The organism is Chitinophaga sp. 05T412 (genome assembly GCF_056396465.1).
In genome coordinates this window covers 115344-165356 of record NZ_JBFTLN010000018.1, presented here as the reverse complement: position 1 = coordinate 165356, position 50013 = coordinate 115344, and the positions used below count along the sequence as shown (strand labels likewise).

The 50013-nt window shown below is 45.2% G+C and carries 40 protein-coding genes; 11 read left to right on the top strand and 29 right to left on the bottom strand.

Translation table 11 applies throughout. The features are described 5' to 3' along the window. Positions 1-186: 186 nt before the first annotated feature. A complete protein-coding gene (locus AC1DFM_RS30450) occupies positions 187-1866 on the bottom strand; it encodes a hybrid sensor histidine kinase/response regulator (RefSeq protein WP_477080561.1) in 1680 nt (559 codons plus the stop codon). A 119-nt stretch (positions 1867-1985) separates the two neighbouring features. After that, positions 1986-2930 carry a terpene synthase family protein gene (locus tag AC1DFM_RS30445; protein ID WP_477080560.1) on the bottom strand — a complete coding sequence of 315 codons (945 nt, stop codon included), beginning with the start codon at positions 2928-2930 and terminating at the stop codon, positions 1986-1988. 413 nt (positions 2931-3343) lie between these two features. Here AC1DFM_RS30445 and AC1DFM_RS30440 point away from each other — a divergent pair, with 413 nt between their 5' ends. Then, positions 3344-3796 (top strand): peptidase associated/transthyretin-like domain-containing protein, encoded by a 453-nt coding sequence (locus tag AC1DFM_RS30440; protein WP_477080559.1) that lies wholly within the window; start codon positions 3344-3346, stop codon positions 3794-3796. 202 nt (positions 3797-3998) lie between these two features. Here AC1DFM_RS30440 and AC1DFM_RS30435 read toward each other — a convergent pair whose 3' ends face one another. After that, on the bottom strand, positions 3999-4307 hold the full coding sequence (locus tag AC1DFM_RS30435) for a hypothetical protein (RefSeq protein WP_477080558.1): 309 nt from the start codon (positions 4305-4307) through the stop codon (positions 3999-4001). Positions 4308-4515: 208 nt separating this feature from the next. Here AC1DFM_RS30435 and AC1DFM_RS30430 point away from each other — a divergent pair, with 208 nt between their 5' ends. After that, the gene (locus tag AC1DFM_RS30430) at positions 4516-5004 is read left to right on the top strand and encodes a DUF2867 domain-containing protein (protein ID WP_477080557.1); all 489 of its coding nucleotides are present in this window, start codon (positions 4516-4518) and stop codon (positions 5002-5004) included. Between the two features lie 92 nt (positions 5005-5096). On the opposite strand, the gene AC1DFM_RS30425 is transcribed toward AC1DFM_RS30430, so the two are convergent. Beyond that, positions 5097-5882 (bottom strand): protein phosphatase 2C domain-containing protein, encoded by a 786-nt coding sequence (locus tag AC1DFM_RS30425; RefSeq protein WP_477080556.1) that lies wholly within the window; start codon positions 5880-5882, stop codon positions 5097-5099. Positions 5883-5969: 87 nt separating this feature from the next. Here AC1DFM_RS30425 and AC1DFM_RS30420 point away from each other — a divergent pair, with 87 nt between their 5' ends. Next, positions 5970-6932, top strand: coding sequence for a D-2-hydroxyacid dehydrogenase family protein (locus tag AC1DFM_RS30420; RefSeq protein ID WP_477080555.1), 963 nt, complete (start codon positions 5970-5972; stop codon positions 6930-6932). A 49-nt stretch (positions 6933-6981) separates the two neighbouring features. Here AC1DFM_RS30420 and AC1DFM_RS30415 read toward each other — a convergent pair whose 3' ends face one another. The 6 genes from AC1DFM_RS30415 to AC1DFM_RS30390 all read right to left on the bottom strand — a co-directional run bounded on the left by AC1DFM_RS30415 (position 6982) and on the right by AC1DFM_RS30390 (position 17619). After that, positions 6982-8283 carry a RagB/SusD family nutrient uptake outer membrane protein gene (locus AC1DFM_RS30415; RefSeq protein ID WP_477080554.1) on the bottom strand — a complete coding sequence of 434 codons (1302 nt, stop codon included), beginning with the start codon at positions 8281-8283 and terminating at the stop codon, positions 6982-6984. Between the two features lie 21 nt (positions 8284-8304). Further along, positions 8305-11394, bottom strand: a complete 3090-nt coding sequence (locus tag AC1DFM_RS30410) for a SusC/RagA family TonB-linked outer membrane protein (RefSeq protein WP_477080553.1) — start codon at positions 11392-11394, stop codon at positions 8305-8307. A gap of 248 nt (positions 11395-11642) precedes the next feature. Continuing rightward, the gene (locus tag AC1DFM_RS30405; RefSeq protein WP_477080552.1) at positions 11643-14129 is read right to left on the bottom strand and encodes a glycoside hydrolase family 9 protein; all 2487 of its coding nucleotides are present in this window, start codon (positions 14127-14129) and stop codon (positions 11643-11645) included. 105 nt (positions 14130-14234) lie between these two features. Beyond that, a complete protein-coding gene (locus tag AC1DFM_RS30400) occupies positions 14235-16619 on the bottom strand; it encodes an ABC transporter permease (RefSeq protein WP_477080551.1) in 2385 nt (794 codons plus the stop codon). A gap of 139 nt (positions 16620-16758) precedes the next feature. Then, entirely contained in the window at positions 16759-17223 is a 465-nt protein-coding gene (locus tag AC1DFM_RS30395; protein ID WP_477080550.1) for a hypothetical protein, read from the bottom strand. 27 nt (positions 17224-17250) lie between these two features. After that, positions 17251-17619: a VOC family protein gene (locus tag AC1DFM_RS30390; RefSeq protein ID WP_477080549.1), complete on the bottom strand. Its 369-nt coding sequence runs from the start codon at positions 17617-17619 to the stop codon at positions 17251-17253. 45 nt (positions 17620-17664) lie between these two features. On the opposite strand from AC1DFM_RS30390, the gene AC1DFM_RS30385 reads away from it, so the two are divergent. After that, the gene (locus AC1DFM_RS30385) at positions 17665-18060 is read left to right on the top strand and encodes an SRPBCC domain-containing protein (protein WP_477080548.1); all 396 of its coding nucleotides are present in this window, start codon (positions 17665-17667) and stop codon (positions 18058-18060) included. A gap of 101 nt (positions 18061-18161) precedes the next feature. Here the strand turns inward: AC1DFM_RS30385 and AC1DFM_RS30380 are convergent, their stop codons facing one another. Both AC1DFM_RS30380 and AC1DFM_RS30375 read right to left on the bottom strand, forming a co-directional pair. Further along, positions 18162-18800: an SMI1/KNR4 family protein gene (locus AC1DFM_RS30380; protein ID WP_477080547.1), complete on the bottom strand. Its 639-nt coding sequence runs from the start codon at positions 18798-18800 to the stop codon at positions 18162-18164. Between the two features lie 39 nt (positions 18801-18839). Continuing rightward, on the bottom strand, positions 18840-19667 hold the full coding sequence (locus AC1DFM_RS30375) for a metallophosphoesterase family protein (RefSeq protein WP_477080546.1): 828 nt from the start codon (positions 19665-19667) through the stop codon (positions 18840-18842). A gap of 204 nt (positions 19668-19871) precedes the next feature. Here AC1DFM_RS30375 and AC1DFM_RS30370 point away from each other — a divergent pair, with 204 nt between their 5' ends. Both AC1DFM_RS30370 and AC1DFM_RS30365 read left to right on the top strand, forming a co-directional pair. Further along, entirely contained in the window at positions 19872-21386 is a 1515-nt protein-coding gene (locus AC1DFM_RS30370; RefSeq protein ID WP_477080545.1) for a malate:quinone oxidoreductase, read from the top strand. Positions 21387-21607: 221 nt separating this feature from the next. Then, positions 21608-22972 carry an alpha-L-fucosidase gene (locus AC1DFM_RS30365; RefSeq protein ID WP_477080544.1) on the top strand — a complete coding sequence of 455 codons (1365 nt, stop codon included), beginning with the start codon at positions 21608-21610 and terminating at the stop codon, positions 22970-22972. Between the two features lie 200 nt (positions 22973-23172). Here AC1DFM_RS30365 and AC1DFM_RS30360 read toward each other — a convergent pair whose 3' ends face one another. Both AC1DFM_RS30360 and AC1DFM_RS30355 read right to left on the bottom strand, forming a co-directional pair. Continuing rightward, positions 23173-23568, bottom strand: coding sequence for a DUF1634 domain-containing protein (locus AC1DFM_RS30360; RefSeq protein ID WP_477080543.1), 396 nt, complete (start codon positions 23566-23568; stop codon positions 23173-23175). A gap of 3 nt (positions 23569-23571) precedes the next feature. Beyond that, positions 23572-24408 carry a sulfite exporter TauE/SafE family protein gene (locus AC1DFM_RS30355; protein WP_477080542.1) on the bottom strand — a complete coding sequence of 279 codons (837 nt, stop codon included), beginning with the start codon at positions 24406-24408 and terminating at the stop codon, positions 23572-23574. Between the two features lie 144 nt (positions 24409-24552). On the opposite strand from AC1DFM_RS30355, the gene AC1DFM_RS30350 reads away from it, so the two are divergent. Further along, complete coding sequence (locus AC1DFM_RS30350; protein ID WP_477080541.1) at positions 24553-25386, top strand: CvfB family protein; 834 nt, start codon at positions 24553-24555, stop codon at positions 25384-25386. A gap of 61 nt (positions 25387-25447) precedes the next feature. Here the strand turns inward: AC1DFM_RS30350 and AC1DFM_RS30345 are convergent, their stop codons facing one another. The 7 genes from AC1DFM_RS30345 to aspT form a co-directional block, all read right to left on the bottom strand. After that, positions 25448-26896, bottom strand: a complete 1449-nt coding sequence (locus AC1DFM_RS30345; RefSeq protein WP_477080540.1) for an ATP-binding response regulator — start codon at positions 26894-26896, stop codon at positions 25448-25450. A gap of 47 nt (positions 26897-26943) precedes the next feature. After that, positions 26944-28365, bottom strand: coding sequence for a DHA2 family efflux MFS transporter permease subunit (locus tag AC1DFM_RS30340; protein WP_477080539.1), 1422 nt, complete (start codon positions 28363-28365; stop codon positions 26944-26946). Continuing rightward, a complete protein-coding gene (locus tag AC1DFM_RS30335; RefSeq protein ID WP_477080538.1) occupies positions 28362-28709 on the bottom strand; it encodes a hypothetical protein in 348 nt (115 codons plus the stop codon). The genes AC1DFM_RS30340 and AC1DFM_RS30335 overlap by 4 nt, the downstream gene beginning before the upstream one ends. Then, positions 28702-29649, bottom strand: a complete 948-nt coding sequence (locus tag AC1DFM_RS30330) for a DnaJ C-terminal domain-containing protein (protein WP_477080537.1) — start codon at positions 29647-29649, stop codon at positions 28702-28704. The genes AC1DFM_RS30335 and AC1DFM_RS30330 overlap by 8 nt, the downstream gene beginning before the upstream one ends. A 125-nt stretch (positions 29650-29774) precedes the next feature. Continuing rightward, positions 29775-30779 (bottom strand): glutaminase A, encoded by a 1005-nt coding sequence (gene glsA, locus AC1DFM_RS30325; protein ID WP_477080536.1) that lies wholly within the window; start codon positions 30777-30779, stop codon positions 29775-29777. A 25-nt stretch (positions 30780-30804) separates the two neighbouring features. Then, positions 30805-32028, bottom strand: coding sequence for a DcaP family trimeric outer membrane transporter (locus AC1DFM_RS30320; RefSeq protein WP_477080535.1), 1224 nt, complete (start codon positions 32026-32028; stop codon positions 30805-30807). 32 nt (positions 32029-32060) lie between these two features. Beyond that, positions 32061-33767: an aspartate-alanine antiporter gene (gene aspT, locus AC1DFM_RS30315; RefSeq protein WP_477080534.1), complete on the bottom strand. Its 1707-nt coding sequence runs from the start codon at positions 33765-33767 to the stop codon at positions 32061-32063. A gap of 192 nt (positions 33768-33959) precedes the next feature. Between aspT and gad the strand changes: the two genes are divergently transcribed. Further along, on the top strand, positions 33960-35348 hold the full coding sequence (gene gad / locus AC1DFM_RS30310) for a glutamate decarboxylase (protein ID WP_477080533.1): 1389 nt from the start codon (positions 33960-33962) through the stop codon (positions 35346-35348). Here the strand turns inward: gad and AC1DFM_RS30305 are convergent. The 5 genes from AC1DFM_RS30305 to AC1DFM_RS30285 form a co-directional block, all read right to left on the bottom strand. Next, complete coding sequence (locus AC1DFM_RS30305; RefSeq protein ID WP_477080532.1) at positions 35345-35671, bottom strand: DUF6686 family protein; 327 nt, start codon at positions 35669-35671, stop codon at positions 35345-35347. The genes gad and AC1DFM_RS30305 overlap by 4 nt on opposite strands. Before the next feature lie 243 nt (positions 35672-35914). Further along, complete coding sequence (locus AC1DFM_RS30300) at positions 35915-36775, bottom strand: DUF4249 domain-containing protein (protein ID WP_477080531.1); 861 nt, start codon at positions 36773-36775, stop codon at positions 35915-35917. Between the two features lie 4 nt (positions 36776-36779). Next, a complete protein-coding gene (locus tag AC1DFM_RS30295) occupies positions 36780-39419 on the bottom strand; it encodes a TonB-dependent receptor (protein WP_477080530.1) in 2640 nt (879 codons plus the stop codon). Between the two features lie 132 nt (positions 39420-39551). Next, positions 39552-40529, bottom strand: coding sequence for a FecR family protein (locus tag AC1DFM_RS30290; protein WP_477080529.1), 978 nt, complete (start codon positions 40527-40529; stop codon positions 39552-39554). 97 nt (positions 40530-40626) lie between these two features. Beyond that, positions 40627-41157 carry an RNA polymerase sigma-70 factor gene (locus tag AC1DFM_RS30285; protein ID WP_477080528.1) on the bottom strand — a complete coding sequence of 177 codons (531 nt, stop codon included), beginning with the start codon at positions 41155-41157 and terminating at the stop codon, positions 40627-40629. A 178-nt stretch (positions 41158-41335) separates the two neighbouring features. On the opposite strand from AC1DFM_RS30285, the gene AC1DFM_RS30280 reads away from it, so the two are divergent. Both AC1DFM_RS30280 and AC1DFM_RS30275 read left to right on the top strand, forming a co-directional pair. Continuing rightward, on the top strand, positions 41336-42361 hold the full coding sequence (locus tag AC1DFM_RS30280; RefSeq protein ID WP_477080527.1) for a quinone-dependent dihydroorotate dehydrogenase: 1026 nt from the start codon (positions 41336-41338) through the stop codon (positions 42359-42361). 30 nt (positions 42362-42391) lie between these two features. Beyond that, positions 42392-43129: a TerC family protein gene (locus AC1DFM_RS30275; protein ID WP_477080526.1), complete on the top strand. Its 738-nt coding sequence runs from the start codon at positions 42392-42394 to the stop codon at positions 43127-43129. A gap of 114 nt (positions 43130-43243) precedes the next feature. Here the strand turns inward: AC1DFM_RS30275 and AC1DFM_RS30270 are convergent, their stop codons facing one another. The 3 genes from AC1DFM_RS30270 to dnaB form a co-directional block, all read right to left on the bottom strand. Further along, on the bottom strand, positions 43244-43948 hold the full coding sequence (locus AC1DFM_RS30270) for an RsmE family RNA methyltransferase (protein ID WP_477080525.1): 705 nt from the start codon (positions 43946-43948) through the stop codon (positions 43244-43246). A 10-nt stretch (positions 43949-43958) separates the two neighbouring features. After that, positions 43959-45305, bottom strand: coding sequence for an MATE family efflux transporter (locus AC1DFM_RS30265; RefSeq protein WP_477080524.1), 1347 nt, complete (start codon positions 45303-45305; stop codon positions 43959-43961). Between the two features lie 159 nt (positions 45306-45464). Then, on the bottom strand, positions 45465-47036 hold the full coding sequence (gene dnaB, locus AC1DFM_RS30260; protein ID WP_477080523.1) for a replicative DNA helicase: 1572 nt from the start codon (positions 47034-47036) through the stop codon (positions 45465-45467). Between the two features lie 539 nt (positions 47037-47575). Between dnaB and pheT the strand changes: the two genes are divergently transcribed. Further along, positions 47576-50005 carry a phenylalanine--tRNA ligase subunit beta gene (gene pheT / locus AC1DFM_RS30255; protein ID WP_477080522.1) on the top strand — a complete coding sequence of 810 codons (2430 nt, stop codon included), beginning with the start codon at positions 47576-47578 and terminating at the stop codon, positions 50003-50005. Positions 50006-50013: the final 8 nt, after the last annotated feature.

The window sequence follows — 50013 nt, the reverse complement described above, 5'->3', positions numbered from 1 at the left end:
TAGTTGATCGGCCGTTTTAAACTGCTTCAGAAAGTCGTCTGATAAAAAATCTTCTGTCTTCATAAAACTATATATGCTTTAAAATTAAAAAATCGAGGTGAAACACCCCGATTTTTAGAATTTACACAGTTTATGAGATAGTGTCTTTTTTTCAACTCCAACAATAGATATATTGCGCTCTTTCACTCATTTATTCACTAATAAAATCCTGATAGGTGGAAGATATTTCTGTAGTATTGAATAAAACGCTCCAAACTGAAAAGGTTTTGTAAGGTATTCATCAGCGCCAGCTTTCATCATTTCTTGCTTCTCCGTTTCAAAGGCATCTCCCGAGATCACTATCACCGGAATATGTTTAAACTCCATACTCGTTTTCAACCTGGATAAAAATTGTTTGCCATTCATTAATGGCATATTTGCATCACAAATAATGAGTGCAGGCTTTTCTTTATTCAGAAAATCAAAAGCGGCTTCTCCTCCATCTACAATTATCGACTCTGCTCCTGTCATTTTAATCGTTACTTTTAGAATGTGTTGTTGTATTGGATCATCATCAATGCATAAAATCCGGTATCCTTTTAATGAACCTTCTTTGAATGGCCGGTCACTTGCAGACAAATCATCTTCACGCCCTGCTATAAGAGGAATAAACAACTTGAAAATTGTACTATCATCAATACATTTCACTGTGATATCACCACCAAGTAGCTGAATAATGTGCTTGGTGATAGGCAAGCCCAGTCCCGTACTCATTAAGGTATCATTACTTGAGGCAAAAGGTTCAAATATTGTTTCTAATCCCTTAGGGCTGATAACACCTAAATTTTTTGTCTGAAAGATAATAGTTTGTTTTTGACGGAGTACTTTTATCTCAACATCGCTTTGCTCTGGCGCATACTTCACAAGATTTGACGACAGATTATTAATAACCTTATACAGTGCTATTTTATCCGTAATGATATAAGGCGGCAATTGCTCATCATAATCCAAATGTATCTTTATGCCTCTGGTACTTGCCACATATCGCTGCATTACCATACAGGTTTCTATTGCTTTCTTAAGATCTATTGTTTCTTCTTTTATATCATCAAACTTTCCTGCCTCAATCTTCGACATGTCTAAAATATTATCTACTATTTTAGTTGCGACAAACGCCGATTCGAATAAATACTCGATCTCTTTCTTTAGCTCTGGATCAGTGATAGTATTTCTTTTCGAGTGCAATAGTTGGGCTATACCAAATATGGAAGAAAGTGGTGTACGCAGTTCGTGTGACGTTTCGCGTAAATAAACTGATTTAGATTCATTTGCTTTGCGCAAATCTGTAATTAATCTTCTAAATTTCTCCGCCACCCATTGCTTTGCGAAATACCAAAAAGTAGCAATAGATAGTAGGCTTCCGGTAAAAACAACAACCCACCTAACGATCATCGCTTTGGGATACTCAATATTAAGCGGAGCAAACCAAAAATAATAGTAGTTAAGCTCAAGGAAGATTAACATCGATAGTACCAACGCTACTGGAAAATACATCAGCTTCTTTCCCCACAATAAACACACAGAAGCACCCACTAAAAAAACTACCAATAGATGTATTTCTGACAATGGGCCCAATATGACGCCATAATAGACCAAAGCTGAGTTCAGGACAATGAAGAAAAGTGAAATGTTTAAATCGAGCCCTATTATTCTTGTTAATGACGGCATTATAAGGAAGAATACTCCTATTGCCAATTCAATATATAGCATAGGCGTGTAGTCCAACACCTTATACACATAGAGGCCAAGTGTTAGCGATAATGCAGCAATCAGATAACAGATCTTCTTAAGTACAGTTTCAATTTGAGAAATACCGAAGGCGTTCATGATCCTTTTTGGGTTATATGAGGACAATAAATATTCACAATGCCATGTGTAGGTTTCATGGCACTGTGAATATAAGCATATAATACTAAAATAAATCCAAAAATGGAGTTATTCAGATGTTATTCATATCTCTTTGACATGAGCCGGTACCAATTGAGCTGCCCTTCCAGCAAAATCATGGTATTCTGCCAATAATTCCTTACAATACTACTATACCGTCCGAATTCCCTGAAATGATGCTCAAAAGCTAATAGTTCTCTATACTCTTTTTCTCTCATTTTGATAGCAAGGGCCAATGCCTCACCAATGCTTATGTTATTTTCTGCCTGCAAAACAAGTACAATATTCATCGCTTCTCCTTCTTTAATTTCCTTTTTATACGAAAAAATATCATTATCATAAATCATTAGACGGGAAGCTAACAGGCGCAATTTCTGAATTCTAGGATTTTCAAACAGCCCCTTTGGAAAAATAGTACCGACCAGTTCCAGCAAATCCATCACCATAAAACCTCCTATCAACCGATCTCTGATTTTGAAATACTCTGCACTTGATGGATACTGCAAGTCTTTCTTATAACTATAAGTATCCATCAATAGTCCCTGGAAATAGTAAATATGCGAATTTACAAATCGTCTCATCCATTCGCTATTAGCAACTCCTTGCAACTCCTCCCGTATGATAGCCAACTCGCTAAAGAGTGTATTTTCATACTGCCCTTCGTCTTCAATACCTTTCAGTATTCTTAATGCCGTTTTGCAAATTGCTTTTAAGTCTTGTTTCTCATATGGACCATAATAATCATCCCAGCAAAATGCCCATAACATCCATCGGGTAATAGGTATCAGCACTTCTATTTCGGCACGAGGAATCACTGCCGCAGTTAGTACTCCATAGTTGGCTCCTTTGGCTTTTTGTTTGAATGTAGGTGGCAGACAATCGTAGCTATCTACCCAATTTCTTGTTATCTCTTCCATGACATCGGAATGCTTACTGACTAAATTGTGGATAGGATAATAAATGCCAGCAAAAGCCTCATTAGAGGGCGAAGCAACATGTTTCATACATAATTGATTTAGGTTACTTAATATATGTTATATGTAAATGAGCTTTCGATTAACTGACAGGTAGGCGTAGTAGGTTCAGGATGATCTACTTAATGGTTACTGGAATAGGCAAATAGAATCGCAAATGAATTAAGAATAATGGAACAAAAACATGCACTTATCGTTGTTTCGTAATGATTTACAGACACATCTATAGTTCAAATGGCATCTCTACATAAATTTAAATTATCATGCTGCAACTTATTGGCAAAATAGCTAAAAGGGACAATTTTTTAAACGGAAAATTTAGTATATCCAGAGGGAAAATAAGGTGTATTTCAAATACAAATTCTGTCTTTGCGGAAGAGGTTAGATCGCCCAGTAACGTATAGATGCCATAAAAATCACTTACCTTAAATCAAAAATCAACAATGCCCTACCTATCAAAGTCACTGCCCGTAGCCTTTGTCATACTCTGCACTTCTTTAACTACCTTCTGTCAAAAGAAAAGAGAACTTTCGCAATTTTCTTATAACGACAAGTACTTTAACCAATTGATTGTCGACCGCATCCCGGATTACGGATTTACTGGCAGAGATGGATGTATAGTTGAACAACAAATAAAACTGGCACTAAAAGATATAGACCAACAAAAAATTGAAGGTTTGGTTAAAGATGCAAAAAGTAATGACGCACTTGTAGGCGCCACTGTAATACTGATAAGAAGGAATGGCCATAAAGAAACATTGGCGACAGACTCACTTGGCAGGTTCCAACTTGATAGATCTTCTCCGGTTAAAGAAATTCAAATTCTGTACATAGGATACCGGAGATTGAAAATAATTGGTAAGAAGTGGGGCAAGGGAATTCCACAGGGGTACTGAAGGTATAAGTAATAAAGTCTCCTGGAAAATACCAGAAGGCTTTATTACTTATACCTTCAAAAATCACATATTATTTTTTGCTTAGGGGAAATCCAAACAAAATCATTGGTAGCAAAAAGAATACGACACTCATAACGACCCAAAACTTCCGCTTCCATTTAGGCAGTTCTTCGAAGTCATGCAACAGCACAAGGATATCCCACTACTTCCCACCCACATACTTCACCGCGGCCTTCGCAAACTTCGCCCATTGATMGCTATAATCACCGGGCACCTGCACCCATTCCTTCATGGCTCTTTTTTTGCCGGATGGGTCAAACAGCGTAGCGCCATCTAAACTCAGCGCTTCTCCGTGTACATCACCAGTCAATTTAAAAACCATTTCATTCTGAAAAAAGCAGATAAATGCTTTTCCATTAACTTTAAAACAAGGCTTCCCGAACATCTGGCTTTGTTCGGCATCTTTAATTTTTTGCCCAATGGAGAGGTACAGTGTTTCTTCGGTAGTCATAACGTTTGTTGTTTTTGAAGCGTGGCTTCTTTGTTAGTGTTTGGGGGTACTTTTTATTAAACTGGTTCCGTATTCGGCCTGTTACATTCTTCAGGGAGTAGCAGACAATCTTAGGTATCGCCAAATATATTAAATCTCCCGACTTCTGCAAATATCTTCTCCCATAAAAAATCATTCCATACATTCGCAGCCATTTTACAGGAAAGAGATGGAGATAACAACTAAAGATATGTCTGCGCATACCACTGTACCAACTACGGATTGTTACCGTGATGTCCGTACCATACCTGTGGCTGATCCTGAACAAACCCTGCACAAAATATTTTCCATAGGAGGTACCACAGGCTGGTACTATGCCAATTGGCTCTGGCAACTACGAGGCTTTATAGATAAGCTTTTCGGCGGACCGGGACTTCGCCGCGGACGCAGGCATCCTCACGATATTCACACCGGCGAAGCGCTGGATGTTTGGCGGGTAGCCTATGCCAGCCGGGAAGAAAAAAGATTATTGTTATATGCAGAAATGAAATTACCCGGCGAGGCGTGGCTGGAATTTTACATTGACGAAAATAATATACTACACCAAACAGCTACCTACGTGGCACATGGACTGGCAGGACATCTATACTGGTACGCCGTGCTACCATTTCATGGCTTTATCTTCAAAGAAATGATAAAAGCACTCGCGGAGAAGTAATAAATCCTATTCTTGCGGATCTACATGTAACGCCAGCAATAGAAAAGCAAACAACAACCATATCTTTGATACCATAAAAAAAATTGATCAGGTTATCTTACCAGCCGTATCACCGCCAGATCATCTGTATGATTAAGTCCATACTGATGCTCCAGCGTTTTCAATTTCATATTCAGCATTTCCTCATTACCTACACCAGTACCATCCTGCAATAAAAAAGCAATGGGATCAATGGATTCATCATTTTCGGGTGCTGCCAGCTTAGTGAATGATTCAATGCCATCAGTAGCAATACTGACATCCCGCAGCGTATCTATAACAATCCGCTGCCGTTGGGCATGATACCAATCCTCAAAATCGGACGATAAATGAAACCCAAGGTAGTCGGGCTTATTATCCTGATCGAAGGAAGTCGTTACGCCGTTAACCGCCACTACGCCATCTCCAATGGCTAATACGATGCCTTTGTCCGCCTCCGTATCGGCCAGCAGAATAATTAAAGTAGTTAACAATTCCTCCCGTTCCAGTTGCAATTGGTTTTTAATTATCTTGATTTCACTAAACAGTTCCTGTAATATTTTCTTAAGATAATTATCAAGTGTATACGCCACCAACTCTTTGGTATAGAATTCCTTGTAGCTAATCGCTTTACAAATCTTTCGCAATAACTTACCGACTATTGTTGCTACCAGGTAACTGTCTGTTCCCATGGTACAGCCATCCATTACGGCACAAACAATTTTATTACTGCCAATAGTATCTGTAAAAAGATAATCCTCACAATGGTTGATGTGATAAGCGCCAATGCGCAGGGTAGTGTATAGGTGCATATTCAAACTGAGAGCAAGGTAATCACTTTCATTGAATGTTAAAAACATCGCCGATTGAAATAGTATCGTTTAAAAAACCGCGTAGGTCATCTCCCCATAAAAAATTAATTTGCATACCTCATTAAAACCAGGCACATGAAAATAGCTATTCTGGATGACTACCAACATATTATCCGGCGTCTCGATTGTTTTGAACTACTGGCATCACAGGAAGTAACCGTTCTGCATCATACCGAAAAGGATACTGCATTACTGGCAGCACAACTAAAAGATGCGCAGGTGCTGGTATTAACCAGAGAAAGAACAAAAATAAACGACGCATTATTAGCTTTACTTCCCAACCTGAAACTCATCAGTCAAACAGGAAAAATAGCCGCACACCTTGATTTGGCAGCCTGTACCCAACATAAAGTTGCCGTAGCAGAAGGGATCGGTTCTCCTATAGCTCCTGCAGAACTCACGTGGATACTGATCATGAATACCCTCCGACAAATTCCTGCCGCCATAGCAGGCATGAAAAACGGGCAATGGCAAGTGAATATCGGGACTACCGTTCATGGCAAAACGATCGGCATTTGGGGATATGGAAAAATCGGTAAAATGATAGCCGGATATGCAAAAGCTTTTGGCGCTAAAGTACTGGTATGGGGAAGTGATAGTTCCAGAGAGCAGGCGGTACAGGACGGCTTTGAAAAAGCAGCAACGAAGGAACACTTCTTCCAAAACTCAGATGTGATATCTCTCCATCTCCGGCTAAACAGCAGCACCAACGGCATTGTAAAAGCGACCGACCTCAGTTTGATGAAACCTACCGCAGTACTCATTAATACGTCCCGTGCGGAACTCGTCGAAAAAGGAGCGCTGATGGCTTGTCTTAAAAACGGCAGGCCCGGATTTGCCGGCATAGATGTATACGAGGAAGAACCTATATATGATACCCAATCCGAATGGTTACAAATGCCCAATGTAGTATGTACCCCACACCTGGGCTATGTGGAAAAAGACAGTTACGAATTGTACTTCGGAAAAGCATTTGAAAATGTAATGAGCTTTGTAAATGGCCATCCCATTAATATTGCCAACCCGGAAGTTTTATAAAACGAAATAAAAAAGGTTGCCACTTGTGGTGGCAACCTTGGCAAAAATCTTAAAGCGCGGGGTCCGGCGGTGTATTCGGATTATCGTTTCTCTCTACAAAAGGATAAGGGAAATAATTTCTTTTCCGTTCTGCCTGCGGTCTTCCAAACCGGCGACAATCTTCCAGTTCCTGTCCTCCCATAAACAACTCTATCCGGCGATGCTTATAAATTAAATTCAGCAAATCAGTTTCCGTAGCTGCGGCAACCGGAGGTAACTGCGCACCCACTCCAAAAGCATCTGCTGAAGCCGATTTGGTCACTACTTTATTCAACTCGACCAGACCGGCAGGCACGTTATGCTGACGGGCATAGCATTCTGCTTTTATCAATGTCATTTCTCCGGGCAGATAAATGGGAACGGCCGTGATGTTAGTCTTGAAAAACCCATTGATAAGGTAACGTGGAGCCTGATTTACAATATAAAATGGCACCCGCTGATCGGCTGCGTCTGGCTGAAGCCCTGCTGGTAATCCCATCGTTAGATCCACTACGGTGTAAATATTATTCGTAGCAGTTACCAGGGTAAAGATGGGGTTAGTGATCTGTTGATTAAAAGCTAAGGTAGATCTCACACTCAGGTCAACATTATTGGCAGCATCTAATGCAGCAGTATAATCGCCTGCGCATAGTGCGTACCTCGCTTTCAAAGCATATAGGGTGTTAATGATGTTTACAGTGCTGGGGACATTTACACCAAAGCGGCTGCTGATAGGCGTTGCTTTAATGGTATTGATAGCATTGTCCAGTGTACTTACTGCCAGCGCATATCCTTGTTTGCCGGGGATAAAGCTTACATCCGCAGTAGCTGTATCCGGCTTACCGGTATTGGCCGGCACCTGCTCCCAAAAATTTCCCTGTATGCCAATCGCCAGCGCTTTGAAAATAGAAGCGTAGCCAATAATACCACTGGCAAAAGCTTTGTCAGTCACAACTGTATTGGTTCTGCGTAGTATACTGTCAGCCTCATACCGGATCTTATTCGTTACTGCCCACATTTGGGTGACTACTGCATTGGTATTTAAAATACTGCTGCCTCCTGCATCTATCTGCGCCTCATCCGTGTTACCCGGATTGGTCACAAACGTTTCTTTAGTCAGCAAGCTACCAGAAGCCACCGTGGTATATAACAATCCCACGCGGTCTTTCGCATACCATGCCTGCAAGCCTACTGCTGCATTCGCGAGTGTAACAGGAGAACTATATGCCTGATCTGAAGAAGGACCTGAAGGATCGGCGTAGTCCTTTTTACAGGCCGTTACCACAGAAAATATCAGGACGATTAATAAGCTATATGGAATATATCGTTTCATAATGGATCGTATTTGATGGGTTTAGAATTTTGCGCGCACAGCGAAATTGAAGCTTCTTGGAATAGGTACTGCGCCAAAGTCGATGCCACGCAGCACGGTACTTTGTCCTGCGGCATTTATTTCCGGATCATAGCCTTTGTAGTGGTCCCATGAAATCAGGTTGCGTCCACCCAGGCTCAGTGACAAATCACTTAAACCCTTTATTTTACCGAAGTCATAAGTGAAAGATACCTCACGCAATTTTACAAAAGAGCCATTATCTATGCGCCATTCCTGTATGTTGTAGTTGCCAGCAATGAAACCACGGGGTAATAAACCTTTGTCTTCCTGCTCTGCTATTTTACCATTGTCTACCCCTTGTCTTGTTCTGAAATCCGCGTTAAACACATCCACGCCCTGTACTGCATCTAACTGAATATGTAATCCCAGTTTCTTATACTGCAAATCGCTCGTCAGCGTAGCGGTGTACTTTGGATTAGGATCTCCTATTTTCTTATTTAATACCGTCGCTCCAGTGGCTGGTGGCAATCCGGTGGCCGGGTCACGTGCAACCGTATACGTTAGTGGTGTTACCTGAGTACCCTTTTCCGTTACCGGTATACCAGCAGGTGTTTTCAGAATATTGCCGTTGTTGTCGCGGGCAAAGAAAGTACCATAGAAAAAGCCGATAGGCTCTCCGTTAGCAATTCCGATGGGCGCACCACCTACTGTATTGTACAAAATCAGCGACTGCCCGATATCTACCGCTTTGTTTTTATTGCGATTGTAAATAGCTGTCAGGTTCCAGTTGAAATCTTTTGTTTTTACCGGCGTAAGGTTCAATACTACTTCTACACCTGAATTCTGGAGGGTACCGATATTGTCGAGGTAGAAAGAATAACCATTAGTAGGCGCAATAGCACGACTAATCAACAAATCTTCCACCCGTTTTTTATAGTAGTTAACGGATAAGGATATACGATTATTTAAGAATGCCATATCCGTTCCTATTTCCAGTTCCTTTTGCTTCTCTGGCTTCACATTCGGATTGGTGTACGTGGAAGGCGACTGAAACGAAGAAGCGCCAATAAACGCGGTGGCATTATAGGTATTATAGCGGCCATAAGCGGGGATACCGGTCAGATTACCTGACTCTCCGTAAGCAGCGCGGAACTTCAGCAAATCCCACCATTTGGCAAGACCGGAATTCGCCCAGTAGTCAGTACCTGATAACACATAGCTACCGCTTAATTTAGTGTATAGCTGATTTCTTTCATCTACACCAAACACAGAAGATCCATCCATCCGAAGTGCACCGGTAACGAATAACTGGTTACGATATTTAAAATTCTGCTGAATATATTCTCCGGAAACAGATAACTCGGTACGCTGATCCGCGCCAGGGATAATAGTGGTAGCCCTGTCGGATGTTTGTACAAATGGCGGCAATCCTCTGCCTTGCTCCAGCGTGTAATGCATGCGCTGATACTGTACCGAATAACCTACCTGTGTAACAGAAGTCAGCTTATCATTAATATCCCAGTTATAGGTAGCATTCAGGTCATGGTTAATCATAAAGGAGTTGTTATTTCCTGCGCTGGCATAACCATTCTGTGTGGGATCAAGTGAGGCCCCGCCACCGTAAAATCCGGGGCTTACGAAATAGGCAAAGGCAGGCATAAACGTAGTACCTTCCTGGCTGTAGTTATCGATACCCATGCGATAATCTACTGTCAGATTTTTAATAGGCCGGAGCTTAAAACCTGCACCGGCAATCACTCTGCCTACATGTTCTTGTTGCTTAAAATCTTCTATTACAGATACGGGATTTACCCTTCCGCGTTCACCCACCTTCTGGAGTTGTCCCAGGGCATTACGTTGCTGAATGTCATAGTAGTTACCGATGATGGTAACGGCATTCATGGGAGAATAGAACGTATTACCATCGGGCTTTTCATCAGACTTACTATATACATAGTTTACACTGGCATTAAAGCTGATCCAGCTGGCCAACTCCTGGTCCAGGTTCAAACGAAAGCTATAGCGACTGAAATCTGTATTTCTGATAATGCCCTGGTTATACAAGTAACTGGCAGAGGCATAATATTTTGTTTTGTCTTTACCACCGGCTACAGAAATATTATTGTCGGTTCCCACACCCGTGCGGAAAATGTAATCCTGGTAGTCGTACCGTTTTACTGGGGTGGTACTCACCACTGCCGGCGTCAGAATATTTTGGGTGGAGTCATTAGGTGATCCACCGAATTTAGTAGGCGCCTCATTGACGTCTAACTTTTTCCGAAGCTGATTCATAGAAAGTGTGGTAGAGAAATTCACTACCGGCGCACCGGTACTTCCTCGTTTAGTGAAGATCTGTACTACACCGGCGTTGGCACGGGAGCCATAAATGGCCGCAGCGGCGGCGCCATTCAGTACTTCTATTCTTTCGATATCAGCAGGATTGATATCCGACATCCGGTTTTGTCCAACATTACCTACAAAGTTGTCGCCATTGGAGCCGGTGCCATAGTTAGGATCGGAGTTGGTAACGCGGGTGGTGGAGTTATCAATAATCACCCCATCCACAATATACAGGGGTTCTGTAGATCCTGATATAGTACTGATACCACGTAGTTTTACAGAGATGCCACCCGAAGGGTCTCCTGAGTTTTGTGTAATCTGTGCGCCGGCAGTTTTACCTTGCAGGGCTGCCAACACGTTACCAGTACCGCCTTTGCTCAGTTCATCCGCTTTCACTGTGCTGATGTAGTTACCTAACTGACGCCGGGTAGTACCTTCAGAGGTACCGGTTACTACTATTTCATCCAGCTTGGAAACACTGGTGGTTAATTGTATATTTTGTGTGTAGCTGCCACTGGCATCATTCACGACCAATACACTTTCTTTTGGTGCAAAACCAATCCCGGAATAGGCCAGGGTGTAATTGCCCTTTTGAACATTGGCAGTAAAGGAATAGCGGCCATCCGGGTCTGTTTGCGCGCCTTGTTTGGTATTTTTAATGATCACGGTAATACCTGGCAGAGGTGTGTTCTGTTCATCCGTCACCCGACCGGAAATCTTCACCTGCGCCATGGCAGTAAACACAAATAGATTCAGAAGTAACCATAGCAAAACGGGTCGTCCTTTTGCTATTGTAGTTGACAAAAATAAGTGCATAAAAAAGGTTTGATGAGATGTTTGTTTGGTTGATTACAGGTACTGGGTTCATAAATAGGACTATCCATGCTATTGATTTTTAGCCGATCTGGCGTTCATAAGGTGCTGATGGATTGAGTATACAATGGGTAACAAAACAGTTAGACAAAAGTTGTAATAAATAGTTGCGCTGTTTGTTTTTAAGTGAGTAATGGTTGAAAAAATTATTGCAACACGGCTTCCAGTGTTGAAAAATGATATCCCTTCTTTTTTAGCATCGTAATAAGCGAGGGAAGTTTGTTGTAAAATTTATCAGTGCGCCGTGGATCGGTGCCTATATGCATTAGTAATAAAAATCCGTTTAAACCGCCGGGATGGCTCGTTTCATATTGCAGCACCCGGTCGTAAATGGTGGCGGAAGACTGGTATTGTTTCCCCATTTCCGGATAGGTGTAATCCGCATTCGACCCTGTTCCCGGCGTAAAATTCACCAGGCGTACACTGGCTGTGGCAGCCCATTGCGTAATGCTGTCGTTATACCATTCATAAGCAGGTAAAAACCAGGGAGCTGTTTTTCGGGAGATACCCACCGCCGACATGCTGTTGTAATTGGCAGTCAGATCGCCGAGGAATTGTGATTTGGTCACCAAAAGGCTGTCGCGTTGTTGCCAGTCGCAATACAACAAATGCTGATCGCCATGCGGCCCCAGATAATGCCCATCAGCTTTTAACTGTTGTATCAATGCCTGTTTTGCCGGGTCCCGATAAAATTTCCCGGTGAAGAAAAACGAGGCAGGTACTTGCTGTTGCCGCAGTGTAGCCCGTATCATAGCACCTCCGTCTGCAAATTCATCTCCGGTAAAAATAAGTGCCAGCTGCTTACGACTACTATCTCCACGGATAATACCACCATGGTCATATTGCCGTTTCCTGGCGCCCTCCTGTGCTTTGGCCGCCAGCAGGTATACCAGTGAGGCGGTGCCGTCCATGGTGGGTTCATTGGTGCTATAATCGCCATCATCATCGTGGTACACGGCTAAGTTGCTCTGGAATGCGGCGTATTCATCCGGCTTTGATAAACGTATGCCGATAAGATTTTTGTAGATGTTGGTATACACCGGTCCATCTACCAAACCACCGTCTACCCGGTAGTGTCCAATAACCGAGAAGGCGGAATGTGGATCTTCGGGCGTATCTCCGTTTGCGGGCAAACCATATACCATACTGGTGCCCCATGGATTGCACCCAAATAGCCAGTCGAGGTTGGCTTGCTCCAACGCTTCATAAGCGTTGCTGCCCGTAAGTTGCCGGTACCAATAGCACTGGATGGCAAATGCGGCAGTAAGATTATTACTGCACCAGATAAAAGGTACACCTCGATAAAACGCATTCTGTTGCGCCTTATGCCATACTTTTTCGATACCTGTTTTATAGTAACCGATTAGTTGCTGTTTCTCCGCGCCCCTGATTTGTGTTGCCAGTGCATAATGTCCGAGGTTGATGAACGGATACCATTGGTAATGATTGGCGGTATCTGCTCCCAGCCAGGGTGTTACTTTTTCCTGTTGTGCATTTTGCCAGGCGGCTTGCTGGTAGCGTGGTTCACGTGTAACCTGATATAAGGTAGCTGCTGCCAGCTCCATGTCATCTGTCCAGTTGTCTTCCGCGTAAATGTAAGGCGACAGCGTAGAGGCAGTTTGACAAACACCCGGCTGCGCCAATCCCATTTGATACGCAGAAAAAGCGCGTTGTTTTAACAATTGCGCATAGGCGGTATCCGTTAGTTGAAATAAACGATAACCTAGTGCAAAAGCGCTGGAGAACTTACCGGCAGTAGAAGCTACGCCAGTGCTTTTATTTTTATACTTCCCTAATCCCTGTGGTTGTCCGGTGCAAAAGTAAACCGGCCGTTCAAAGCCCTTACCATAAAAATTATCTTCTCCCGGCAGGCGCATGCCATGGTGATCACGATCGTCCGCGATTTGGTTAAACATGATTTTGCTATCCGGGTGCATTTTCAGGAGCCAGTCGAGCCCCCAGCGGGCTTCATCCAATACATCTTTTACGTGGTTGGCGCCAGGCAATCCGTTGGCCGCATATTGATCACCAAATACGCCCGGGAAGTCGCGATAAGCCACCAGTAAATGAAAGGTAGCATTGGCGGACGTAGTAACATATTGCAGGTAGTCGCTGGCATCATGCCAGCCACCGGCAACATCCACATGGGTGCTGTCCGGCATGGGGCCGTACATGGTGTATCCGTCGTGTGTATGACAAGAGTCTTTTAAAAAAGGATTGAAGCCGCTTCTTTGTTGCCGCATATAACGCAGTAAAAAATCCGGCGTACCTGCGTAAACGTTATCGTCTATACGAAAAACAGGGGAAACGGTTGTTCCCGTTTTCAGGTAATACGTTCCCGTCTCTTTAAATGTACTGAAATTCAAACGGCAGGTTTGCTGAAAAGGCCCATAGGCGCCAAATGCAGCGCTGGCGGTGCCAGTGTATACTACCTGCCCGGTGGTAGCTGACATCAGCTGAAAGGTACGTGGCGCCCCACTTTCTTTAGCTCCCCATACTGCTACTTTAACACCTCCGGGAAGGTATCCCAGCTGATTAATGCGTATCCATGCAGCAGGAGACTGTGCCTTGGCCGGAGAAGCCGGCAGCAGAAAATAAAACAGATGTAATACTACTAAGCATGTATTTCTCATCGTGCCGGTGCTGGTTGAAAATCCTTTMACGATAAAAATACTTTTTTTACGGGATAGCGAAAAGAAATACTTTACTTAATCGATTTCGTTCGCCACTGGTGTAAACTACTCTGCCCGCAAGCTTTTAACGGGGTTAGCCATAGCGGCTTTGGCAGCCTGATARCTCACGGTGATCAACGCAATCAACAATGCACCTAAGCCTGTGAAGGCAAAAATTCCCCACACAATAGTAGTGTGATAATAAAACTGCATTAACCACTGATGTAAGAAGTACCAGGCAACAGGAATGGCCAGACAACAGGAAAGCGTTACCAGCACCACAAAATCTTTCGACAACATTTGCCAGAGCTGAAATACCGAAGCCCCCATTACTTTGCGGATACCTATTTCCTTCGTTCTTTGTTCTGCTAAAAAAGACGCCAGACCAAACAAGCCAAGGCAGCTAATCAAAATAGCCAGCACGGCAAAGAATGTAGATAGCTGTCCAATACGCTCTTCTTCACTGAACTTCTTTGCATATTCTTCATCTGCAAATTTGTATTCAAAAGGAGCGGCAGGATTATACTTTTGCATCACCTGCCCAATGGTTGTCAACGCTTTGCTGGTGCTGATTTCGGGATTGATCCGGAGATTAACGAAATTGCCGCCTTCTTTCAGGAAGTAATAAATAGCAGGTTGTACTGGCTGATAAGGCGATGCCATGATCATATTTTTAACCACGCCCAACACATGGTAATCCTCGTGATCTTTCCTGATAATTTCACCGACAGGATCTTTCAATCCCATATATTTCACCGCGGCTTCATTCAGTATCAGTCCCATGGAATCTGTGGCAAACTGCTCCGAGAAATCGCGTCCTGATATAAACTGCCAATCTACTACTTTACCGTAGCCGTATTTGGCGCCAATGATAGTGAAGCCATCCTGTTGGTTCGGCTGGCGTCCTTTCCATTCCCAACCACCAGAGCTGGTCCAGATATCTGTTATCGGCCCCTGGGATTCGGTCATCTCTGTAATGGCGCCACTCGCCTTCAATTCACTCTTGATTACATTGAAGTTGGAATAGCTTTCCGGTGTAGTCATTTGAATAGAAAGTAATCCATTACGGTTATATCCCACCGGAAGATTTTTAGCAAACTGTATCTGCCGGTAAATAACAATAGTTCCGATAATTAAAATAATAGACACGGTGAACTGTACTACTATCAATGTTTTGCGGGGCACCGCAGCATAACGGCCCGCCCGGAACGTGCCTTTTAATACTTTTAATGGCTGAAAAGAAGAAAGATAAATAGCGGGATAACTACCTGCCAGGACGCCTGTAAATAGGCTGAAACCAATACCCACTAACCAGAATACGGGATTGGCCCATGGAATATGAATATGCTTATCGGCTACATGGTTAAACCACGGCAGCACCCCCAATACAAATAATAAAGCCAATACAAAAGAAAACAGGGCGACCAATACAGACTCGCTCAAAAACTGGCCAATAAGCTGCGCCCGCATAGATCCGATAGCTTTGCGGATGCCTACTTCTTTGGCGCGTTTCTCTGAACGGGCAGTGCTCAGGTTCATAAAATTGATGCACGCCAGCAACAATACAAATACGCCAATGATGCCAAATAACCTGACATAACGAATCTGGCCACCCGACTGCACTCCATTTTCAAAACCGGAATAAAGATGCCATTTGCTCATGGGGTGCAGGAAAAGCTCCAGTTGAAAATGCTGCTCCTTTTTGGTGTGTAAGGTCATCACATTTTTTATCTTGGCCGACACTTTCTCCATGTCCGCATTATCGGCCAACTGCACAATGATATGCATCGCATTGAAATCCCATTGATCTTTGGCGCCTTTCACCCAATTCCATTTGGTCACATACAGCTCCCAGGGAAGAATATAATTAACGCCATTTAAGCTGGTATTCTCCGGTAAATCGTCATACACACCGGTTACCTTCACCGTGAGGTCATTGTTATTGTCGAGTTTTATCAGCTGATCCATGGGGTCCTTATCTCCGAACAGCGATTTGGCAAAGGAGGCCGACAACAACACGCTGGCAGGGTCTTTTAGTCCTGCGCGACTGCCTTTCAGCATTTTCAGACTAAATAAGTCCGGCCCTCCGGGCTCCATGAAACTACCTCTGCTGGTAAATTTCTTGTCGCCCACCCCCACGGTATGTGTACCATCACCGGTGAGTATTACCTGCTTAAAATCACTGGAATAACTGTTCCTCAATTCCGCGGCTAACGGCATAGGCACAGCATTAAAGGCCCCCGACTCCGTAGGCGTGATCGCCCGCTGCCACACCATGGCGATACGGTCATAGTGATCATGGTATCTGTCAAAAGATATTTCATTCCATATCCACAGGCCAATCAGCATGGTCACCGCCATGCCGGCCGACAAGCCGAAGATGTTGATAAATGAAATTTGCTTATGCTTTAACAAATTTCTGATCGCAATTTTCAGGTAGCTCTTTACCATAACAACTGGTTTTAGAATCAGGCATGTTAAAGACACAAGAAAATTGCCATAGTTGCAAGTCCTGCCTGTAAAGGGTTTACGGCCTCCACGGTCGGCTACTTTGTTCATTAACGAACAAAATATGACCGAAAATGAACAGCTAAAGCCCCAGTTCAGAGAATGCTTCGTTGATCATATCAAACGTATGCTCCCCTATACTATCACGATTTAGTCGAATAACCTTTTTTTTGCCCTGGTAAATATCCAGGTAGGGAATGAATCGCTTCCCTTCTTTTCCGGTTTCGAAGCGCAGCTCCCAGAAAGGGATTTGTGCTGTTTGGGGTTGGGTGAATAAAGTACTGCTGGTAACAATAACAGCTTCCAGTTCATAATCGAAATGAATAGATACCAGTACTTTTGTGTAGATGGTGTCTATTACAAAATACAGCGCTATCAATCCAAAAATAGCCCAGCTAACAACGCCATCATTGAATTTTCGTGGCACAAGAAACCCGCCTATACCTAACACGAGTATCATGAATGCAAGGGTTCCTGCGAGTCTGGTAATGCGTTCACCGGGACTTCGCAATTTTTCATTGTACAGCTTTTGTGATACTTTCATCATATAGGATACATCAACTTTAAAAACCAGCTATGCCGGTTGTTGGATAATTACGCAAACATCTTCTTTGTCTTTTAAGGCAAACTCGAGTGCGCCCCAGGGTTGCAGGCGAATATCAGGCATGTTGGGATGTAGTAATTCGGGATGGGCGGCTTTCACCTGACCTAAGGCGGATTCAATATCATCTGTTTCCAGCCGGATCTGAGGGCGGTCTTTAATGGCCCATTCATGGCTTTCAATGAGGTGAATCACCAGGGTATCGCGTTTAATGATGCAGAAAGGCTGCTCTCCGCTATCATCTCTGTAAGCAATGGAAAAACCGAGTGTGTCTACAAAAAGCTGCAAACCCACATTCATATCTGAATAAAATATATTTGGGATCAGTTTGGTAAATTGCATACACTCAATTTTTATAGGAAAATAATTAATTCTAGTTTTGAAACCATGAAAGATTATAAAAAACATTTTATACTGGCTGCTCCTCCGGAAGAAGTATATGCGGCACTCACCAATCCCGCTACCATTCAGCTGTGGACCGGCGAAGTAGCCGAAATGTCTACCGAACCGGGCTCTGAGTTTTCCTTATGGGAATCCAGTATTGTAGGGAAAAACCTGGAATTTGAGCAGGACAAGAAAATTGTGCAGCAGTGGTATTTCGGGGATGACGACGAAGAAGATATGGAAAATGCTTCTATTGTGACCATTAAGCTCCATCCGGCACCTAAAGGCACTGATGTGGAATTGAAGCATATCAATATCCCGGACGAAGCATTTGAAGACATTACAGAGGGCTGGAATGACCAGTATTTTGGTGCGCTGATTGATTTCTATAAAGAATAGCATAAAGCAAAAAGCTATCGTAGCGAGTGAACATGGCGAATATTAATACGCTTTGATTACTCGCTACGATAGCTTTTTGCTTTATGCTTTCAGCTTTCTGCTTATCCTTTCACCTGATAAGGAAAACTGCTATCCAGCCATTCAAAATTCATTTCCTTCTCCACAATATCATGCAGGGCCACATTGGTGAGCCGGCCGAAATCGTATACGGCTTCAACGAGTTTAGCCTGACGCGGCGTCAGATAAGGGCTGTGGGTACGCAGAAAATTACTGCAATTCTCTTTCATATTGCCGTGTACAATCAGCGATGGATGTTTAGGGTCCAGGTCTGTTACGGCTTCCAGCATTTGCAGGAAGATGAAATCCTGCAGGTTTTTTGCCAGTATGCAGGCTTCGTTGACATCATGAAATACCTGTACAATAGGTACATCTTCACCGTTCTGTAAATTGAAGTAGAAGGCGAACCAGTCGCCCGCGCCGCTCATGGCAAAGGGAACAAACCGGTGAACGGGATCTGCAAACAACAGTCCTTCGTCCATTTCTTCGTCTACGGTGGTCAATGCCATTACCTCGAGGTCGTTGGCATAGAGCAATAATGGAGGTGCGGTTTTGATGGCAGGATATACCTTATCCAGCCAGTCTTCTCCAAACTCGCCCCAGTCCAGCATTCCGTCTTTATATAATTGTTTATAGAGTGTTGGATAGGTAAATCCGTAATCTTTTTCAAGTTCCTCCAGCATAGTTTTTCTTTTAGCATCCCGAATGTACCGGCAAAATACCTAAACTTTCGGAAATACTTGCTCATTCTGGCGGGTCAGCGGATTCATGATGAAAGACAGGAGGCTGCCATCTGCCTTCAGCTCTACTACCCGGAAGCCGTGGTAGCCAACGCCCCAGCTGCCACCAATATGGCCGTCGAAGAGGAAAGGTATTTTACTGTCGTTCAGCATTTTCACGCTGTCCTGGTCATGGTCATGTCCGTTGAAGACAGCCCTGATATTAGGGCATTTTTTGATGAGGGCCTGGAATTCGGTACAATCCAGCCCGTTATCGGTCCATTTTACGGGAGTAATATGTAAGAAGATAAATATATTACTGGCGGTTTTGTACTGCTCCAGTTTACGGGCAAACCATTCCACATCGGGGCAGAGGTATTTTCCTTTGTCATCAGCGGTGTTGCCGAGTAAAATCACCTGGTTGCCGATCACGACATCATGGTTCAGCGGCATTCCCCAGGCTTGTTCCCAGGCGTCGGCAGATACCATATCGTGGTTACCATGTGTTACCAACAGCTTTGGATGCAGTTGCTTTAATTTGGCGGCAGCAGGCAATAGCAGGGCGGGATCGTTGTGGATGATATCTCCGTTGAGTACAAAAAATTCGCAGGGATACTGCTGCTGATATTGCTGAAAGGCAGTTTGCAGGTCCTGGAAATACTGTTCGGAAGGTGTTTTAGGTTCCCCGAAATGCCAGTCGGACCCAACCGCAAAGCGAAACACGGTTTTGCTGTCGAAATGCCGGCGACTTACCGCCGACACAATTTTGCCACTGGCGGAAATAATGACCGCAGCAGATACTCCTTTTAAAAATGTGCGTCTGTTCATCATATAATAAAAATAATATTTCCGGATAGTTCATTATTTAACAGTGGGATGTTTAACTAAAATATAAAATCCGTTGCATCTATTCACAACTTTCAATCCGTTCAGAAAGAATTGTAATAATATTGTTAAAGTGTGTCAAACGACCAATTTAATCGCCCTGCATAATTGTTTTGATTGTAACTTTGCACCTCGAATAAAAATGGGGTTATGTTTAGAAGCAAGCGTACAGCTGGAACAGGTCCGGATGTGGTTTTAATAGGCGCTGGAATTATGAGTGCCACCTTGGGAATGCTCCTGAAAGAGCTGGAACCGGAATTAACCATTGAAATTTTTGAACGACTGGATGTGGCGGCAGCCGAAAGTTCCGATGCATGGAACAATGCTGGTACCGGTCACTCTGCATTTTGCGAGTTGAACTACACACCGCAGAAACAGGATGGATCAGTAGATATTAAGAAAGCGGTGAACATTGCAGAGCAATTTGAAGTGTCTCGTCAATTCTGGTCTTATCTGGTAGAAAATAACATCATTTCCAATCCACACGAATTTATACAAAGTGTTCCCCACATGAGTTTTGTTTGGGGAGAAGAGAATGTGGATTACCTCAAAAAAAGATACAAAGCACTGCAGCAATGTCATCTTTTCAAAACCATGGAATATTCGGAAGATCCAAAGCAACTGGACAACTGGATGCCATTGGTGATGAAAGGACGCGATGCGGCACAGAAAGTAGCGGCTACCCACATGGAAATGGGCACAGACGTGAACTTCGGCGCTTTGAGCCGCGCACTGTTTAACCACCTGGAAAAACTGGACGGCGTTTCCATCCACTTCAATCATGACGTACGTGATTTCAAGAAAGAAGAAGATGGTAGCTGGACTATCAAGGTGAAAAACCGCGAAACACGCGAAAAACAAATCCTCAACACAAAATTCGTCTTTATTGGTGCTGGTGGCGGCTCCCTGCCATTGCTGGAGAAGTCAGACATTCCGGAAGGAAAAGGTTTTGGCGGTTTCCCGGTAAGTGGTCAATGGCTGCGCTGCAACAATCCGGAAATTATAGCACAACACCGTGCAAAAGTATACGGCAAAGCCTCTGTAGGTGCGCCTCCAATGTCAGTGCCTCACCTGGATACCCGCATGATTGACGGCCAGAAAGCCCTGCTGTTTGGCCCTTACGCCGGATTCTCTACCAAGTTCCTGAAAAATGGTTCTTTCATGGACCTCCCACTGTCTATCAAAGCGAACAACATTCGCCCAATGGTATCTGCTGGCCTGGATAATATTCCGTTAACCAAATACCTGATTGCACAGGTAAGACAGAAGCCGGAAGACAGACTGGAAGCCTTACGCGAGTATTTCCCGGAAGCGAAGATGGAAGACTGGGAACTGGAAATTGCCGGACAACGCGTACAGGTAATTAAGAAAGATCCTGAACACGGTGGTATCCTGGAATTCGGTACAGAAGTAGTAAGTGCTGCTGATGGCTCCATTGCGGCCCTGCTGGGTGCTTCTCCGGGCGCGTCTACCGCTGTTTCTATTATGCTGAATCTGCTGAAACGCTGCTTCCGTAACGAAGTGGAAACCGAAGCATGGCAGCTGAAACTGAAAAAAATGATTCCTTCCTACGGACAATCTCTCCTGAACAATCCTGCCCTGGTAGATGAACTGCGTGTTTGGACTACCCAGGTGCTGGAACTGCGCGAAGTAGAGATGGCCTAAGCATATAATTCTTTTAGGTAGATATTTTGTTTTTGAAGTCACCCACTTTGAAGGCAAAATATCTACCCAAAAAAATATCAGACTCTGGTAAAATCAATCCAGTTTGTTCCACTTTTTTTATAGACATTTAGTTTGTTATTGGAAGATAAGAGCGCTCGGCGCTTATTTTTTACCGATATTATGCAAACGATTGCATAATATATAATATCCACATTATGTTTATGAAAAAAGGACTCCTGTTCCTGGTGGCGCTGTTAATACCGGCATCCATCCTGTTTGCACAAACCACACTTACACATGATCAACGCATGCAATGGTGGCGGGAAGCACGCTTTGGCATGTTTATCCACTGGGGCGATTATGCCCAGCTGGCCGGCAACTATAAAGGTCAACAGGTAGGCCGTGGCGGCGAATGGATCATGAACCGCGCTAAAATACCCGTGCTGGAATACCAGCAATACGCCAAACAATTCAACCCCGTGAAATATGACGCAGACGCCTGGGTAAAAACCGCCAAAGACGCGGGCATGAAATATATTGTGATTACCGCCAAACACCACGACGGATTTGCGATGTTTAAATCCAATGCCAGCAAATGGAACATCGTAGATGCTACCCCATATGGCAAAGATGTGCTTACCCCACTGGCAGCTGCCTGCAAAAAATATGGTATCAAACTGGGCTTCTACTACTCCCAGGCACAGGACTGGAACAATCCCGGCGGCGCCGCTGCCCGCAAAGTAGCCACCGAAGGCTGGCCCAATCCGGATTCTGCCAAAATAGATGCCTACACACTGGCCAACACCGGCCATTGGGACCCGCTGCAAACCAGTGCTACCATGGCTGAATACATTGATAAAGTAGCCGTACCACAGGTAAAGGAACTCCTCACCAACTACGGCGATGTAGCCGTATTATGGTGGGATACCCCTACCAACATGACAGATGAATATGCACAAAAGCTGCAGAACGCACTGGCCCTGCAGCCCAATATCATCACCAACGACCGCCTGAAACGCCCTAACTTTTCCGGCGACTACAAAACACCGGAACAAAAAATCCCTACCCAGTCAGAACTGGATGGGCGCGACTGGGAAACCTGCATGACCATGAACGGCACCTGGGGATACAAAAGTTATGATCACAAATGGAAAACTACGGAAACGCTTATACGTAATCTCGTAGATATCGCTTCCAAAAATGGTAACTATCTCCTCAACGTAGGCCCTGATGCGCTGGGACAATTTCCCGAAGGCAGCCTCACCGCATTGAAAGGTATCGGCCAGTGGATGAAAGTAAACGGAGAGTCGATTTATGGTACACAAGGCAGCCCGCTGCCATCGCTGGATTGGGGCCGTTGCACCCAAAAGAAAAACGGTAATAAAACCACCTTATATCTGCACGTATTCAACTGGCCTGCTGATGGTCAGCTGCATGTACCCGGTGTGAAGGGAAAAGTAAATAACGCCAGACTACTGGCCAATGGCAAAAAACTAACCACTACTGCAAACGGAGACGATCTGGCCATTCAGCTGCCAGCCACCGCTCCGGATACAACGGATACAGTAATCGCTGTAAGCCTGTAGCGGAGGAGATCCGCCTTCGGCGGATTGTCTTTTTCAGGATTCTACTGATTATACTGATTTTCAGGAGTAGATTTAAATAAATGGGGAGATATAAGCAGGTTTGCTTTTATCTCCCCATTATCTTTTTAAAATCCCAAAATCAGTAGAATCAGTAGAATCCTGAAAAAGACAATCGCCGAAGGCGATAGACTATACGGGCTTTACCCCGCCAGCCCACCTGACATACTAAACATAATAACGCCCAGTACCACCAGCGTCAGCACTACATAGAGGTAATCCTTCTCCAGTAAAAAAGCTATAACAGAAAAGGCTATACGAATAATAGGCGTAGCAATCAGTAACACTACCCCCAACTGGATAATATTCATACCCTTGTTTTCCAGCACGCCCTGCCAGATACCCGGCAGGTTGGTCAGCCCTTCGCGGACGCCGGTAAAGTCGCTATAGGAAGGCTGTTCATGCCCGTGACGGATCAGGTAAATCACCCCACCAATCAATACAATAATACTGGAAGTAACTACGCCTACCCGCAGTTGTTTTCCTATCAGCTGCTGAATATCCTTGTCCCGGAGATAATTAGAGAAAAACTTTTTCATAGGTTATAATTTTCCGGCAATGCCATTATAAATCATTTGCAATGCCAGCGCGCCAATTACTACGCTAAAGACTATACGTAGCCATTTTACATTGGCACGGGTCAGCAATTTCGAACCGGCAAAAGCCCCGGCTAATACGCCCAATACCACCGGCATACACAATCCCGGCGCAATGTAGCCACGTTGCAGGTACACCACGGCACTGGCTGCCGCCGTTACCCCAATCATGAAATTACTGGTAGTAGTAGATACTTTGAACGGAATACGCATGATGTTGTCCATCGCCAGCACTTTCAGCGCTCCCGAGCCAATGCCCAGTAACCCGGACATTACCCCCGCAAAAGTCATCATAAAATAGCCGCCCGGCACACGATGCACTTCATAATTAACGACTCCCTCGGCAGTAGGGTAGCTGCTGTTAAGTCGCAACTGCGCCGCCAGCTTGCTTTTCTGATCTCCGGTAGGCGCTTCCATCTTCTTACGGAAAGACATCAACGAAGAAAAAATAAGCACCAGCCCGAAAATGATGGCCACCACATTGGTGGGCATATACACGGCAATCAGCGCCCCTACCACGGCACCCGTAGTAGTGGCAATTTCCAGAAACATCCCCAGCCGGATGTTGGTAATACCTTCCTTTACATAGGCAGAAGCAGATCCGGAAGATGTGGCAATAGACGCCACTAACGCGGTACCAATGGCATAACGGATGTCTACATGAAACACCAGGGTGAGTAAAGGGATGATCACTACGCCGCCGCCCAGCCCGGTCAGCGACCCCAATAGCCCGGCCGTAAAGGCCCCGCATAGGAGGATCAGGGTAAATGATAAAATCGTCATAAGATGGTTTGGTTGGTTTAGATCAGTCCTCCCGGAATTACAGGTAACCAGTGAATCGCTGATGTTTACAAAAGTAAGCAGAATATGATTCTCGCAATCCGGCAATCTATAAGTAACTTGCACCCGGACTATTAATCAAATTTTATGATAAAGGTGGGTGAATACAACCTGTTAAGGGTAAAGAAAGAAGCTGATTTTGGTGTATATCTCGAAGGGATAGACCAGGAAATCCTGCTCCCAACAAGGTTTGTACCCAAGGGTACCGAAATAGGTGATGAGCTGGAAGTATTCCTCTATCATGATTCAGAAAACCGGCTGATCGCTACCACCCAGCGCCCCTTCGGTATTGTAGGCGATATTGTGCTGCTGAAAGCCGTAAGCGTTACCAAACAAGGCGCTTTCCTGGACTGGGGCCTCATGAAAGACTTATTTGTAGCCACTTCCCAGCAATTAACCCGCATGGCACCCGGCCAGGAGTACCTGGTGAAAATATATATCGATGAACAAACCGGTCGCCTCGCTGCCACCGAAAAAATAGATCGGTTCCTCAGCAATGAAAACCTTACCGTACAGGAAAAAGACGAAGTAGACATCGTGATCTACCGCCGCACCGACATCGGCTATGTGGCGATCATCAACAACCAGCACACCGGTATTCTGCACCACAACGAAATTTTCCGCTCGCTCGAAATCGGCGATAAAATGAAAGGCTTCGTACGCCAGATCAAAGAAGGTAAAATAGACCTCATCATCGGAAAACCCGGCTTCGGCAGAGTAGAAGACGAAGCGGAAAAAATCATGCGCCTGCTGGAAGAAAACAATGGCTACCTGCCTTATCATGATAAGTCCACTCCGGAAGAAATCCAGGAGTTCTTTGGTATGAGCAAGAAAACCTTTAAAATGACAATAGGAAATTTATACAAACAGCGGAAAATCACCTTTACACAAACGGGGATTAAAGCGGAAGAAAATATCTAGCTGTTAGCAAAATGCAGCGGAGCACATATCAGATGCTATCTCCGCTGCATTTTGCTAATCGTTAATGGCTAACTGTTACTGGAAAACTAATCAAAAAACTCGTCCCTTCCCCCAGCTTACTATCCACTGCAATAGTGCCCTGGTGCTGCAAAATAATATTCTGCGTGGCGGTAAGCCCCAACCCCGTTCCCTTGGTTTTGTTTGTAAAAAAGGGCTCAAATAATTTAGCCAGGTTCTGCTCGGAAATACCACTACCGTTATCGGTTATACGAACAAATGCCCGTTCTGCATCCTGCCAGGAAGCGATGCTTAACTGACCTTCGCCGGCTTTCATCGCCTCAATACCATTGATAATAATATTTAGCAACGCAATGAGTATTTTATCTTCATCTGCCAAAATCATATAATCATGCTCCGATAGCTGCTGTGCAACGGCAATATTATTCAGCTGCAAACGATCAGCAGCCAGATGTAAGGCCTTTTCCAACAACACATTCAACCCCATGGGCAGCATATTCAATTCCGTCATCCGGGTAGATTGCAGCAGCTCTGTCACCAGGTGATTAATCCGGTGACAATTACGTTCCATGATATCCAGGTATAGTTGAGTATCTTCTGTTTCTGCTACGGGTTCCATTTTAAGCTGGGAAACGGCCAGCAAAATATTGGTGAGTGGATTGCGTACCTCGTGGGCAATTAAGCGGGCGATACGACCGGTAATAGCGAATTTTTCCTGCTGTTGCTTTTCCCGCTCCTTGCGTTTGCGGGCGGTAATATCCTGGATGATGCATAAATACAGTTGTTTCTTCTCGTCTAACAGCGAGGCATTAATCATCACATCCAGCTGCTGCCCTGATTTGCTGCGGAACATATATTCCTTCTGCACCACGCCTTCTTCTGTACAAAGTTGATCCAGGAAATCCTTAATCACCTGTTCTTCTGCAAATAGTCCCTGCAGGTGGCTGTTGTACAGCTCATCTTCCGGATATTTCAACACATTCAGGGCAGCCGGGTTAGCGGCTACAATTTTGTGTTCACAATCTGCCAGGATAATAAGATCATTGGATTTTTCGAAGATGCTGAAATATCGCTTTTCACTTTTCTCTATTGCCTGCAGGTGACTGAATTTATCGAGGGTATAACGGATGGCTCTTTCCAGCAGCGCCGCGGTAATTTCACTTTTCACCAGATAATCGGCCGCGCCGGCCTGCATGGCCTCTTTATCGATGTGATAATCACCCTTTCCGGTAAACAAAATAACGGGGGCTTTATATCCCAGATTGCGGAAATAATGCAACACGTCAATTCCCGTATGTGATCCCAGGCGGTAATCTACCAGATAAAGGTCGTGTGTGCGCGCTTCAATGGCCAGCAGCCCCTGCTTATAGGAAGAAACCCACTGAAGTATATATTGATCGGGGGAAATGTCCTGTAATAAAGAGTTCACGAGGAAAAAGTCGTCTTCATCATCATCGATCATCAAAATGTGCTTCTTGCCAGTTGTTGCCATATATGCCGAAATGTTCACAGTTATTACCCAATAATCATGCAGTAAAATCAGGTGTCAATATGGGCATCTTCATCTTTGAGGGCTACATTCCGCCGGGGAAGGAACCATGCGGGAATCAGGGTAACCAGCAATATAATCAGGGAGATATGAAATCCTTCCCGCAATGCCAGGTGATGCGCCGGCATATTCCCCATGCCTGCCATCACATGCCGGTTATAAGCGGCCTGTGTGATAATGGCCAGCACGGCAATACCTATAGCCCCGCCTACCTGTTGCATTAAGGTACTGATGGAAGAAGCCATGGTGACTTCACTGGGCCTGACCGCACTCAATGTAGCGGCATTCAGCGGCGCCAGCAACAGCCCCATTCCTATACCCCGTACTACCATGGCAATGATCACCGCGTTAATAGAGCTACCGCGGTCCAGCAGGGAAAACAGGTACATAGAGGCTGCCAGCAATATAATAGCTACAATGGAAATTTCCCGGGAACCATGTTTGTCAGACCACTTCCCCGCAAAAGGCATCAGCGCCGCCATAAAAACAGAATTGGGTAATATCAGTAACCCAGAAATCCCCTCCGAAAAACCCATCTGCTCCTGCAACAGGAAAGGCATCAGGAAAAGTCCTCCAAACAAAGCAGCCGCACGGGAAATAGTGACCAGAATACAACTCACAAAAGCATAATTGGTAAACAGGGTGAGGTCCATAATGGGGGCCTTTATTCGCCTGTCTATCCAAATAAATAAAGCCAATGCCACAAAGGCGATCGCCAGTGTAATTAATATTTCGGGAGAAGTAATGCCTACTACTTCCGCACGCGCAATACCGTACTGTAAACATACCAGGAAGATAGTGAGCACCACAAAGCCGGTGAGATCAAAAGGCAGCTTCAGTTTAGCCTGCTTGCGCAATACGCCCAGGTACTGAAAAGCCAATGCCACTGTAAGTACACCAATAGGCAGATTAATATAGAAGATAGAAGGCCAGCCAAATTTTTCGGTGAGAATACCTCCCAGTGTAGGCCCCAGTGCAGGCCCTACCAGATTACCCAATCCCCACCAGCCCAATACAGTTCCCCGGACTCTGGCCGGAAATACGTAGGAAATGATAGCCATGGAAGTGGGCGCCATGGCGCCACCGCCGAGGGCCTGCACCACCCGCCCTACTAACAGGGAATCCAGGCTGGTAGACAACGCGCACATCAGCGAGCCTATCGTAAAAAGAGAAATAGCACCTATATAGAGATTAAAAAAGCCGATCCTGTTCTTCAGCCAGTTGGTCAACGGCATCAGTACAGAAAAGCTAAGCATGTATACGGTAATTACCCATTCTATTTCCGACAGCGTACAGTTAAACTGCCTGCTCATAACGGGAAGGGATATATTAACAATGCTGGAATCTATGCCAGCCATGGTAGTGCCCATGATCACCACTATCAGGATACCGGTCCGGTTGATATCTCTCATACCCGGTCTTTCATCATAAAAATCAACTGTGCTTTCGCCACAAAAGGATTCAACGGATTACAATTAATCATGAACAGGTAGGTAGCCAGCTCCGATAACTGCCAATCGGTAGTTAATTCCCCATCCTTAAAACAATATACTTTCTTGAAATTAAAGTCCACCGGAATATCCAATGCCGCACAGGCGTGCATCGCTCTATCCAGTGGCTCCTGTTCCATACCGGACTGACCGTAGCCGAGTTCCTGCATAATTTCACTGGCGGTATACAACAGCTTCGGATTATTCAGCTGCGAAATACGCTCAGTAGATATTACTTCTTCCAGGTAATCAAAAAGTTTAAGCATGGCCATTCTCATTTAGTTGTGAAAGTTGCTGAAACAGTTCTTTTTCCTTTTCGGAAAGATTTGTTGGTATATGTACAATTGCTTTGATGTATAGATCCCCTGCACTACCGCTGTTATCATAAGCAGGCATTCCTTTTCCTTTTAAACGAAATACTTTTCCGCTGTCTGTACCTGCCGGAATATTCATGTTCAGGCTGGCGCCTGGTGTATTCACGGTTTGCTTACCTCCCAGGATAGCGGTATATAAAGGCAGGGCCAGATCCGTATAAATATCCTGTCCTTTTAACTCAAACAACGGATGTGGAGCCAGCTGAATGGTGATCAGCAAATCTCCGCTGGTACCTCCCTGCCGGCCGGGATTGCCTTTTCCTTTCAGTCGGATCACCTGTCCCTCATATAAACCGGGCTTGAGCTTAATATTCAACCGGCTGCCATTGACCTCTACCTGACGGGTAGCACCGGTATACGCATCTTCCAGCGATACCTCCATGGTAGCCTGTACATCCCGTCCCCGGCCGGGACCTTGTTGCTGCCGGCGACCACCACCCGAAAAACGGCTGCCAAAAAGCTGTTCAAAGAAATCGGAGAAGCCCTCGCCACCACCGCCACCAAACATATCGTCCATATTGCCGCTGCTATAGGAACGCGTGCGGCCCTGTCCGCCTCCATACTGCGACCAGTCATAATCTTCCGGCCTGCCACCATGCTGCTCGTAGTACTTATAGTTTTCCCCAAACTGATCATATTTCTTGCGCTTCTCCGCATCACTCAGCACCTCGTAAGCTTCATTGATTTCTTTAAATTTATCTTCCGCGGCTTTATTATCCGGATTCTTGTCCGGATGATATTTGACCGCCAGTTTGCGATAGGCTTTCTTTATCTGTTCTGCTGTTGCCGCTTTCTCTACTCCCAGCACCTTGTAATAATCCTTTACGTCCATAGCTCTAAAACATGTTAAAGTGATAACTTGTTTTATGAATTTACGAATTAACCACGAAAAAAAATTGGTGAACAGTAGCCGGAATCCCCGGTACCGTTCACCAATTGGCTATACAACTACGATGCTTACTTCCCTAGATATACATTTGCGGAGAGCTTATCTGCAATATATTTAATGGCTGCCTGCGCCCGAACGCTGTTGCCCGCTTTATCCAATGGCGGAGAAAAAACAGCAATCCCGAACCTGCCGGGAAATACGGAAATAATACCGCCGCCAACACCACTTTTGCTGGGTAATCCTACCCGGAACATCCAGTCGCCGGTAGTTTCATACAACCCGGTAGTACCCATAATCGCTAATACTTTGGGTACATATTTCTCCCGGAGCAAGCGCTCCTTCGTAACCGGATTCACACCGCCATTTGCCAGCGTGCCCGCCATGATGCCAATATCCCGGGTATTCACACCATAAGAACACTGTTTGGTATAAAAATCACAGGCGTAAATAGGATCATCATACATATATCCATACGACTTCAACAACATGGCAATGGCTTTATTATGCTCATTGGTAGCGGCCTCCGACTGATACAGTTCATCCAGCACCGTTAGATTACGACCAGCAAACCGGGCAAAATAGTCGTTCACTTTATTCCAGGCGTCTGCATGTCCGAAATGACTGGTCAGCAGGCTGGTAGTAGCCATAGCGCCCGCGTTCACCAATGGGTTGGAGGGCTTTTGTCCGTTTAATTCAATAGCTGGCACAGAGTTAAACGGCAACCCGGTTTGGTCAGCTCCTATTTTCTGGAGAATAACACTATCTCCGAAAATTTCCATCGCCATACAAAGGGTGAATACTTTCTCTATGGATTCAATTCCAAATTCAAACTTCGTTTCTCCCACCTGGTACACCTTTCCGTCGGCAGTTACCAGTACAATACCATACATATCGGAGTTTACTTTATCCAGATAAGGAATGTAATCCGCATTATGTCCGCTCTTCTCATCTTTATATAAATTAAATGCTTCGTTGATGACGGCATTATAATCAACTGGCTTTGCACGTTGCTGGGCATCCGTCCTGGTTACCCCTACCGCCAGCAACAGGAATAATGCAATAATCGTTTTCATGGTGTATCATTTTTTAGGGAGATGATTAGAATTTGAAAAATGCGCTAAACTGTGCGCGTACATCTTCTCCGGAACTTTTATCGCGGTTCTCCCGCTTGCCATATAACACTTCGCCGGCTATTTTAAAGAAACCGGTAAAGTAGTAGGTCATATTGTAAGATGCGTAATGCGTGGCTTTTATAGCACCGTCGGACATTGCCAGGTCGCGCGTATTTAAATGCAGATAGCCGTATCCGATAGTAGAGCCCAGACTTTTTGTCCAGAAGTGATCAAAGTATAACCAGGTGGCCAGCATGTCAATATTTTTAATACGCTTGTCGTTGTCGTAAGCAAAAGCATCGTAGCCCTGTCCGCTGATATCTTCACTATACTTCGCATAGCCGCTGCCGTAAGCAAACTGAAATTTCACGTCGTCGTTTTTACCGATGTTAATATTACCCGAAAGGTTGAATGCGCCGCCAATATCGGTTTTATTTTGCTCTTCCCCATTTTGATAATCCATGGGGTGCATTAAACCAGACAGTCTTACATGGCTGCCATTCTTTTCGCCAAAGTTCTTTTGGAAAGCAATGGTAACATCAGGAAAATTCGTTCTGTTTTGCCAGGTATCCGGTATAGATAAGTCGGCACCCGGTTGTTCTGCGGCTGCAGAAAATTTCATGGAAGTACCTATCTGCTGCGTGAAACGTAACTGGAGTTGCCGCGTCCATACATAGGAGTTAGGTCCCCAATAGTCCATGATGTTAGGCCAGTTGTCATCATCCATAAAGTTACTCCAGTATTGACCGAATGTCCATTTACCATGTTGAATATAGGCATGACGCAACCTGGGCGAGCCATTCAGGCTCCCCCATAAATCAAATTCGAGCACCGCTTTTAAAGTACGTCCTTTGTAATCCGGCGCACCATACGCTGTAAAGGCAAAGCGCGATTGCCGTACAGAAAATGCGGTATTCCCGGCAGTAACGCCCGGCACCGTAATAGTAGATGGCTGCATCGCATGGATGTTGCCTATTTCCATAAAATCGTGAATGAAATCTGCCTGTACATAGCCACTGAACTGCAGGCGGATACCCTTTACATCTGTAAATAAAAAGCCCTGGTACTTACCCCCTTCAATCAGGTTACGGGTTAATCCCTTACCATTTTCAATGGTGGTATCTGACTGAGCCTGCGCAGATGAACAGGCAAAAAATACAGAAATAACGTAAACGAATATACGTAAATGACAGGTAGATTTTCTGACCAATGTATTACTGATTTATGATGAAATACTTTCCCTTACGTCATTAATATCACAATGACGACGCCCCAGATAATCAACAGGGTATTACCTACGGCATATGTGATAGTATAACCCAATGAAGGGAGATTGCTTTGTACTTCGTCCTGTATCGCCGAGAGCGCGGCGGTAGTAGTTCTGGCGCCGGCCGTACAACCCAGTACCAACGCCGGATGAAATTTAAAAATATACTTCGCCATCAACACCCCTACCAGCAGTGGAATAGCAGTAGCCGCAATACCTACTAAAAATAATCCCCAGCCCACTTCTTTGAAACCCGCCACAAAACTGGGTCCGGCCGTAATACCTACTACCGCAATAAAGGTGTTCAATCCCACATTATTCATCACCCACAACGCTGGCTCCGGAATCCGTCCAAATGCCGGATGCCGGGAACGCAACCAACCAAATACCAGTCCCATGATCAGGGTACCGCCGCTGGTACTTAAGCTGAGCGGTACACCGCCTACGCGAATACTCATGGCGCCTATCAGCCCACCAAGTACAATACCCAGGCCCACAAAAATCATATCTGTTTTATCCGTAGGAATATCCGCGTATCCAATATGTGATACCGCTTTATCCATGTCTCTTTTATAACCTACTAACTGTATGTTATCTCCTCTTTCCAATACCGCTTCCGGATACACTGGCATGCTGATACCCGCTCGCCGTATGCTTTGTACAGGAATGCCATGCATGTAATCCATGGTCCGCAATTCCTTCACTGTTTTACCGATCACTTCTTTATTGATCACAAATACCATTACATTTTCCACCGGAAAATTCAACAGGTCTACATCAATAATCTCTCTGCCTATTCCCTGCTCTTCGCCCAGAATGAATTCCCTGCGGCCACTCAGTACTATTTCATCTCCCACCTGTATCATATAATCTGCCGTGGGCGCCAATATTTTTTTATCCTTCGCCTGACGGATACGCTCTACAAACAAACGATGCTCCCGTGCTATTAATTCGGCTTCCAGCTGCTGTACAGACTTTCCCGCGGCAATAGAGGCTGCATCAATCAGATAAGCGCGGAAAGTAACCGAAATAAACGCAGAACGCATACCCGGATCTTGCGTGGGATCACCTGCTCCCATGGTTTTTTCCAGCTCTTTACAGGCTGCTCTGACCTTCTCTATTCCACCCATCATCATTGGTGCAACACTGGATAACAGCCATGCAGAACCGGCAGTACCAAAAATGTAGGTCACAGCATAGCACACCGGCATCGCATTTATCATCAGTTGTTTCTGATCAGGCGTCAGATTAACCTGATTAATAGTATCTGCTGCCACGCCCATCACCGCTGATATGGTTTGAGAACCGGCAATTAATCCGGCGGCCTGGCCTACGTTGTACCCCGCCATCAGCGACAACAACCACGGTGCTACCAGACAAACCACGCACATCAGTGCCGCAAATAATACCTGCGGCAATCCATCTTTTTTAAGGCCTCGAAAAAACTGAGGTCCTACACTATAGCCCACGGCAAATAAAAACATCAGGAAAAAAACTGATTTCACATTGGCAGATACCTGTATATCCATCTGCCCAACTAATACGCCCATTAACAAAACACCAGTTACAGATCCTAACGAAAACTTACCTATCCGCAAACTCCCGATAAAATAGCCCGACGCCAATGTCAGAAACACGGCCAGCTCAGGATATTCCTGAAATGTGTGATGTAACCAATTCATGTGTGTATGGATTATAAACGAACGGAAATGGCCCTAATTTCGACCGTAATAGGTAACATCAGTCTTTCCCCATTTGTTCAATCTTCATCAATTTAACAGCGCTACAACAATTTTTTGCGACAAGATAAACAAGTACTTCATCCGGTTGTTAGACATCAAAAAAGAATTTTCTAACAATTAAGCCATATTGTTATGCCTTTATTCTTCAAGAAAAAAGAGAATGAAAATTCCCGCTTAGGGCTGTATGCCTCTGCAGATAGTAAAGAGAGCATCCCTAAATACAAAATGCCCCACGACGCACAAGATATGCGCACCGTGTATCACCTGGTACATGATGAATTAATGTTGGATGGCAACTCCAGAATGAATCTCGCCACTTTTTGCCAAACGTGGCTGGATGAATATGTACACAAGCTGATGGATGAATGTTTGGATAAAAACATGATCGATAAAGATGAATATCCACAAACTGCCGAAATAGAAAACAGGTGTGTGCATATTCTGGCCGACCTGTTTAATGCGCCCGAAAGCGCTACTACCATGGGTTGCAGCACCACCGGGTCCAGTGAGGCAGCGATGCTGGGCGGACTCGCGTTAAAATGGCAATGGCGTAAAAGAAGAGAGAAAGAAGGTAAGTCCACCGACAAACCCAATCTTATTTGTGGCGCCGTACAGGTATGCTGGCATAAATTTGCCCGGTATTTCGATGTGGAATTGCGTGAGGTAGGCATGGAACATGGCCGCTATAATTTAACGCCTGAAAAAGTACTGGAACTGGCCGATGAAAATACCATTGGAGTAGTGCCCACATTCGGCGTTACCTTCACCCTGATGTATGAACCGGTGGCAGAAATTGCCAAAGCATTGGATAAGCTGCAGCAGGAAAAAGGCTGGGATATCCCCATCCATGTAGACGGCGCCAGTGGCGCATTTATCGCTCCATTTGTGAGCCCAGATCTGGTATGGGACTTTCGTATTCCAAGGGTAAAATCTATCAATGCTTCCGGCCATAAATATGGCCTGAGTCCATTGGGAGTAGGTTGGGTAATATGGCGGGAGAAGGAAGACCTCCCGGAAGACCTCATTTTCCGCGTAGACTATCTCGGTGGCGATATGCCTACTTTTGCCCTCAATTTCTCCAGACCCGGCGGACAAATAGTAGCGCAATACTATAACCTTTTACGCCATGGCAGGGAAGGATACAGGAAGCTACAACAGGCCTGCCTGGACCATGCCGCTTACATCGCAGAAGCCATGGATAAACTGGGTCATTTCGATATTCTCTATAACGGCAAGGGTGGCCTGCCTGGCGCCTGCTGGACTTTAAAGCCCGGCGACCACGGTTTTACACTATATGATATCTCCGACAAAATCCGCTCCCGTGGCTGGCAAATCGCCTCCTATCCACTCACCGGCGATGCGAGGGACATTGTAGTACAACGGGTATTGATACGTCACGGCTTTAGCCGCGATATGGCAGATATGCTGATTGATGACTACACCCGTTGTGTAAAGTACTTCGAAGAAAACCCGGTGAGAAAACCACTGACACAAAAAGAAGGAGGTGGATTCCATCACTAATTGGTGTCAGCAATTTCCAGGATGTTGTACGTATCCAGCAATGCCTGTACTTCCGCCGTCATATTGGCCAATGCCTGTATTTCAGTGGGTGTTAACAACATCATTACATGGTCAGCCGGTAATGGCAAACAAATTAACTTTTCATTTTCTGTTGCAGCATAGTGGTCATCCGCCAGTCGGGTGACCATTTTTTTGAAACACTCAAACTCTGTGATATCGAGGTTAACAACCGTGGTACCAAAAGCAAGCTGAATTCCTTTGCAATGAGGGCAGCGGATCACATATCCTGCCGCTCCGTGATACAATGTATGGTAATTACACATGGGCCTATGGGTTTGTGCCTACAGCGGCCTTTTAGGGCCGCCGTCAGGACTTAATTCATCACTCTTTATTATTTATCTGAATTTTGCGGTACAAACAACAGATGTATTTATGCATAGCTAAATACGCCGGGGTATGATGCAAAAGTAAAACAGGAAAAACAGGAGGAATGCTCGAATCAGGAAAACGAGTTACGCAAAAGGGAAAACTATCGGGCTAGCGAGGGGAAGCAGCCACTACCGGGACTATTCCACCTTAAAAGTGAGTTTTTTTGTGTTGATACCGCCAACAATTCCATAACCATTGGTAACATTCGTATATACACGAACAGGATTGCGAAGCGCCAAATTACCATTTTCCCTTTGGGCCATCATGGTATTGAAATACTCATAAGTAGCACGGGTGAGCGTACTCACCTCTACGGTTACCTCGCTGGCTCCGGGAATAGGATCTACTGTTTGCAATACAAAGTTCACATCTTTGCCATTAAAGCGCTCGTCACTCATCACCAGGCTGTTATAGTTGCTTTTAGTGAAGAAGTCCACCAGGTTATTATTAAATGCAGGATCTAACCCGAAAAGCAGGTAGGCGCCCGGCGCGTCATTTACGCCCGCTAAATAAATGCGGATTCTGTAATAATTGCCTGGGGCAGGATCATCTTTTAATGTAAACTGTACCCGGTTGCTATTACGCTGTGCGCCTGCATTTTTTGCCAGCGGGGCAAAAGGGAGTGTATCCGTTGCCGTTACAGAAGTAAGCCCCGGCGCCTGGACCTGTACGGCATATTGCTGGCCTCTCACCGCTTTCTCAGTAGATACAAAATAAGAGAATCCTTTTATCACCTGTATTTGAGGAGTAGCCAGGGCTACACCATTGGCAGTGATACTAACACTGCTGCCGGGAATATCTTTATACCCGCTATCATCCAGTATATTGGAAGGAATACTACGGGTTACCCGTACATAGATCACACTATCCGGCTGTATCAGCGTATTCACCACTATTTTGTCGCCTTCATAAGGCAGCTGAATGTCCACACTTTTTGTACATGCATTTAGAAGCATGGCTAACAGTACCGTACCTACGAAAAAAAATTTTCTGCACATCTCTTTAAAATTTAATAGCGTATGTAACACTCGGTAATATGGGTAAAATAGTGACCTGGGTAAGATATCGCTTCTTCGCCGCCGCATCTTCATCGATGGTGTAAAAGAAGGGATTTCTCCGGTTGTACACATTAAATATGCTGAGATTCCAGCTTCTGGTCCAATGCTTCTTCTGTTTGGTATGTGTGAAGCCAACATCCAGCCGGTGAACATCTGCCCCCCTGTAATTATTCCAGTTGTTATAACGATCAATGGACGCGTTTCCTGATCCCGGGTCCCAGGGAGACGCCCCGCCAACACCGCTGTAACTCGATACCGGAACAGTAAAAGGTGTACCGGAGTTGTAATGCCAGGAAGCAGAGAATTCCCAGTGCTTTCCTAATCGTTGCACCAACACCAGTTCGATATCATGACGATGATCGTATTTATAAGGATAAATTTCATCGTTATTCACACCAGGGAAACGACGGGTAGACCAGGACAAGGTATAGCCCAACCAGCCTGTAGTAGTTCCTTTTCTTTTCTGTAGCATTACTTCCGCTCCATAGCTCCAGCCTTTACCTACTGTTACGTTTTCATCCCAACGTGGTAATAGTTGATTGATGGTATTGCTTTCTTTACTTTCAATCATGTTGTGCATAGACTTGTAATAGCCTTCCAGCGAACATTCATACATGCCATTGGGAGAAGTTTTAGCCACGCCCAATGCTACCTGTTTGGAAAACATAGGCGCTACGCGTTGGGTGGAAGGTACCCATATATCTGTAGGCAGCGTGGTTCCATTGCTGGACAGCAGGTGAATATACTGATTCATATGTGTATACGCCGCCTTCAATGCCCAGTTGCGTGCCAGCATGTAACGCAGGCCCAACCGGGGTTGTATGGAATGATAAAAGCGGTGTTGCACTACAAAAGCCGAAGCATGTACCCCAATATTAACATACAGGTCCGGGCGTAGTTGCCAGTCGTCTTCCGCATAGGCCGACAGCTCCATACCCGTCACCCGCATGGCTGTTGAGAGCGTATCCAGTGGTTTCACCGGGCTTGCCCTATCGCTGAAAGAGGAAGTGCCCGGCTTGAAATAATGCATGGTAGCAATAGCGCCAAATCGGATAGAATGCCGTGGATCAGGGCGAAAATCAAAATCAATTCTACCGCCACTGTTTTCCATCAGCGACTTATATCGCCCATATACATCAGAAAGCTCTCCGGAAGCAGGAATGATGGCTTTATGTTCGTACTGCGTAAAGAAGGCGTATTGTGAAAAACTCAGCGTCACATTTGAAAACAAACGGGGACCGTAAATATGATTCCATCGTAATGCGGCCATGGTATTTCCCCAGCCTAACTGAAATTTGGTGCTCTCCAGATTAAACTTCGTAGGGTCGTTAGTGTTAGCAGTATCTGTTGGGGTCTGCTTCAGCAAAAGGTGGTCTTCTCCCTTATAAAAACTMAGGAATATCCGGTCTTTCGCAGAAAAAATGTGATTCACTTTTGCATTGATATCATAAAAGTAAGCCTTAAAAGCGCCTCCGTTACCCAGCGCATTTTCCGACTGCAGTGCGGCATTCAATATTAGATCCGGATAAGAGCGGCGGGCCGATACCATGAACGATGTTTTATTTTTCACAATCGGGCCTTCAACATTGAATTTAGCGGCTATTAGTCCCACGGACACATCGCCATGGTAAGTAGTCATGTCTCCTTCTTTCATAGCAATATCTACCACAGAAGATAGGCGGCCGCCGAAACGTGCGGGGAATGCGCCTTTATACAAGTCCGTTGTTTTTACTACGTTGGCATTCACCAAAGAATACACGCCAAAAAAATGGGAGAAATTAAAGATGGGCGTACCATCCATGAGTACCAGGTTTTGATCGGGGCTTCCTCCTCTTACATATAATCCGCCGGCGCCTTCCATGCCACCGCTAACGCCGGGCATAGACTGCAGGGTGCGCATTACATCCACTTCTCCGAGCAAACGGGGCATCGCCTGTAAGTCGGTAGCCGATAATTTCACCCGGCTCATCTGCGTTTGTTCCTGTAGCTTCATTTGTTCTTTGGCGCTGATCACCACTTCTTTCAAACTACCTACAGGTTGTAAAGTAACATTGAGCAGCTGATCTCCTTTTTGCCAGATGGGCTGTATATGGGGCTCATACCCGATATAAGTCATTATCAGGCTACTGGAATCCTTTACGGTAGTTAAACTAAAAAATCCATATTGATTAGTGGTAGTACCCTGTTTCAGGGAAGGGGAGTATACCGTGGCGCCAATCAGGCTTTCTCCGCTGGTGGCGTCTTTTATATATCCACTGATGGTGCGGGTGGTTCGCTGATCGGGCAATAGGACGATCTGCTCACCTACACGGGTGAACCGGATATCATCGGGGGCAAACACTTCTTCCAGTACTTTTTTTAAGCGCTGACTACGGACTGTTAACGTAATTTTCCGGGATAAGTTGACAAGTTCTCTACTATATGAAAAATGAATGCCATATTCTTTTTCCAGTAATCCACACACTTTTTCTATGGGCTGATCCTTTACTATTACGGTTACTCTTGTTTGCCAGTCCCACGCAAAAACCTCTAGTGGGAAACATAATATAAATATTCCCGTCAGCAGTTTTCCGGCTAACGACATAGTGTCCTGAATTGAAAGGGTGACAGGAGTAGCTTTTAGCCATTAGCTCTTAGCTTTTAGAAAATGCTGCAAAGATTATAATATGTTAATCTTCGCAGCATTTTCTAAAAGCTAAGAGCTAATGGCTAAAAGCTACTTCAATTTGTATTGTCGATCGTTTATTTTCTCATATCCGGCGTTCAGCATGAGCGCCAGTGTTTTGATCACATCATCGGTAGACTCTCCTGTGAAGTCGGCCCGTACCGGCAGTTTCAGCAGGTCGGTATTCACCACTTCCACTTTTATGTCGTATACTTCTGTGATGGTATGTAATACTTCTTCCAGCGACGTATCATGAAATGATAATGATCTTTTTGCCATATCAGTAACGTGAGAGGCTATACGGAATACGGGTCTGTCATTATCTTTCTGCAACAACATGCCATCCGTCAGCACAACACTATCTTCCTTATCATGATCTATCACCATTACTTTTCCGCTGCTCACATGCACTTGCAGTGCGGTGGTGCCGGGTTGGTAATTAATCATGAACCGGGTACCGAGTACTTTCACTTCTGTATGTCCTAATGTAATCACAAAAGGATTGGCGGCGCTACCGCTTACATCGAAGGTGGCTGTACCGGTAAGACTCACTTTCCTGTTTCTGTCATTAAAGCCCCTGGCTACTTCCAGCCTGGAAGCAGCCGATAATTGCACACTGCTGCCATCCTGCAGCGTAGCCTTTACAGGGCCTGAATATATTTGCTGTGGTTGTTTTCCTACCAGGAACCACCATCCGGCGCTGAAAGCGACCAGTAATATAGCGGCTACTTTCAGCCAAATGAAGCGGTTTTTGGGCCTCACAGCAATCAATGCCGGCTGAGTATCCATTTTCCCGCTTAGCTGTTGCCAGGCAACAGCCGTATTGGCGGCAACTGTCTTTTCATTGGCAGCAGCTGTATCTAATACCTTGGCCAGTGAGGAAAGCAGGGCGCCGTTTAGCGGGTCTGCTTCTTTCCATTCCTCCACCCAGGCATGCTCAGCAGCATCTGCTTCATTCAGCAGATACTTACATAGCAAGGTATACAGTGCCTCATCAGGCATTGCCTCATTGGGTAAAGATGGTGTCATCAGTTGTTGTAAGTTTTACAGTCAGTGTCCTAAGGACCCTAATATAATAATAAGACGCATGCGGAACACCGATGCCCCCATACGTCCTAAAATATTTTTAAAATAAAAAGCCTGTCAATAGTGGCAGGTATTCCTTCAATTCCTGGTGAAGAATTTTCAGTGCTTTGCCCATCTGGTTCTCTACAGTTTTCACAGAAATATTCATAGCCGCCGCTATTTCTGCATATTTCATGTTTTGCTGACGACTCAGCACAAACACCTCCCGGCAACGCTCCGGTAACCGCTCCAATGCCTGCCGGTACAACCTTTCCAGCTCTTTCACCTCTTCACCCGCGCCTGTAGTCGTGTCCGATACTTTACCATAACCGGTTTCCTTTTCAGAGCGCACCACATCCTTCCGCCACTGGCTAATGGCGGTATTACGAATAGCAGAAAACAAATATGCTTTTACAGGCCCCGTAATGGTAATCGTTTCCCGTTTTTCCCACAAACGCAGGAATACCTGTTGCACAATTTCCTCGGCTACATGGGCATCTCCCGTGTAGTGAGTAGCAAAGGCCAGGCAATGAGCATGGTTTTCCCTGAATAATGCTTCAAATGTTTGCAGCTCCAGCATGATGAGCAGCAAATATAGTTATGATTTATTTGATTCCTAGCTTTCTCCTGACCGCCTGTCATCTTTGCGTACAAATACTGATTCACGGCATTTACAGCCGTTATTTTAAAAATAAGTAGAGGGAAAATCCCCCGGTTTGCGTCAGGAGAATCACTAAAATCACATAAATCCTATTTATCTTTGCCCCGCAATGTACAACCTGATCAAAAACTTTCTTTTCCGCTATCCGCCGGAAAATATTCACCACAGCGTAATGCGTGGTATGAAGACAGTCTATTCCCTGCCGCTGGGTAAAACAATTCTGAACGCCTTTTGCGGCGTAAAAACCAAAGGCCTGGAACGTGAAGTATTCGGACTGAAATTTTCCAACCCGGTAGGACTGGCCGCCGGATTCGATAAAGATGCTAAGTACATTGATGAACTGGCCTGTCTGGGATTTGGTTTTGTGGAGATAGGTACCGTCACCCCACAACCCCAACCGGGTAATGAGCAGCCTCGCTTATTCCGTTTGCCGGCCGACAAAGCCCTCATTAACCGCATGGGCTTTAACAACGAAGGCGCCGCTGCTGCTGCCAAACGTTTACAACGCAAAAAATCCAATATCATCATAGGTGGAAACATCGGGAAAAATAAAATCACCCCGAATGAAGAAGCCGTCAATGACTACGAAAAATGCTTTCATGCACTGTATGAAGTAGTAGATTATTTTGTGGTGAACGTGAGTTCCCCCAATACCCCCAACCTGCGCGCATTACAGGAGAAAGAGCCCTTAAAACAACTCCTGCATCACCTGCAGGTGCTGAATGGCCAAAAGCTGGCTCCCAAACCCATTCTGCTTAAAATAGCCCCTGATCTGACCACCGAACAGCTGGATGATATCATCGAAATTGTGACAGAAACCAAGCTGGCCGGCATTGTAGCCACCAATACCACTATCAGCCGTGCAGGCTTAAAAACCCCTGCGGCCGAAGTAAATGATATTGGCGCCGGCGGATTGAGTGGACTCCCCGTAAAACGTAAAGCCACAGAAGTAATCCGTTATATTCACACCCATAGCAAAGGCAGCATCCCCATTATCGCCGTAGGCGGTATTTTCACGGCAGAAGATGCCCAGGAAAAACTGGATGCCGGCGCTGCATTGGTACAGGTATATACCGGCTTTATTTACGAAGGTCCTACGATCGTGAAAAAGATCTGTGCAGGATTACGCCCGTAACATCGCCAACTATCTATTTATTCAACCTATATGGAACAGTTTCTTACTGCAGAATCGCTCATCAGTTTATTCACACTGGTGCTCATGGAAATCGTATTGGGCATCGACAATGTGATCTTCGTTTCAATTGTACTCAACAGGTTAGCCCCTGAAAAAAGACCCGCAGCCCGCCGTGTATGGATGTTTGCCGGTATGGCCATCCGTATTGTCCTGCTGCTTTGCATCGGCTACATTGTAAAAGCCAAAGATCCCCTGTTCAGCATTGCCGGTCATGGCTTTAGCCTGCGCGACCTGATCATGCTCGGTGGTGGTATTTTCCTGCTGGTTAAAACAACCCTCGAAATCCATCACAAACTGGAAGGCGAAGAAGAACACGCAGACAACAAAAACGGAGGCAAACCTGCCGCCTCTTTTCTCAACATCGTAGGCCAGATTATCGTGATCGACACGGTTTTCTCCTTCGATAGTATCATTACCGCCGTGGGCCTGGCCAAACAAGTACCCGTGATGATTGTGGCTGTTATCATCGCCATGATTGTCATGTTCCTTTTTGCGCCACGTATCAGCGACTTTATCCACAAACACCCCACGCTTAAAATGCTGGCCCTGTCGTTCCTCGTAATGGTAGGCGCTATCCTGATTGTAGAAGGATGGGATGCGGAAAGGGCACACGATATGAACCTGAAGAACTATGTGTACTTCGCAATGGCCTTCTCGTTCGGCGTGGARATGCTGAATATGCGGACCCGGAAGAAGCAAAAAGCATAAAGCGGAAAGCAAAAAGCTATTGAGGCGATTGATCAGAGCGGATAAGTAATTTTAATACTCGCTCTTATCAATCGCCTCAATAGCTTTTTGCTTTCCGCTTTATGCTTTTTGCTTCTACAAAAGATTCATCAACGTTACCGCCACCATACCAGCGGTTTCAGTACGTAACCGGGTATTCCCCAGCGTTACTGGCACAAACCCCTGCTCCAGTGCCAGTTTAATTTCATCTGGCGTAAAATCGCCTTCCGGCCCTATCAGTATCAGGGTATCTTTTCCGGGCTGCATACTATGCTGCAATTCCTGCTTCTGCTCCGGTAAACAGTGTGCAATAAATCGCTGCGGATCTTTATTACCTTTTACCAACTTATCAAAAGCCTGCGGCTCCTGTAGCTCCGGTAAATAAAACTGCTGCGATTGCAACATCGCCGATACCAGTATATTCTGTAGTCGTTCTGCTTTTATTTTTTCCTTTTCTGTACGCTGCGTCACCAATGGAATAATGGTTTGAATCCCTATTTCCGCCGCCTTTTCCAGAAACCATTCAATGCGCGAGGCATTCTTGGTAAAGGAAATGCCTATACGAAGCGCTCTTGCAGGCGGAGGTACGGTTTCACAGGTCAACACCTGCACTACACACTTCTTACGGTTATCATCAATGATAACGGTGGTAAACTTATGTCCACGGCCATCTGCCAACAGCACTTTATCCTCCTTTTCATGACGCAATACCTGGATACAGTACTTGGATGTATCCTCATTCATGGTGTATGTAACGGCGTCCGGCTGTATTTCCGGCGCATAAAAAACTGGCAAATCCATACGCACGAAGTTAAGCAGAAAGTTTTTTTGTTTTGATGTGGAAGCGGATAAACAGTAACACAGAGGCTACCAGTAATCCCAGCAACAACGCCCACCATACTCCTTCTACACCATATCCCAACTTAATACCCAGCAGGTAGCCTAACGGAATACCTAATACCCAGTATGCCAGCAAGGTAATTACAGTAGGAATACGGACATCGCCCAAACCGCGCAAAATACCMAGTCCTACTACCTGCATACCATCGAATAGCTGGAAGAAAGCAGCAATAATCAATAACTGAGAAGCAATTTGTATTACCTGCGGATCTTGTATGTAGAATGAAGGAAGCAGATGATTACCCAGGGTAAACAACAACGCCGCGCCTCCCATCAGCAGGAGCACCATATGGTAACTGGCAATAGCCGATAAACGTAATTCGCCGAAATCCTTCTTCCCAAAATTATTACCGCTTTTAATACCTGCCGCAGCAGAAATACCACTCGCCATCATGTAGGTCATAGCTGCCAAACTGAGGGCTATCTGGTGAGCTGCCAGCTCCGCGGCGCCCATCCAGCCCACCATTACGGCGGCGCCACTGAATGCACTCACTTCAAACAAATACTGCATGGCTACTGGTGTACCAATACCCAATATTTTCTTAACAGCAGCTGCCTGCAGGTTTTTAAACCCAAACGATTGCAGGTAGGGCTTGAAACGTGGCGCCCGCAATACATATAACATCATGGTAACCCCCATGATTAAACGGTCGGTAAATGTGGCAATACCTACACCGATAACACCCAGTCGCGGCATCCCAAACAATCCATACACCAGTGTAATCCCGATAATAATATTGATGATGTTACCAATAATGCTGATGTTCATGGCCTGCCGCGTAAATCCCAATCCTTCTGCAAACTGTTTAAAGGAAAGAAACAACATCAATGGAATAAAGGAAAAGCCCAGGTAACGCAGGAAGGGCCTGGCTTGCTCCGCTACATCGCCTTCCTGATGCAGGAAAGAAAGATGGCCGCTAAGTACATAAATGACGGCTGACAACAACACACCTACCACCATGTTGATGATAAGGCTATGACTCAGTAAAAATCCAATGGCGTTTTTATTACCACGGCCATTTTCCTGTGCAATTAATGGGGTAAGGCCATATGACATGCCGATACCGGCTACCATGAAAACAGAAAACAGGCCGTTGCCCAGCGATACCGCTGCCAACGGCACTTTACCGGTATGACCGATGATGATACTATCCGATAATGCTACCAGGGTATGTCCTAATTGAGAGATGACTACGGGGTAGGCTAAACTGAAATTATCTTTGTAATGACCTTTATATTTTGCGTACAGCTGTTTCATTGATTAATCTTATTAGTCTTTATAGTTAAACGATCTGATGGCTTGCAAATCAACGGACATCGCCGATTTACGGGTGTTTACAGACAGTTACGGGAGGGTTAAAAGCCAAAAAGCCGGCGATCGATTTCGATGCCGGCTTTTAGCAATGTCTTTTATGTGCTAAAATGGAGCATCTTCGAAACCTTCGTCGAAGTTCATATCATTCATTCGGGAGCCTTTCTGGATATACAGTTTCGCTTCATCGTTACCGCCGCCACCTTGTGGAGAACGGCTGATACCTGCAAAAGGACTGCCTCCGCCGCCAGGATTCTCCAGGCTACCATCATCTTCAAAACGCTGGTATTCCAGTACGGCTCTCAGTTTGATGGTATCCAACTGACCATTACGGTGCTTGGCGATACGAACGTGGGTCTCACCTTTATTGGATTCACCCATTTCATTAGTATTGATTTCATAATATTCAGGACGATAGAGGAACATTACCATGTCCGCATCCTGCTCGATGGCTCCGGATTCACGGAGATCACTCAGCTGCGGCATTTTGTTACCATCTTTTCGTTTTTCCACATCACGGCTCAACTGGGAGAGGGCAATGATAGGCACCTGTAACTCCTTTGCCAGTCCTTTGAGGTCACGGGAAATTTTACTGATTTCCTGTTCACGGTTGGAGCCTTTACCATCGCTGCTTCCGCTCATCAGCTGGAGGTAGTCGATGATGATAACACCTACGCCGTGGTTGTGTACCAGCCTGCGGCACTTGGCGCGGAGCTCAAAGATATTCAATGCCGGGGTATCGTCGATGAAGATGGGCGCTTTCGCCAGGCGTTCAATACCGTGGGTCATCAGCTTTTTCATCTCATATTCTTCCAGTTTACCACGGGAAATTTTTTCCAGCTTTATTTCTGACTCGGCAGAGAGAATACGTTGTACAATCTGGCCGGAGGACATTTCCAATGAGAATACCGCTGCGCCTTTCGGGAAGCGGGGGTGAAGGGCCGCATTACGCGCCAGATTCAGCGCGAAGGCGGTTTTACCCACAGAAGGACGGGCCGCAATGATGATCAGATCCGTAGACTGCCAGCCATAGGTTACCTTATCCAGTGAAGGGAAGCCTGAAGGCACCCCGGTAATATCATCTCCTTTATTACGCAGATCCTCGATACGTTTCATGGTATTCACCAGTACACGGTCGATGGAATCGTAGTTCTTACGTAAGTGATTATTGGTGACCTCGAAAAGTTTAGATTCAGCGCTGTCCAGCAGGTCAAATACATCGGCGGTGTCTTCGTAAGACTCCGTGAGGATTTCACCGGAAATACGGATCAGTTCACGTTGAATAAACTTCTGAAGGATAATACGGGCGTGTGCCTCAATATTAGCAGAAGAAACCACCATGTTGGTGAGTTTCATTACGGTAAACGGACCACCAATTTGTTCCAGGGAACCCATTGATTTCAGTTCTTCTGTAACGGTGAGAATGTCTACCGGCATGGACTTACCCGCGAGGCGGGTCATGGCGCTAAAAATGATCTGGTGTGCTTCTACATAAAAGCACTCCCCTTTCAATATTTCAATAACGGAGTCAAAGGCTCCTTTTTCCAGCATTACGGCTCCCAAAACAGCTTCTTCCAATTCTTTAGCCTGTGGTGGTATCTTGCCATACACCAAGGATGACACATCAATGGACGGCTTTCTACGCACATTGCGGTCCTTCTTAAGATTGAGATCCATTTATGGTTAGTGTATTAAAAAAAGTTAATAAAAGGTTACTGTCAATGGGCCTTTCAGTTGTTTTTTACAATCGATATCTGCATTTTCCCGCATTCATCAGGGGGGATAGCTACTTTAAGAAATTGTAAACTTTTGCAAGCCGTACAAACTAAGGTAAAGGCATTTTTTTAATTAACACCCTTCCTTTCGGTACTAAATTTATTAAGCCACATACACAGCTTATCCACAAGCAAAATGTCAGTTATCCACTGACACCATAGTAGTTATCCACCAAAACATCGAAAATCCCCAAGCAAAGGTCCGATTATTCACACACATTGTGAGAAAAGATTTTCCACACACTGCGAAAATGCGGCAGAACCCAGTCGGGGCAACAGAAAAAGCGCCTCTCCCGGAATATTTGTCCATATAATTTGCGGTATTATGGCAGGCCTGATCCGCCAAAATATCCGCTGCAAAGCCTTTTTGCTATATCCTTTCAGCTTTAAGCGCATTATTCCTAACTTTACGCCACTTATATAAATAAACAAAGCAGATAAATGACGATTTCATACAACTGGCTATGTGATTATTTACCGGTCAGGCCTACACCGGAGGAATTATCTACTATTTTAACCAGGATTGGCCTGGAAGTAGAAAACCTGGAAAAATTTGAAGCAGTAAAGGGAAGTCTGGCTGGATTGGTGATCGGAGAAGTACTGACAGCAGAAAAACACCCCAACGCGGATAAACTGAGACTCACCACCGTAAACATCGGCAATGGTGAACCTCTGCATATTGTATGTGGCGCACCTAATGTAGCGGTAGGACAAAAAGTAGTAGTAGCTCCTATTGGCGTTACTATATACCCGCTGACCGGAGAACCAATGACCATGAAAAAAGCAAAGATCCGTGGAGAAGAAAGCCAGGGGATGATTTGCGCTGAGGATGAACTGGGACTGGGCAACAGTCACGATGGCATCATGGTAATGGACGCCGCGCTGGAACCCGGTACACCCGCCGCCGACGTATTTAAACCCGCCAATGATTATATCTACGAAATAGGCTTAACGCCTAACCGCATGGACGCCATGAGCCACATCGGTGTGGCCAAAGACGTATGTGCTTTCCTGAATAACATTGAACATACTCATAAATACCAGGTACAGCTGCCCGAAATAAAGGCAATGCCAAAAGCGGCTACGCCTTTGCCGATCAGCGTAACCATTGAAAATACAGACGCATGCCCCCGGTATAGCGGTATATCCATTACCGGTATACAGGTAGCTCCATCGCCTGAATGGCTGAAAACCAAGCTCACCGCCATTGGTGTTCGTCCCATTAACAACATTGTGGACATCACCAATTTCATCCTGCATGAAACCGGACAACCGCTCCACGCTTTTGACGCTGCTGCCATAAAAGGTAATGCCGTGGTGGTAAAAAATCTGCCTGCTGGTACTCCGTTTGTAACATTGGATGAAAAAGAAAGGAAACTGGATGCCACCGACCTGATGATCTGCAATGGTGCCGGTGAAGGCATGTGCATTGCGGGTGTGTTTGGCGGTCTCCATTCCGGTGTATCTGATAGTACTACCAACATTTTCCTGGAAAGCGCATTTTTTAGCGCAAGTGGTATCCGTACCACTTCCTTCCGTCATGGATTACGTACCGATGCGGCTTCCCGCTTCGAGAAAGGGGTCGACATTTCTAATATCCTTTTTGCCCTGGAACGTGCGGCGGCACTGATTTGTGAACTGGGCGGCGGACAGGTAGCCTCCGATATCATCGATGTATATCCTACGGTAAAAGTAAAAACACAAATAGAAGCCACGTATAGCTATATCCGGAAACTCAGCGGTAGTAACTATCCGGAAGATAAAATCAAAAATATTCTCCGTAGCCTGGGCTTTGAGATCCTGTCTGAATCAGCTACCGGATTTCGTGTATCCGTACCATTCAGCAAACCGGATATCAGTCTCCCGGCCGACCTGGTAGAGGAAGTAATGCGTATTGATGGATTGGATAATATTGAAATCCCGTCTAAAATAGCCATTTCACCTGCCCTGTCTGCCCAGCCGGATGCGGAAAGTGTAAAGGAAAAAATCGCCGATTACCTCGCAGGTAATGGTTTCAACGAAATTTTCACCAACTCCATTACCAACAGCAAGTATTATACACCGGAAGTACTGGAACATGCGGTAAAAATGATGAACAGTCTTACTGTAGAACTGGACATCATGCGCCCATCCATGCTGGAAACCGGCCTGGAAAGCATTTCCCATAACCTGAACCGTAAAAACGACGATCTGCTGTTCTTCGAATTCGGTAAAACTTATCAGGTACTGGAAAAAGGCTACGGCGAAAACAATCACCTGGCGCTGTACCTCACAGGGAAACAAACCGGGGAAACCTGGATGCATGCAGCCAAACCGGTAGACTTCTACTACCTCAAGGGCTTCGTGATCAATATCCTTAAGCAACTGGGTTACAAACAATTTATCTGGGCCGAAAGTACCGAAGCTGGTTTACAACCAGCCTGGGAAATCAAAGTAAAAAACCAGGTGGTAGTAACCCTCGGAGGCGTTCCTACAGCGAAGCTCAAGCAGTTTGATATCAAACAGCCAGTATGGTATGCCATCTTTAATTGGGATAAAATACTGGGACTCTTGCAAAAAAGTGATAACTTTTACAAAGAAATCCCCCGCTTTCCGGCAGTTCGCAGGGACCTGGCACTGGTACTCGACAAACAAGTGAAGTTTGCCGCAGTAGAAGCAGCCGCCCGTAGCGTGAAATCCGGATTGTTACAACAGGTGAATCTGTTCGATGTATTTGAGAGCGAAAAACTGGGCGCGAATAAGAAGTCTTACGCAGTAAGCTTTACCTTCCTGGATGCTCAAAAAACCCTCACTGACAAGGAAATTGACAGTGTGATGGAAAAACTCATCAAAACATTTGAGACACAGTTACAGGCGGAGATTAGAAAATAAGAGATTCA

Bases quoted from the DNA above. Each gene is read 5' to 3' on its own strand.
- AC1DFM_RS30365 (WP_477080544.1), top strand. From the start codon at position 21,608: ATGAAAAAAGGACTCCTGTTCCTGGTGGCGCTGTTAATACCGGCATCC.
- pheT (WP_477080522.1), top strand. From the start codon at position 47,576: ATGACGATTTCATACAACTGGCTATGTGATTATTTACCGGTCAGGCCT.
- AC1DFM_RS30330 (WP_477080537.1), bottom strand. From the start codon at position 29,649: ATGGACGTAAAGGATTATTACAAGGTGCTGGGAGTAGAGAAAGCGGCA.
- AC1DFM_RS30360 (WP_477080543.1), bottom strand. From the start codon at position 23,568: ATGAAAAAGTTTTTCTCTAATTATCTCCGGGACAAGGATATTCAGCAG.
- AC1DFM_RS30355 (WP_477080542.1), bottom strand. From the start codon at position 24,408: ATGACGATTTTATCATTTACCCTGATCCTCCTATGCGGGGCCTTTACG.
- AC1DFM_RS30305 (WP_477080532.1), bottom strand. From the start codon at position 35,671: ATGTGTAATTACCATACATTGTATCACGGAGCGGCAGGATATGTGATC.
- AC1DFM_RS30385 (WP_477080548.1), top strand. From the start codon at position 17,665: ATGAAAGATTATAAAAAACATTTTATACTGGCTGCTCCTCCGGAAGAA.
- aspT (WP_477080534.1), bottom strand. From the start codon at position 33,767: ATGAATTGGTTACATCACACATTTCAGGAATATCCTGAGCTGGCCGTG.
- AC1DFM_RS30370 (WP_477080545.1), top strand. From the start codon at position 19,872: ATGTTTAGAAGCAAGCGTACAGCTGGAACAGGTCCGGATGTGGTTTTA.
- AC1DFM_RS30405 (WP_477080552.1), bottom strand. From the start codon at position 14,129: ATGAGAAATACATGCTTAGTAGTATTACATCTGTTTTATTTTCTGCTG.
- AC1DFM_RS30425 (WP_477080556.1), bottom strand. From the start codon at position 5,882: ATGTTTTTAACATTCAATGAAAGTGATTACCTTGCTCTCAGTTTGAAT.
- AC1DFM_RS30350 (WP_477080541.1), top strand. From the start codon at position 24,553: ATGATAAAGGTGGGTGAATACAACCTGTTAAGGGTAAAGAAAGAAGCT.
- AC1DFM_RS30345 (WP_477080540.1), bottom strand. From the start codon at position 26,896: ATGGCAACAACTGGCAAGAAGCACATTTTGATGATCGATGATGATGAA.
- AC1DFM_RS30420 (WP_477080555.1), top strand. From the start codon at position 5,970: ATGAAAATAGCTATTCTGGATGACTACCAACATATTATCCGGCGTCTC.
- dnaB (WP_477080523.1), bottom strand. From the start codon at position 47,036: ATGGATCTCAATCTTAAGAAGGACCGCAATGTGCGTAGAAAGCCGTCC.
- AC1DFM_RS30430 (WP_477080557.1), top strand. From the start codon at position 4,516: ATGGAGATAACAACTAAAGATATGTCTGCGCATACCACTGTACCAACT.
- AC1DFM_RS30445 (WP_477080560.1), bottom strand. From the start codon at position 2,930: ATGAAACATGTTGCTTCGCCCTCTAATGAGGCTTTTGCTGGCATTTAT.
- AC1DFM_RS30280 (WP_477080527.1), top strand. From the start codon at position 41,336: ATGTACAACCTGATCAAAAACTTTCTTTTCCGCTATCCGCCGGAAAAT.
- AC1DFM_RS30335 (WP_477080538.1), bottom strand. From the start codon at position 28,709: ATGCTTAAACTTTTTGATTACCTGGAAGAAGTAATATCTACTGAGCGT.
- AC1DFM_RS30270 (WP_477080525.1), bottom strand. From the start codon at position 43,948: ATGGATTTGCCAGTTTTTTATGCGCCGGAAATACAGCCGGACGCCGTT.
- AC1DFM_RS30375 (WP_477080546.1), bottom strand. From the start codon at position 19,667: ATGATGAACAGACGCACATTTTTAAAAGGAGTATCTGCTGCGGTCATT.
- AC1DFM_RS30450 (WP_477080561.1), bottom strand. From the start codon at position 1,866: ATGAACGCCTTCGGTATTTCTCAAATTGAAACTGTACTTAAGAAGATC.
- AC1DFM_RS30340 (WP_477080539.1), bottom strand. From the start codon at position 28,365: ATGAGAGATATCAACCGGACCGGTATCCTGATAGTGGTGATCATGGGC.
- glsA (WP_477080536.1), bottom strand. From the start codon at position 30,779: ATGAAAACGATTATTGCATTATTCCTGTTGCTGGCGGTAGGGGTAACC.
- AC1DFM_RS30290 (WP_477080529.1), bottom strand. From the start codon at position 40,529: ATGACACCATCTTTACCCAATGAGGCAATGCCTGATGAGGCACTGTAT.
- AC1DFM_RS30440 (WP_477080559.1), top strand. From the start codon at position 3,344: ATGCCCTACCTATCAAAGTCACTGCCCGTAGCCTTTGTCATACTCTGC.
- AC1DFM_RS30300 (WP_477080531.1), bottom strand. From the start codon at position 36,775: ATGTGCAGAAAATTTTTTTTCGTAGGTACGGTACTGTTAGCCATGCTT.
- AC1DFM_RS30380 (WP_477080547.1), bottom strand. From the start codon at position 18,800: ATGCTGGAGGAACTTGAAAAAGATTACGGATTTACCTATCCAACACTC.
- AC1DFM_RS30390 (WP_477080549.1), bottom strand. From the start codon at position 17,619: ATGCAATTTACCAAACTGATCCCAAATATATTTTATTCAGATATGAAT.
- AC1DFM_RS30395 (WP_477080550.1), bottom strand. From the start codon at position 17,223: ATGATGAAAGTATCACAAAAGCTGTACAATGAAAAATTGCGAAGTCCC.
- AC1DFM_RS30415 (WP_477080554.1), bottom strand. From the start codon at position 8,283: ATGAAACGATATATTCCATATAGCTTATTAATCGTCCTGATATTTTCT.
- gad (WP_477080533.1), top strand. From the start codon at position 33,960: ATGCCTTTATTCTTCAAGAAAAAAGAGAATGAAAATTCCCGCTTAGGG.